Genomic DNA, 57,671 nt, shown 5'->3' on the forward strand with positions numbered 1-57,671 from the left:
CGTACCGACTACATCGCACGGATCGACGACCTGCGTGTGACGGGGGCAGCCATCAAGTTTGTATCGTGTGAGCCGTTGTTAGGTCCGTTACCACAGCTCCCGCTCGATGGCATCGACTGGGTGATCGTCGGTGGGGAATCGGGGCCGGGAGCGCGACCGATGGACCCGGCATGGGTGCGCGATATTCGCGATCAGTGCCTCGCCGCCGATGTGCCCTTTTTCTTTAAACAATGGGGTGGTCCGCGGAAAGATCGCACCGGACGTCTGCTCGATGGTCGAACATGGGACGCAATGCCGGGTGGGGTCACTACAACAAATATGCTTACGGTTGAACCGGTTGACCGGTAACCCTGTCTTGTCACCGTTGTTCATCTTCAGAGTAGGTCTACAACGACACCGACGGGCGGTAGTATTGATGCGGCCCATGCACGCTCGCACGTTTCGGCTATAATACGGTCATTATCTCGTGGCACTTACAGTTTGACCGGCAAACGTGGCGTTACGGCCACGTAGTCATCAGAACGAAGGTTCGTATGCGTTACATCCGACAAGGTATCGACTGGGTATATGCGTTCATCACCGGCCATCCTTGGTTGTTTTGGACGTGCATGGCGCTTAATCTGGTCGGTGTAGTGTGGGGTGGGGTTGTCTGGTATGGACCAATGCTGGTCTCCTCGCCACCGTGGGCGTGGATCTTCATTCCCGATTGCCCGGCAGCTGCCCTCTATGCCACCATCGCGTTCATCCTGATCCGCTATGGCCGCGCCGTACCGTGGTTTACCGCCTTCGCCGCCTTCGCCTGCATCAAATACGGCCTGTGGACGCTTGCCTTCTGGTCGCGCCACTGGCTCGGCGCCGGCGTGATCGAACCGCTGGAAGTGATGCTGTTCGTGTCGCACATTGGTTTGACGTTTGAGGGCATCTTGCTCGCAACGCGCATTGGCCCGCTTGGGATGGGCGCTCGCGCTGCGGTGGCCGCCTTCTTTAGCCTATCGATCTTCATTGACTACGGACTCGGCTTCCACCCGCCGCTGACGTGGGTGGTCACGCCTTCCTTCGCGATGTGGACGGCGGTCATCTTGACGAGCGTGCTCGGCTTTTGGCTGACCCGTCCGTCGGTCGTGGTCGCGCAGCAGATCGAGGCGCGAGGACTTCAGCTCGAGAAAGGGATGCAAGACTAAGACAGCCATCCCTCAGGCGGTAACACCACGCTCCAGCAGCCACTCACGGAGTTGATGACGACGTAGTTTGCCTGCCGCGGTACGCGGCAGCTCATCGACAAACACAATGGTGCGCGGTACCTTATAACTGGCGAGACGTTCACGACAGTGGGCTATCAGTCCCTCGGCAGTGACCGGGAAGCGCGCAACGACTGCGGCTACCGGTCGCTGGCCCCATTCGGGGTCGGGCACACCCACCACTCCCACTTCGACCACGGCCGGGTGACTGAGGAGCGCAGCTTCAACTTCGGCGGGATAAATGTTCTCACCGCCGGCAATGATCAAGTCACTGCGCCGGTCAACCACGTAGAGATAGCCTTCCCCATCGAGATAGCCCAAATCGCCGGTGGGCAGCCATTCGTCGGGCTGGCGCGGCGGCCTGCCCAAATACCCCGGCGAGATCGTCGGCCCGCGCAGACAGATTTCACCCACTTCTCCCGGCGCCGCATCGTGGCCGGCTGGCGTTACGATCCGCAGCTCGACCGGCAACAACGGCTTACCCGCCGACCCGAGTCGTTGCAAGGCTTCGGCAGGGGCAAGCGTCGCCGCTTGCGAGGCCGCTTCGGTCATGCCGTAGGTCTGCGTCACCGGGATCCCGCGCGCTGCGCATTGTTCGAGCAAGGCGAGCGGGGCCGGGCCGCCGCCGAGCAAGACGCAGCGCACGTGAGCGGGAAACGGTGCGGAATCAACTGCGAGCAATCGTTGGAGCATCACGGCGACGAGTGAGACAATCGTGATACGCTGCTCGGCAAGATCGCGCTTAACCAACGCCGGATCGAACCGCTCATGCAACACGACCGGTATGCCATAGATGACACCACGCAGCAATATACTCAACCCACCAACGTGAAAAAGCGGTAGCACCGCCAGCCAACGGTCGTCGTCGTGCAGGCCAAGGTTGAGCATCGAGCCAACTGCATTCCACCAATGGTTGCCGGCGGTTAGAATTGCACCCTTCGGCTGCCCGATCGTGCCCGAAGTATAGATGATCGTATGCGGCGCACTCAGATCGATTGGCGGGGCCGGCGGCGGTGGTGCCTCGGCGGGAGCGGCCAGTTCCTCCAGCATGATGATGGGTGTTTCCTCCGCCGCCTCGTGTGCCGTCGCCACCAGTTCATGCTCGGCGATCAGCAGGGCCGGCGCGCTGTCGCGCACTTGAAAGGCCAGCTCAGCGGCGGTGAGCCGGGTATTGAGCAGCACCAGCGTCACGCCGACCCGCGGCGCGGCATGCACCACCGCCGCATACGCCAGCCGGTTACGCGCTAGCAAGGCCACGCGCGATCCCGGCGGTACACTTTGGCCCAACCGCGCCGCCACTGCCCCGGCCCAGCGGTCAAGTTCGGCAAAGGTGTAGGTTGTTTCCGCGCCAATCAGCGCTGGATGGTTGGGACGCAGCGCGGCTTGCCGGGCCAGCCAATCGGGAAAGTGGATCATGGCGGTATGAAGGTTGCTAGCCTAGCACCAGCCCAATAGCAAAGAGCACCCCAAAGATCAGGTGTAACCGTCCGGTTCCGACCAGCGCCTTATTCAACGCCCGCCCGCGCTCGCGGTTGACGAAATCGATCAGGTTGAGCGCCATCGGTGCGGTGAGCCAAGCCAGCAGCGTAAACGGCGATTCGCCGCCCCACATCCATGCCAGCGGCAGCAACACAAACGCGCCAAGCACCAAGAGAGCGAACTCGCTGCGGGCAAAGCGTTCGCCGAAGATGACCGCCAGCGTGCGCTTGCCCGCCTTGCGGTCGGTCGGCGCATCGCGCAGATTGTTCACCACCAGAATCGCCGTCACCAGCATCGCTATCGGCAACGCAGCCCACAACGCCACCCAACGGAACTGGCCAGTGTGAGCGTAGTCGGTGCTGATCACGGCCACCAACCCGAAAAAGACAAAAGTGAACAGATCGCCGAGACCGTTGTAGCCGAGCGGAAACGGGCCGGCGGTATAGAGAATGCCCGCAGCGATCGACAGTAACCCGATCACGAGGATCGGCCAACCAGCCGCCACAATCAGATAGATGCCGGCCAGCGCCGCAATGCCAAAACTGATCAATGCCGCCGCCAGCACCGTCTTGGCCGGCAGCAGGCCGAGCTGCGTCACTCGCGGCGGGCCGAGCCGCTCGCCGGTATCGGCCCCCTTCTTAGCATCAAAATAGTCGTTGGCCAGATTAGTGCCAATCTGAATAAAGAGCGCCCCCAACAAGGCCGCCAGCATGACCAATGGCTGAAATTTGCCGGCGCTCAAGGCCAGCGCCGAACCGACCAGCACCGGCACCACGGCGGCAGGCAACGTCGCCGGACGAGCAGCCATCAGCCATACTTTCAGCCGTGACGGCGGCGCTGCCGGAGCTGCTTTGGTGGTCATCTTCACACTCCCTTTTTGCTGAATGCAAAGCCAAAGAGATGCTTAGGAAGAGCTTTCTGTCTCGTATCAGAACCGATGCGCGATACAATTTACTAGTGTGGAGTGCAGCAGTTGCACTGCCACCCCTCAGTTCACTGCTCTATCAGCTCTCGCCAGATCAGCCCTGTGCTGTGTGGAGTGCGGCAGTCAAACTGCCACACTCCATATCACCCTCTTCGCCTTACGGATAGCGGCGGAAGCGGCGGAAGTTGGGTTTACGCTTCTCGAGGAAGGCGCGCTTGCCCTCTTGCGCCTCTTCGGTCAGATAGTAGAGCAGGGTAGCATCGCCGGCCAACTGCTGCAACCCGGCATAGCCATCGGCGGCGGCGTTGATGCTGGCTTTGAGCATGCGGATCGCCAGCGGGCTCTTTTCCAGAATCTCGCGCGCCCACTGCACCCCTTCGTCTTCTAGCCGCTCAAGCGGCACCACTGCGTTCACCAAGCCCATTTCCAGCGCTTGCTGGGCATTGTACTGCCGGCACAAGTACCAAATCTCGCGCGCCTTCTTGTCACCGACCATGCGGGCCAGCAGGTTCGAGCCATAGCCGCCATCGAAGCTGCCCACCTTCGGCCCGGTTTGGCCAAAGATGGCATTATCAGCAGCGATGGTTAGATCGCAGACCACGTGCAACACATGGCCGCCACCGATGGCATAACCGGCCACCAGCGCAATCACCGGCTTGGGAATAATCCGGATCAGGCGCTGGAGATCGAGCACGTTCAGTCGCGGAATCTGGTCTTTGCCCACGTAGCCGCCGATCCCGCGCACACTCTGATCTCCACCCGAACAGAACGCCTTATCACCGGCACCAGTGAATAAAATCACGCCGATCCGCTCGTCGTCGCGGGCCCGTGAGAAGGCATCGATCAGCTCGTTGACCGTTTCAGGCCGGAACGCATTGCGCTTTTCGGGCCGGTTGATTGTAATCTTGGCAATCCCCTCGCCAGCCGCGTCGTGCTCGTAAATAATGTCGGTATAATCGTGAACTTTCACCCACTCGATTGGCATATATCTCCTCGCTGTCGTCAGATTGGCAGCCTGTAAATAATGTACCATATTCTTTCCCGCAAAGGGCGCAGGGGGCAATCAGACCACCGGCAGGGAGACGTCGTTACCTGCCTTCGCGCCCTCAGCGGTAACCCCAACCACACACGAAAACTTGTTATAATGGCGACAGCCCAAGCTGAGACCAAGGAGCAGCTATGCCTGAACTGTTTCAGGTAGTAACGATTGCCGAGGCCAATGCTCGCCTCAGCGCGCACATCAGCCCACTGGCCCGCCACGAGTCGCTGCCGCTGCACGCGGCCCTCGACCGGGTGCTAGCCGAAGCATTGCATTCGCCGGTTGATTTGCCGGCCTTTCCGCGTTCAACTATGGATGGATTCGCGGTGCGCGCTGCCGATACCTACGGCGCCAGTGAGAGCCTGCCCGCCTACCTGACCCTCTGCGGCGAGGTGCCAATGGGCCGCGCGCCGAACTTCACCGTCGGCCCAGGCCAAGCGGCGCTGATCCATACCGGCGGTATGCTCCCCCCCGGTAGCGATAGCATGGTAATGATCGAGCATACCCAGTATCTCGACGCCACCACGATTGAAGTGGCGCGGCCCGTCGCAATCGGCGAAAACGTGATCCCGATCGGCGAGGATGTCAAGCGCGGCGAGTTGCTCTTCCCGCGCGGTCACCGCCTCCGTCCGCAAGATCTCGGTGGCCTCGCCGGCGTTGGCATCGTCAATGTGCCGGTGGTCGAGCGGCCACAAGTGGCGATTCTCGCCTCCGGCGACGAAGTGGTGCCCGCCGATGCCGAGGTCGCGCCGGGGCAAGTGCGTGACATCAATAGCTACACCATCGCCGCGCTGGTGCGCCGCGCTGGCGGCGAGCCAATCCTGTGCGGCATCGCTCCTGATGATCCGGCGGTGCTGGAGCGTATGGCGCGCGCGGCGCTGGAAGCCGCCGATATGCTGGTGCTCTCCGCCGGCAGCTCGGTCAGCGCGCGTGACCATCCCGTTAAAGTGATCGAGTCACTCGGCGCTCCGGGGGTGCTGGTGCATGGCGTGGCCATTCACCCCGGCAAACCCACCATCATTGCCGCCGCCGGCAACCGCCCGATCTTTGGCTTGCCCGGCAACCCGGTGTCGGCAATGATCGCTTTCGACCTCTTCGTCGCCCCGGCCCTGCGCCGCCTGCAAGGTATGCCCGACGCCAATCCGCCGGCTCTCCAAGCTGTGCTGACCCTCAATATACCTTCCAAGCCGGGCCGCGAAGATTTTGTGCCGGTGCGGCTGGAACGGCGCGACGGGGTGCTCTACGCCGAGCCGGTCTTTGGTAAGTCGAATCTGATCTACACCATGGCCCACGCCGATGGGCTTGTGCGGGTACCGCTCGATCTGACCGGGTTGTACGCTGGGACAACAGTTGACATTACGTTGTTCTGAAGGGGTTTTGTGATTGCGAAGGGGCAACCCGTATGTCATTGCGAGGGAGTGGCGGCCCCAGCGCAGCGCAGGGCCGCTCGCGCTATTGTCATTGCGAGTGCGCGCAGCGCCCGAAGCAATCTCCCGCTTTGGCGGATGCCAGGGCGGGCAGGCATTGCTCCCGTGCTCGCAGGAGATTGCTTCGCCGCCTCCGGCGGCGCGCAATGACAAGGGGGGAGCGGATGAGCTGAGTCTTCAATTGGAATCGCCCCCATAACACCATAGAGAATCTTATGTCAAAACGACGCTACTACCTCGAAGATCGCGCTCTCGATGAGGCGATTGCCCACTTTGAAGCGACCCTCGCGCGTGCCGGCGGGGTGCATCTGCTCGACAGCGAGACCATCCCGCTGGCTCAAGCCCGCGGACGGATTACCGCCGCGCCGGTGTGGGCCGCGCGCTCGGTACCGCATTATCACGCCGCCGCGATGGACGGCATTGCCGTGCGCGCGGCTGTCACCGCCGGCGCGACCGAGTCTTCGCCGCTGACGCTCACCCTCGGCGAGCAGGTGGTGTGGGTAGATACCGGCGACCCGATGCCTCCCGGCACCGATGCGGTGGTAATGGCCGAGAATGTGCAGGTGCTCGATGAGACAACGGTGGCGATCAATGCTGCGGTGGTGCCGTGGCAACACGTGCGCCCGCTTGGTGAAGATATTGTGGCGACAGAGCTGATCGTCGCTGAGGGGTGGTCTTGCGTCCGGTCGATCTCGGCGCGATTGCTGCCGCCGGTTACGCGACCGTCACCGTGCGGCGCCGTCCGCGGGTGGCGATTATCCCTACCGGCACCGAGCTGATTACGCCGGAAGCCGCCGCTGCGCGCGCAGCGGCGGGCCAGCCGGTGCAGCCGGGTGAGATTATCGAGTTCAACTCGCTGATTCTTGCCGGTTTGGTTGAGGAGTGGGGTGGAGTGCCCACCCGCCTGCCGCCCGTTCCCGACCGGCAAGAGCTGTTGCGCGTGGCAGTGGCGGAAGCGCTGGCGAACCATGATGTGATTGTGATTAACGCCGGTTCATCCGCCGGTTCCGAAGACTATACTGCTCATCGCCGAGTTTGGCGAGGTGGCCGTGCATGGCGTCGCGATTCGCCCCGGCCATCTGGTCATCCTCGGCGTGGCCGGCGGCAAGCCCGCCTTTGGTTTGCCCGGCTACCCCGTCTCGGCAGCATTGACGGCGGAACTCTTCCTGCGCCCGTTGCTCTACCGGCTGCAAGGACTAACGCCGCCGGAACGGCCCAAGGCGACGGCGTCTATTAGCCGCAAGCTGCTTTCGCCCATGGGAGAAGATGAGTTTGTGCGCGTGACGTTGGGCCGGGTAGACGGAAGGCTGATCGCGACGCCGCTCTCGCGCGGAGCCGGTGTGGTGACATCGCTGATCCGAGCCGACGCGATCGCCCATATTCCCCGCTTTTCCGAAGGGTTGCACGCTGGGGCCGAAGTAACGGTCGAGCTGCTGCGCCCACAGGCCGAGATCGAGTCTACCATCGTCGCGATTGGCAGCCACGATCTAGCCCTTGACCTCTTGGCCGGCTATCTGCAACGCACCGGCGCAGGCCGCCGGCTCAGCTCGGCCAACGTGGGCAGTTTCGGCGGCTTGATGGCGCTCAAGCGCCGCGACGCGCACCTTGCCGGGGTGCATCTGCTCGATGAAGAGACCGGCGAGTATAACGTGTCGTATGTGCGGCGGTACCTGCCCGCTGAAGAGATTGTGCTGGTGCATTTGGCCGATCGCGAACAGGGCTTTCTGGTGGCACCGGGCAACCCGCTGGGATTGCGCACGCTCGCTGATCTCACCCGCACCGGGGTGCGCTTCGTCAACCGGCAACGCGGATCAGGCACGCGGGTGCTGCTCGATTACCAACTGCGCCAAGCGGGAATTGACCCTAGCGCCATCACCGGCTACGAACGCGAAGAGTATACGCACATGGCGGTTGCGGCGGCGGTGCAGAGCGGCGCGGCCGATGTCGGCCTCGGCATTCGCGCCGCTGCCCAAGCCTTGGGCCTGACCTTCATTCCGCTCTTTAGCGAACAGTACGACCTCGCCATTCCGAGTCGCCATTGGGAGAGCGATTTGTTGGCGCCGCTCCGGCAGATGTTGGTTGAACCCGCCTACCGGCAGGCGGTTGCGGCGTTGGGAGGGTATGACATCTCCCGTATGGGGGAAACAGTAGCGGTGAGGCAAGCCTCACCGCATTAGTTCCTTAGCGAATATCACCCGCCGGCAACGGCGGGAAAAATATCAACCGTATCACCCGGCTTGATCACCGTCTCGACGCCATTAGGCAGGTACGGCGCATCGCGGCCATTGATAAACACATGCACGTGCGGGTAGAGGTTGCCGTCTTCGTTGAGCAGCTCTTTGCGCAGGCGCGGAAACCGCTCGACGATGACATCAACCAGTTGTTTCACCGTCACATGTTCGCCAACTTGGAACTCTACCGTCCGGCCACCGACGATCGGGCGCAGAGTCGCATAGAAATTCACTTGCATCACGTTTCAGTCATTAGAACGGGGCGAGCGCATCCGAGCGCCCGCCCCACGGCTAACCAGCTCACCACTTAATCAATAATCCCCAGCTCGCGCAGCTTGCTCTCCGGCACCACGCCATTCACCCAGCCGCTGGCCGCGTAGTACTCGGCCAGCATCTCATCAAGCTCGCAGACGTGGCCTTCCGAACCGGGCATAGTTGACGGCTCTTGGGTGAAGCGAGCCGGCAGATAGTCGCTGCCCTCGCGGAAACCGGCCAGATTGTTGTAGTAGCGCTCGAGGTTGTAGATGCGCTCACCGATCTTGAGCACATCTTCCGGCGTACACTCAACCCCGACCATCGCCGCATACTGGGCCGCGTACTCCTCAGCGCTTTCGGCGAAGGCGCTGAACTTGCACAGATCGAGGCTGTCGGAGAAGGCGTGAACATCTTGGAAGATCTTCACCAGCTCACCCTTGCCCTTCCACGCCAGCGGATCGACCTTGAGCGATCCGAACGGCATCACCCCTAGCTCAGCGGCGGGGGTATAGGCGCGCAGGTGGCAGGCGCCGCGGTTGCTGGTCGCGTAGGCAATGCCCATGCCCTTCAGACCACGTGGATCGTAGGCCGGCACGCCTTGGCCCTTCACCGTCATCGCCAATTCGGAGTGGCCAAAATACCGCGCCGTCGCCTCGGCGCCATCGGCCATCACATTGCCGATCCCCTCGCGCATCGCAATCTTGCGCACCATCTCGACCATCGCCATTGTGTCGCTCCACGCCAAGCCGCCAGCGCCGTTGGTATAGCCGCGCTCGGTCGCTTCCATGTACACCGAAAGCGGATGGCCCAGCTCGATGGCATCCATACCGTAGTCGTTGCACATATCGATCAGCTTGGCGACGGTGTTAATATCATCGTTACCGCAGTTCGCGCCGAGCGACCACGCCGGCTCGTACTCGACGCTCTCCATGCGGAGACCCTTCCACGGCCCCTCTTTGATCTCGACCTCTTTCTTACAGGCCACCGGGCAAGCGTGACAGGTCGGGTCATTGACCAGCATATGCTCCTTGACATACTCGCCACTAAGCTTCTCGGCATCGGCGCCAAACGAGGTAAGCATGCTGTTCTTGGTGGGCAACGCCCCCATTGCGCTAGTAATGTTCATCAGCACATTGGTGCCGTAAACCGAGAGACTGCCCTTGCACGGGCTCGTGATGTTGCGTTCATCCATGATCGTGGCGAGGGCACGCTTGTAGGCCGGCTTCCACGCATCGAGGTTGGCCGCCTTGGGCATCTTCTTGGCCGACTTGATCACTACCGCCTTAAGCAGCTTGCTGCCGCCGACGCAGCCGGTGCCGCCGCGCCCGCTGGCGCGGTCGTTCTCGTTGACCCAGCAGGCAAACTTGACCAGATTCTCACCGGCGGGGCCGATCGCGATCACGCTCAGCTCCTTCTCGCCGTAGCGCTCGCGGAAGAACTTGACCGTATCGTGAATACCTTTGCCCCAGACCTCCGAGGCATCCATAATCTCGACGATGCCATCATGCACGTACAGGTAGACCGGGCCGCTGGCCTTGCCCTTCACCAACAGGCCGTCAAAGCCGGCCCAGCGCAGCCGCGCCGCCGACCAACCACCGTGATGGCTATCGGTGACGGTGCCGGTCAGGGGCGACTTGGTCACGATCGCCATCCGCCCGCTCATATTCGCTTCGGTGCCGGTCAGCGGGCCGTTCATAAAGCAGAGCAGGTTATCGGGCGAGAGTGGATCAACCTGCGGGCCATTCTCGAGCATATAGCGCACCCCAAGCCCGCGCGCACCGACATACTTGCGCGCCCAGTCTTCAGGAATGCCGCGATATTCCACCGTTCCAGCCGTCAGGTCGACATGGGCGACTCGGTTTGCGTACCCGCCAAGAGCCATAACGTCCCTCCTCACAATAGCAAATGAAGCGACATCGGCACCCCAACACGACTGTCTGACGCAGACGACCAAAGACAGCGATACCCGGCGCAGACGCCAGCTAGCGCAAAGGAGACGGCGCGCGCAGCAGTGGTCAGCACAAACCGGCGCCCAGTCCGTCTGGATGCGCTACCACCTACAATGACCCTCTGAGCACACACCTTCCCGCCACTTCATATTGACACCCGGCTGCACTGCCTTATTGACGTTTGCGTGAGAGTATGATAGGAACATTGTATATCAAGGCAGGCGGCAAACCAATACGTTAACAGTATTTACACCTCACTATTCGGCTAGAGCAAGACCGGCGCTAACGTCACCATTGTCGTTGTACGCACTATCCGCCAGCAACGCGGGTCAATCATTGCGAGAGCGCCAAACCAAGGAGCGCACCTATCATGCCTGGTGAAACTGATGTGGCTACGCTCCTCGCGACGATGCAGCCGGTTTTGCACGCGGAAGCGTACGCCTTCTGCACCATCACCCCGCGCGAGCTAGCCGGATTGGCGGCAACCCCGCTCGGCATCTTTCGCGAGCGCGAGGGCGTGACCGTCATTGTGACCGCCCAAGAAGCGCGACAACATGGCTTATCCTTCAATAGTACATGGGCGTACATTGAGCTGACCGTCCATTCGGCCTTAACGGTGGTAGGGTTTTTGGCTGTGATCAGCCAGCGCTTGGCGGAAGCCGGGATCAGCGTGAATGTGGTATCGGCCTACTACCACGATCATCTCTTCGTGCCGTGGGAACGACGCGCGCAGTCGCTGGCAATCCTTGATGCGTTAGCCAGCCAATACAGGAGCCAGCCATGAAACGCATCTTCTCGGCGGGAAACGTTGCGTTGTTCCTCTGCATCAGCGTGACCGGATTGTGGGCGTTGTGGGGTGTGAGCGAGCTGTTTCACGAGGGATGGTATGCGCCGTTTGAATGGCTCTTCTATCTGCTGCCGGCGCTCGGCTCGTTGGCGATCACCCTCATCGCCCTGACGTATCCGCGCGTAGGGGGCTGGCTACTCATCGGGATCGGGGTCATATTCTACGGTTGGGTGCTCGCCAGCATTGCGGCGCGGCTTGGCTTGAGTCTCATCAGTGTCCTCGCGTGGTTCCCGGTGAGCGGCCTGCTGGTCGTGATCGGCATTCTGTTCTTACGCTGGGAACCCCACGCCCAAACCGAATCGCGCCCGGCCCGGCGTCTGGGGTACCTGCTCGCTACCGGCATCCCCCTGCTCATTGGGGTTGGGTTTGCGATTGAGCCAGCCATTCGCGTCGCCAATCGGGTTGATGACGGCAACTACGGTACGCGGCAGATTGCCGGCAACGGCGTCACCCTGATTTGGGCCCCGGCTGGGCCGGGTTGGGCGGCGAGCGTAACGTGGAACGAACTGGCGCTCTACGGCTTGCCGCCGGTTGGCTTCGCCGGCAAAACCGATGGCTTGCCGGGCGGCTGCAACCTCACCTCCAGCGCCGGTTGCGCAACCACGCAGGATATGCAACGCTATAACGCCTGCCTCTACCTCAGCACCGATGGATCACGGCTAGAAACCACCGCCCAATATGTCTGGCGGATGCCCACGACCGATGAGGTGATGCGCTCGTTGGTGTATCACGGCGAGCAGGCCGGTTGCGCGTGGAATGGCCAAGCCGGCGTCCAACCATGCACCTCCCGGCCCGACAAAGAGACGCCCTTGTGGAAGCCGCGCGCGCCAATCATCTATTTGTGGACGGCTGCTGAAGCAAGCACGCAAGAGGCCTACTACGTCGTCTACCACGACACAGTGGGGACTGATGTCAGATCGTTTGGCCTCGGCAGCCGAGGGTTTCGGTGCGTGCATGAGGTAGGTCGGTAACAGTATCGATGGTCATACGCGGGGACTCTTGCTGCATGTCATTGCAAGGGAGCACTTTCCGCATGTCATTGCGAGGGGGCGCAGCCCCCGAAGCAATCCCCGCTTCAGCGAAAGAAATGTCAGTCTGTCGCTTCAGCCAGAAAATCGCTGATCAACCCGCCAACCATCTCTGGCTGCTCGATCTGCGCCGCGTGACCGGCATCCGGCACGATCACGTGACGCGCCTGCGGCATCAGCGCCGCCATCTGCGCCCCGATCGCGCAGAACTTCTCGTCGAACGCGCCGGTGATGAGCAGAGTGGGGGTTGCAATGGCCGGCAATGCCGCCCACAACGACGGCTGCCGCCCGACGCTCATCCCGCGCAGCGCGTTGGCATACCCACGCGCGCTACCGGCCAGCCGCTGCATCCGCTGCGCCGCACGCACCGGCGCCGGCAACCGTTGTTGCGACGCGAAAATCGGCTGCGCCGCCCAATACTCGACAAACCACTCCAGCCCCTCGCGCTCGATCCGTTCGGCCAGCGCCTCATCGCTCACTAAGCGCACCGCCCGTTCCACCGGATCGGCCAACCCCGGCGAGGCCCCGATCAAGACCAGCCGCCCCACCCGTTCCGGCGCGCCGGCAGCCAAGAGCAGCCCGATCCGGCCGCCCATCGAATAGCCGCACAGATCAACCCGCGTAAAACTGAGCTGATCGAGCAGCGCCAGCACATCGGCCACGCACTGCTCGATCGCATACCGCGCCGGATCATCGGGAGCGTCACTCTGGCCATGCCCGATCAGATCAATCATCACCAACGTGTGGTGTGCAGCGAGGGCCGGAACCAGCGGTTGCCACGTCTGCCCGTTGCCGGTAAAGCCATGCAACAATAGCAGCGGCGGCCCTGCTCCGACTAGCTCGACGTGCAATGTGAGGTCATTGAGCGAAATCTTCACCGTCTTCTTTCTTACAACAACCAACAAACAACGCGAAACCTGCCAGTATATGCTACACTGAACGTACAATCATGACAACGCGCAGGCACACTGTTCAACCAACCCGCTGGCCTGCGCAGGAGCGAGGCTATGACCACGACTCCGGCCAACGAACAATCGCCATCACCTACTGTCGATGCAACGCCGGTCGAGCGGCCAGTGCTCCCGTTGCTCGACAGCGTCCTGTTCCCGCAAATGTTGGCGCCGCTGTTCGTCAATGACGAACGCGCAATCAATGCGGTAGAGCAAGCTGCCGCCAGCGATCGGGTTGTGCTGGCGGTTGCCGCCCGCGGCCCGACCGAAGATTTTTCGGTTGGGATGAACGACCTTTACTCGATCGGCGTTGAAGCGATTGTGCAACGGCTGCGCCGCCTACCCGACGGCACGTTGAGCGTGGTACTCGAAGGCCGGCAACGGATGCAAATCATCAGTGTGGTAGCCGAACATCCGGCGCTGCGCGTGCTGGCCGCGCCACTTGAAACACCGCCGCTCGATGAAGATGCGGCGCTGATGGTCGAAGCACTCAGCCGCACGATCCTGACTACCTTCGAGAAGATCGTCCGCTTGTCGCGCAATTTGCCCGACGATGCCTATCTCACCGCGCTCAACAGCGCCGAACCCGGCGAGTTGGCCGATATTATTGCCGCCCTGCTGCCCATCTCGGTCGAAGAGCGGCAAAAAATTCTGGAATTGGTTGATATCGAACAACGGCTGCGCCATCTCGAAGTCTTGCTGGCTAAAGAGCTCGATCTACTCGAACTCGAAAATCGCATTCACAGCCAAGTGCAGCAGGAGGTTGATCGCAGCCAGCGCGAGATGTTTCTGCGCGAGCAGTTGCGCGCCATCCAACGCGAACTCGGCCAAGAGGATCCGTCGCGCCGCGAGATCACTCTCTTGCGCGAACGCGCCGCTGCCGCCGGGCTGCCGGCCCATGCGATGGCCCGCTTCGAGGAGGAACTAGCCCGGCTTGATCTCATCTCGCCAATGTCGCCCGAACACGGCATGCTGCGCACCTACCTCGATTGGCTGATTTCTTTGCCTTGGAGCAACGCCAGCCCGGAGAATCGCGATCTACGCGCTGCAGCGGCGGTGCTCGAACGCAACCATTATGGTCTGCGCAAAGTTAAGGATCGCATCCTCGAATACATCGCCGTGCGCCAACTGGCCGGCCCCGCCCGCCGCGCGCCCATCCTCTGCTTCGTCGGCCCTCCTGGCGTCGGCAAGACCAGCCTCGGTCAGAGCATTGCCGAGGCGCTAGGTCGCCGCTTCGTCCGCCTTAGTCTTGGCGGCGTGCATGACGAGGCCGAGATTCGCGGCCACCGCCGCACCTATATCGGCGCGCTGCCCGGACGCATTTTGCAGCGGATGAAGGTGGCCGGCACGATCAACCCGGTCTTTATGCTCGACGAGGTTGATAAACTGGGCAGCGATTTTCGCGGCGATCCAGCAGCAGCTCTGCTTGAGGTGCTCGATCCCGAACAGAACAGCACCTTTAGCGATCACTATCTCGATCTGCCTTACGACCTCAGCCAGACCCTGTTCATCACCACCGCCAACGTCGCCGACGCTATCCCTGACGCGCTGCTCGACCGCATGGAGCTGGTGGAGTTGCCGGGTTATACCGAGGATGAGAAGCTGCACATCGCCCGCCGCTTCCTCATTCCGCGCCAAATGACCGACAGCGCCCTGCCGCCGGCGACGATCCGGTTCGGGAATGAAACGATTCACGCGATTATCCGCAACTACACCTACGAAGCCGGCGTGCGCAATCTTGAACGCGAGATTGGCGCGATCTGCCGCAAAATCGCTCGCCGCATCGCCGAGGGCAAACGCTACCAGCGCCAAATCACGCCGCGCGCCTTACCCAAACTGCTTGGCCCACCCCGCTTCGAGATTGGCAAGATTGATCCGAGCGATCAGGTAGGGGTGGCGGTTGGGATGGTCTATACCAGCGCCGGCGGTGACATTATGCCGGTGGAAGTGGTGTTGATGGACGGCAAAGGCAATCTGCTGCTCACCGGCCAGCTCGGCGAGGTGATGCAAGAGTCGGCGCAGGCGGCGCTTTCGTTTGCCCGCGCTAACGCTGCCCGTTTGGGCATTGAGGGCCGCCACTTCGATAAGCTCGATGTTCACGTCCACGTTCCCGAAGGCGCTACCCCGAAAGATGGCCCTTCGGCGGGTGTGACCATCGCTACTGCCTTGATCTCGGCGCTAACCGGGCGCACGGTGCGTCACGATATTGCCATGACCGGCGAGATTACGCTGCACGGGAGGATTTTGCCGATCGGCGGCGTGAAAGAGAAGGTGCTTGGTGCATACCGGGCCAGCATTCGCCAGATCATTCTGCCCAAGCGCAACAAGCATGATCTAACTGAGATTCCAGCCGTCTTGCGCCGGCAATTGACCATCCACCTGATCGAACGGATCGAACAGGCGCTCGATCTCGTCCTCGGCCCACCGCCGCCGAAAGAACCGCGCCGCGCGCCGCGCGTCATCCCGCGCCGGCTTGACGACGATTAGGTAGGGGCATAGCGGCGCTATGCTCCTATGCGTGGCCGCTCCCCGTGTTCCGGATCGGCCACGATAGCTACTATTGCCGTCGCCAACGCTGCCAAATCGACCCCGCGGTACACCGCCGGCAACTGCGCCAGCCGGCGCTGCGCCTTGGCCCAATTGAGCTGCAAGCCGCGCCGGTTGCCCTGCCGCCACTTCACCAGCGCCGCCGCGATCTGGATCAAGGCCTTGTAAAACTCGGCCTCTATTCCCTGCGCCACCCGCCAGCAGATTTCCCATTGCTCGTGGGCATGCCAATACTCACCGGCGTTGAAAAGCTGGATACCGGCAAGGAAGGGATCGGTCGCGAGGTTGTGTTCAAGAGCAGGATCCATCTTCATTCCGCCATCAACGCCTCCAGCGTCCGCTGCGCGCACGCCTCCCACGTAAACTGGCGCGCGCGCGCCAAACCGCGCTGCCGCAGATCAGTGCGCAAGGCCGCATCATCATGCACGCGCATGATAGCCGCGGCAATCGCATGCACGTCGAGCGGATCAACCAGCAGCGCCGCATCGCCGGCCACTTCCGGCAGCGACGAGATCGTGCTGGTAATGACTGGCGCACCGCATGCCATCGCCTCTAGCACCGGTATCCCAAAGCCCTCGTACAGCGACGGAAAGACGAACGCCAGCGCACCGGCCAGTAACGCGGGCAGATCGGCATCGGCGACATAACCGGTAAAACGCACCCGATCGGCAATCCCCAGCTCGCTGGCCCGCCGCTCGATCGGTTCGCTCAGCCAGCCGCGCTTGCCGGCCAGCACTAGATCAAGATCGTAACCGGCGGCTAATACGGTCGCCAGCGCCTCAATCACCCGCGCCAGATTCTTGCGCGGCTGCACTGTACCAATGTACAAGAGGTACGGTCGTTGCACCAAGCCATAGCGTGCGCGAACCGCCCCAACGCACTGCGGATCGTCCGGTGGCCCAAAATCCGCACTCAAACCGAGATGCGTTACTGTAATCCGGTCGGGATCAACCCCATACCAATTGACCAAATCGCGCTTGGTTGCCTCGGAAATGGCCAGCACCTGCCGGGCCGCGCGCAAACTCCACCGCGTCGTCACTTCGAGTTCGAGCCGGCGGCGCGCCGTATGCGCTTCGGGAAAGACCCGATAGCCCACATCGTGAATGGTCACCACGGTTGGCGGATGGAGCAGCGGCACGACATGCGCCGGTACAAACAACACCCGTGGGCGAGCGCGCCAACTGGCCGGCCCAAGACGCAGATGCGTCCACAACCGCGGCAAGCGCAGATCGCGTACCTGCGCCCGCTGGCTCAGCGGCGGCAACCGCTCGCGCCCGCCGTTGATATAGAGGCGAAATTGCACCTCAGCCGGCCCGATCCGGTCTAAGGCCGCAATCACCTCGTAACTGTAGCGTTCGGTGCCGGTACGTTGCGCCACCGTCGCCCGGCTGGCATCAATGTCAATGGTGATCATACGCGAGTATAGTAGCATATCTGGAGTTGACAGGCGCGTAGTAGGGGCAATGCACTGCATAACCCCGCCCCCATTGTCATTGCGAGCCGCCGCGCGGGGGCAATGCGCTGCATTGCCCCCGCGTGGCGAAGCAATCTCCTCCGACAGCGGGTGGAGTGCGGCAGTTTCACTGCCGCATTCCATAAGTGAACCGCCTGCGCACCTCGCGCCAGATCAGCCCTGTGCTGGTAGGGTGCATGAAGAACCCCCTCACGCATCCCCTCCGCTAGAGTAAGAGCTTGCTTCGGGCACTCTGCGCCCTCGCAATGACAGCCAGCACCGCCCCCGCCCAACATCAGACATTCACGCATCGCTTGTGTCTCTTTGCGGCTATACTATCTACAACAGCCGCATATCGATGCTATTAGCGGAGTACGCTATGAATTATCCCTTTATCTACCCCGGCGCAATCCACATGCATACCACCTACTCGGACGGATCGGCCACCTTCCCGCAACTGATCGCCGCCGCCCGTGAGGCCGGTCTGCGCTGGGTGATTGTCACTGACCATGACACCCTCGAAGGCTTGCCCTTCGCCGGTTGGCACGACGATATCCTTGTTATCGTCGGTTACGAAATCACCCCTGATCACAACCACTTCCTCGCCCTCAACGTTGATGCGATGATTAGCAACGAACTGCCGCCGCAACAGTTTATTGATGAAGTGTACGAACGCGGCGGCTTCGGCATCATTGCCCATCCCGACGAGCGCGTCCGCAATTCGTTCAAGGATATTTATCGGTGGGATGACTGGACGATTGATGGGCCAAGCCAGCGCGAAGGGCGCGTGGTTGGGCTCGAGTTGTGGAATTTGATGAGCGATTGGGGCGAGCACCTGACCGAACGCAATAAACTGGCGCTGGTGCTCAACCCACGCTTAGGATTGAGTGGGCCCACGCTGGCAACCTTGTGGTGGTGGGATCGGCTGAATATGGCTGGCCGGCGCACCTTCGGCATTGGCGGTGTCGATGCCCACGGCTTCAAACGCCAAGCGCCATGGGGCGAGATCGAGGTCTTTCCCTATCCGTGGATCTTTCGCACCCTCACCAACTACATTCTGCTCGCCGAACCGCTCAGCAATGATGCAGCGGAGGCAACCAATCAAGTCTACGCTGCCCTCACCGCCGGACGCTGCTACTTTGCCAACCGGCTGGATGGTGAAGCGCCATCGATCGTCTTCCGTCTCAGCCGACCCGGTGAAACGGCGGAAATGGGCGATATGATCAGCCTTGCCGGCGGGCCGCTGTTGGTCGAGGTTGACGTTGGCGCCGATGCCTATGCCCGTTTAATCGTCAACGGCGAAGTTATGACTAGCGGTATCCGCCGCATCCGGCAAACCGTTGACGACGACGGCATCTACCGCGTCGAAGCGTATTGGGGCGGCAAACCGTGGCTCTTTACCAACCCGATCTTCGTGACCGCTACGCCGTAACTGTCGGCTCATCGGCCTCAACTTCGATCGTGCGGGCCAAGCGCCGATCAAGCGGCACCGGGTCGGCATCGCAAATCTGCACCGTTAACGGCCCGTCAAACGGCGCACTGGCCTTCACCACCACCCGCGCACCGGGCACGAGACCAAGATCGGCCAGATAGCGCAGCCGTTCGGCGGCCTGATCACGCACCCGCGCAATCCGCGCCGGTTGGTGGAGCGGCAGATCGGCCAGCCGGATGGCGCGGGTGGTCGGCAACACACCATCAACACCGGGGATCGGGTCGCCGTGCGGGTCAAAATCGGGGTATCCCAACCGCTCGGCGATCCGCGCCTCGAGCTTCTCGCTAATGTGGTGTTCGAGCCGCTCGGCCTCTTCATGCACCTCGTCCCAACTATAACCGAGCGCCTCGACGAGGTAGAGTTCGAGCAAGCGATGATGCCGGATCACCTCCAACGCAAGCCGCTCGCCGACTGGTGTCAACACCACGCCTTGATAAGGCGTATGTTGCACCAGATTCATCTCGGCCAGCTTCTTGATCATCCCAGTAACCGATGCTGGGCGCGACCCGCGCTGCTCGCCCAGCATTGTTGTCGTCACCGCACCGACCTGCTGTTGCAGCAAATAGATCGCTTTCAGATAATCTTCAATGGCCGGCGTAATCCGGTTGGAAAGATTGGCATCTTCGACAGGGGTCAAGGCGCGTCTCCTCCTGGCGGCGCGAAGCCCGATGTTGCTGACTTCAATGTACCATAGAGCGGCTATTTCCTGCAACGGGCGTGGTACAATCGGGTTACGATAGACAACGTAATGATAGTGCATTGTAATGTCGTTATGCACTCACCTCTGCAATATGGAAGGAGCGACTGTCATGAACGACGAACCATTGGTCATCAGCTCGGTCGAAGGCCCCATCGCCATCCTAACGCTCAACCGGCCACAGGTGCTCAACGCCCTTAGCCCTGCCCTCATTGATGATCTCATTCGCCATCTCGAAATGTATGACGTCGATGATTCGATCCGGGCCATCATCATCACTGGGGCCGGGCGGGCGTTCGCTGCCGGCGCCGATATCAAGGCAATGGCCAACGCTACCCCGATTGAGATGCTTACCAGCGGCATGATTGCCCGTTGGGCCCGGATTGCGGCCATCCGCAAACCGATGATTGCCGCCGTCAATGGCTACGCGCTCGGCGGCGGCTGCGAGCTGGCGATGATGTGCGACATCATTTTGGCCAGTGAGACGGCACAATTCGGCCAGCCTGAAATCAACATCGGCATCATTCCCGGCGCCGGCGGCACCCAACGCCTTACTCGCGCCCTCGGCCCCTACCGCGCCATGGAGATGGTCTTAACCGGCGCAACGATCAGCGCCCAAGAGGCCTCCGCGCATGGATTAGTGAACCGGGTCTGCCCGCCGGAAACCCTGCTCGACGAAGCGCGCCGGGTGGCGCAGACGATCGCCGCCAAATCGCCGCTGGCCGTCCAATTGGTCAAAGAGGCGGTGCGCACCGCCGCCGAAACCACCGTGCGCGAAGGGCTGGCGATTGAATTACGCAATTTCTACCTCCTCTTCGCCAGCGAGGATCAGAAAGAGGGTATGCGCGCCTTTATCGAAAAACGCGCCCCCAACTTTAGCGGCCGGTAACGAATGCAGGGCGGCCAACCAACCGGAGCAAACCTTCCGCAATGCTCAAAGGACACAGTCATGGATATACACGAGCGATTGCGATCTCTCGAACGCGAAAACGCCATCTTACGCCAACAGCTCTCAATCCTCCGCGCGCAGTTTACCGCGAGTTTGGCCGCTCATGAGTTGCCGTTTGATATGGTCTTCCATCAACTACCCATCCCAATGGTGTTGTTTGCGCCTGATGGGCTATCCGTGGCGATGAATCGGGCCAATGAACAATTGGTGGCAACGCCGATCGATCAAGTCGTCGGGCGCTACAACATCTACAACGATCCGGCGGCCCAGAAGCGCGGCTTCGTCGCTGCCTTCGAGGCCGCCCGCCGCGGCCAAATCGCCGCAATGCCGCCCACCCCCTACGATACCGCCGAAGCTGAGATCGAAGGCCGGGTCGTTGATCAACAATTTTGGTCAGAAACAACCTATTTTCCGATCTATGATCATATGCACCGGCTCGTGCTGATTGGCGAGATCAACCGTGACGTGACTGATTGGGTGCGGATCCGCGACGAAGAACAACGCCTTGCCACCGAACTGCGCGAACGCGAACGGCGCTTTGCCACACTGTTTGACCAAATCAATATTGGGATCATGGTGATCGAAGAGAATGGCCGGATCATTGATTGTAATCGGGCTGTTGCTGATATGTTGGGGTTCGAGCACGACGAGCTGATCGGCAAGATGATCTTGCATCGTACTCATCCCGATGATCGCAACACCGATTTGCTGCTGTGGGAAGAATTACTCGACGGCAAACGCGATAGCTATACGGTCGAAAAACGGTACCTGCACAAAGATGGTCACATTGTGTACGGACGCATGACCTGTTCGGCAGTACGTGACGAAGAAGGCAAGATCACGTTTCTCGTCCGCTTGATCGAAGATATTTCCGCCCAACGCACTGCCGAAGCAGCACTCGAAACCAGCCGCCGCCTGCTGCAAGACATAATCAATCAGATACCAGCTTTGATCTTCGTCAAAGATGCCGAAGGACGCTATCTGATGGTGAACGAGCGATTAGCCGCCTTTTCCGGCTATGAACCGCAGGCGATGATCGGCAAACGTGACGACGAACTCTTCGCGCCAGCCCTGGCCGACTATTACCGCTCGTTCGATCGTGAAGTCATGCGCCATCGCCACCCGATTCAGCGCGATGATGACCGCTGGACGGCTGATGGGTTGACGGCGTTTACCACGATCAAATTTCCCCTGTTCGAACACGAGGGGAAAATCTACGGCATTGGCGGCATTGCGCTCGATGTCACCGAACGGCGCCGGATGGAGCGCGAACGCGAGCGGATCGAGCAGCAACTCCGCGAGACTCAACGGCTGGAAAGTTTAGGCGTTATGGCCGGCGGGATTACCCACGATTTCAATAATCTGCTCGTCGGCGTGTTAGGCAATGTGTCACTTGCCCTCAACGAACTGCCCGATGATCACCCTGCCTACCCCTTGCTGGCGCAAATCGAACAAGCTGCTTTGCGGGCCTCCGAGCTCACCAATCAATTATTGACCTACACTGGCCGCCACCAACCCGACATGCAACGGCTTGACCTGAACCGGGTTGTAGAAGAGATGCAAACATTGCTGCGCAGTATCTTACCCAGACGGGTTGATCTGATTGTTCAACCTTCTCCCACCTCATTACCGATCGAAGGCAACATTGCCCAAATCCGGCAGGTGTTGATGAATTTGGCCATTAACGGCGCTGAAGCCATTACCGGTAACGGCACCGTTACCATTGCGACTGAGGCGTGTGACGTCAGCGCCGATGAGATGGCCACGATGCAGATCGGCGCTGATCAGCCACCCGGACGTTACGTCGCGCTGATTGTCAAAGACACCGGCCACGGCATGGACGACATCACCAAAGCACGCATTTTCGATCCATTTTTCAGCACCAAATTTACCGGTCGCGGTCTTGGCTTGGCGGCAGTGAATGGCATTGTGCGCGCCCACCGCGGCGCACTGCACATTGCAACCGAACCGGATCATGGCACAACCTTTACCGTCTTTTGGCCAATGACGACCCTTGCTGATACCATCTCAACGACACCATCAGAGTCACCACCGACCCAAGCAGTGGTTAAACAGCCTTTGGCCCACATCGAACGATCGGCCTTGGTCGTTGATGATGAACCTGATGTGCGTATGGTTGCGCAACGGATGTTGCGCCGGCTAGGATTTACCGTCTACGAAGCTGCCGGCAGCGCCGAGGCGCAACAAGTGCTCGAACAGCACGGCCATCAATTGGCCCTCGCCCTTATCGACTTGACTATGCCGGGACAAACGGGTGATGAGCTGGCGACCGAACTCCTCAGTCGCTACCCTTCCTTGCGGATCGTTCTGATGAGTGGCTTCTCACAACAAGAATTACCAGCGTATTTGCGAGCAAGCGGTATGGTCTCTTTTTTGGCTAAGCCGTTTACGTTAAGCTCACTCACTACGATAGTAACCGCAGCCTTTTCATCGCATGCGTTATAATGGTCAAGATTCAGGTTGAGCAATGACCCAACCTGGCGCTGTATGAACAGACGAACTCACGCTATGATCATGACCCCCGTTGTGATTTCGCTCCGCGCGCAGAGCGATCTGCGCGCTCAATGGTTAGCCGAACGCTTGACGCTGCTGTTACCCGAACTAATGGAACGCACCAAGATCGATCTGTGGGTTGTAACTGCGCGTGAATACAATGAAGACCCGGTCATTATGACGCTGCTTCCAGCGCCGGCGATGAATGCCCGTCGCCGTACGATTCTGCTCTTTGCCCGCCGTTCTGACGGCACGGTCGAGCGACTGACGCTTGATCGCTACGGGTATGGCGATCTCTACCGGCAGGCTTGGAATCCTGACACTGAATCACAAGATGACTGCTTAGCTCGCCTCATCGCCGAGTATGATCCGCAGCGGATCGGGATGAATATATCTCAGACCTTTGCGTTTGCCGATGGCCTGACCTACACTGAATACCAACGTCTCTGCGCCGCACTTGGCCCTCGTTATGCCGAACGTTGCGTCAGCGCCGAAGCGCTGGTGATCGGTTGGCTCGAACGCCGTATTCCAGCCGAATTAGCGGTCTACCCGGAATTAGTTGCGCTTGGCCATCAGATCATCGCCGCCGCATTCTCGCGCGCCGTGATTACGCCCGGCGTCACCACGACCGATGATGTCGTGTGGTGGCTGCGCCAAACCATGCACGAGGCCGGCGTGCAGGCTTGGTTCCAACCAACCGTCAGTATGCAAGCTCGCGGTATGCCATTTGACGCCCCGCCAACCCGCAACCGGATCTGGCCCGGTGATTTGCTTCATTGTGATGTTGGCTTTTGCTACCTTGGTCTATGCACCGATCAACAGCAGCATGCGTATGTGTTAGCGCGCGATGAAACTGCGCCGCCGGCGGGGCTTATCGCCGCGTTAGCCCAAGCGAACCGGTTGCAAGATATTCTGTTAGATGAGATGCGGGTTGGGCGCACCGGCAATCAGGTATTAGCGGCAACCCGTGCGCGTGCGCTAGCTGAAGGTTTGCAACCTTCGATCTATTCGCATCCGCTTGGCTATCATGGCCATGCTGCCGGGCCAACGATTGGATTGTGGGATCACCAAGCGGGGGTGCCCGGCGCCGGCGATTACCCGCTGTACGACGAGACTGTTTACGCCATCGAGTTGAATAACGTGGCGCTTGTACCTGAATGGGGCAATCAACCGGTGCGCATTGCCCTCGAAGAAGATGCTGCGCTGACCGGGGGCGTTATGGCTTGGTTGCATGGCCGGCAAACGCAATTGCACGTGATCGAATAACGAAGGGTTTAGAGCAGGCATTGCTATAACGGCGGTGCTCTTCCACTCTTTATCCGCTATCTCTTGATCAGCGATGAAGGAGGTCGCATGACTTCGGTGGCCGTGCCCGAAACCGATACTCGCCGCGCGATTATGACCGTGTTGTTCGTGGGCGTCTTTATGTCGGCACTCGACTCGGCAATCATTGGCCCAATCGTGCCGGCATTGCGGGCAGCATTTGCGATTGACAATACCCAAGTGGTGTTGGTCTCGATTATCTTTACCCTCTGTTCGCTGAGCAGCACAACATTGATGGCCAGCCTCAGCGATCGCTACGGACGCCGCAATGTCTACCTGCTGAATGTCTTTGGCTTTGCCATTGGTTCGCTGCTGATCGCGCTGGCCTCCGATCTGACGATGGTGTTGCTGGGGCGCGCCGTGCAAGGCGTCTGCGCCGGCGGCATTACCCCTACCGCTAGCGCCGTGATCGGCGATGTGCTACCCTCAGCGGAACGGGCGAAGGCGCTGGGCTTAATTGGCGCGACTTCGGGGATGGCCTTTCTGGTTGGGCCGGTGATGGCTTCCTTGATCCTAGCCGTCGCTGATTGGCACTGGATCTTTTTACTCAATTTGCCGGTCGCCGCGGTGGTCATTTTCCTCGGATGGCGTGCCTTGCCTCGCTCGGCTGCCCATCACGAAGCGGCTAATGGCGCTTTCGACTGGCAAGGGCTGGTGCTGCTGGTACTGATCTTGGTCAGCACCACGCTCGGCATTAACCAATTGCTCGATCGCATCTTTGGGTTTACCATCTGGCCATGGCTCTTCCTCTTGGTGGCGGTGCTGACTCCTGTGCTGGCATGGCGCGAAACACGCGCGCTGGCGCCCCTGCTGCCGCCGCGGCTCTTTACTAACCGCCAATTGCAAGTCGTCTATCTGCTCGCCATCGGTTCCGGCATTTCGATGGGCAGCATTATCTTCATTACCTCGGTCGCGGTAAACTTTGGCGTACCAATCAGTCAAGCCGGCTTTTTCCTGCTGCCGCTAGTCTTCCTTGCCTCGGTGACCTCGGTGTTCGCCGGACGGTGGTTGCCGCAGATCGGCGGACGGATGACGATGGTGATCGGCTATAGCCAGTTGACGGTCGGCACGGCCCTGCTGGGCCTGCCACAAGCGCCATTCTGGCTGTTTGTGGTCGCTACCCTAATTATGGGCAGCGGCTTGGGCATTGTGGTCGGCGGCGCGTTGCGCGCCTTGGTGCTCGAAGAGGTGGCTGCCACCGACCGCGGCGTGGCCCAGAGCGTGATTAACATCACGATTAGCATCGGCACCCTGATCGCCGTGGCTCTCATGGCTAGTATCGCTGATAGCTTCGATTTCGCGACCGCCTACCTCGTCTGCGCCGGCGCAATGGCGCTGATGACGGTGATCAGCCTTGGCCTCCGTCGCCAATACAGCAAGTAACCGCAATAGCGTGAATGTGCTATCCTATCCGGCAATGGCATCAAGCCGGATAGGATAGGTATTGGCTATGCAGGTCGCTCTGGTACACGATTATCTGAACCAATACGGCGGCGCCGAGCGCGTGCTCGAAGCCCTGCACACACTCTTCCCGGCAGCGCCGGTCTATACGTCAATCTTTGATCCGGCAGCTATGCCGGTTGCTTACCAACAATGGGATATTCGCACTTCGTTTATGCAGCGCTTGCCGGCATGGCGCACCCAATTCCGCCGCTATGTGCCGCTGTATCCCGCCGCTTTCGAGCAGTTTGATCTGCGTGACTATGATCTCATTATCAGTAGCTCAAGCGCTTTCGCCAAAGGGATTATTCCCCGACCGGGAGCGCTGCACATGTGCTATTGCCACACGCCCATGCGCTTTGCGTGGCGCACCGGCGATTATGTCGCACGTGAACAGATTAGCGGCCTCCAAGCGCGTTTGTTGCCGTTTCTGCTCAACTATTTGCGCATGTGGGACACAACCAGCGCCAATCGGGTTGATCTCTTTATCGCCAATTCGCGCGAGGTGGCCGGACGGATTGCCCGCTACTACCGCCGCCCGGCGATGGTGATCCCGCCGCCGGTCGATCTGCCGCCCTACGAGCCACGCCAACCCGAAGACTTTTACCTCGCCGGTGGCCGGCTCATCCCCTACAAACGGCTGGAATTGGCGATCGAGGCCTTCAACCATCTGCGCCTACCGCTCAAGATTTTTGGTGATGGCCGCGATCGGGCGCGGCTCGAACGGATGGCTGGCCCTAACATCGAGTTCTTGGGGTGGGTGGATGAAGCAACCCGGCTCGACCTGTTCGCCCGCTGCCGCGCCTTTATCTTCCCCGGCGAAGAAGATTTTGGCATTACCCCACTGGAAGTGCTAGCAGTGGGCCGGCCCGTGATTGCCTTCGCTGCCGGCGGCGCACTCGAGACGTTGATCGAAGGCGTGACCGGACGCTTCTTCTATCAGCCCACCGCCGCTGCCCTAGCTGCCGCCGTCGCTCTCTCTCGCACCGATCCGGTCGACTCGCTCGCCCTGCGTCGCCACGCCGAACTGTTTAGTCGCGAGCGTTTCCTCACCGCGATGCGCACTTTTATCGATGAGGTATTGGCGGTCCACCGCGCCGGACGCCTGTTTGAGTTTGAGCAGAGCCTGCATCGCCAAACCGTAGCGGCGATGTGATAAGCAACGCACCGGCGTAAAGTGTAGTAAGATGTGCAAAGAACGGAGACGTTGCTCGACAACCTCTCGGCGTTCCTCTGAAATCTCGCGCGAGGCGCTACTAGCGACACTATGGAACTGATCACTCTCTTTCGTATCGCTCGCCGGTTTTGGCTGCTCATCCTGCTGCCGGCGCTCATTGCTGGCGGGTTGAGTCTCTGGTTCGATCTCCAACAACCGCCACGCTACGCTGCTACAGCGCGCCTGCTGATCACCTATCCGGTCATTGGGGCCGAAGATACGATCGAAAATTGGCAAATGACCGAGTTTCTAATCGACGACCTCCCGCAGGTCTTGAGCAGCGCGGCTTTCGCCGCCAAGGTAGAACCGCTGCTCGCGGACCGCAACGTCACCCTCAGCACCGCCGAGATTCAGCAGGGGCTACGGATGACGCCGCTCCACCGCGCCGTCGATCTGCGGGGTGAAGCATCATCGCCGGCAGCAGCGCAGGCACTGGCTGAAGCAGCCATTACCGTGTTGCAGAATGATGGCCTCGCCTTCTGGGGTCGGGCCGATACCCGCCTCAACGTCGTGGTGCTCGATGGGGTTGGCGATCCGCAACCGATCGTATCACGGCGCGCAATCGTGTTCGATGCCGCCCTCCGCGCCGCGTTGGGATTCGTTGCCGGGTTTGCGCTCGCGGTTGTCGCCACTGTACTGCGCCCAGTTAAAGGGGAACGTTTATGGAAATCCGCGACTATGTGAATGTGCTGTTCAAGCGCTGGTGGGTGATTGCCCTCACCGCAATCGCGGCGGTGGTTGGCGCGTATGCGATCAGCAAGTTGCTACCGCAAACCTTCCGCTCGCAGGCAGTCTATCTGGCGCTGGCGAATCAAGCCGACAACGGCCTCAACATTGTGCTGCGCAACTCGATGAATAGCTACCGCGAGCTGGTGATGCAACCAAGCGTGCTTGACCAGATCAGCCAGCAAATTGGCCTCGACATCAGCGGCGAACGCTTAATGCGCGATGTCAATATTCAACCCCGCCCCGACGAGCAAAAGATTGTGATCGAGGTCGATCTGCCCCGCCTCGATCAATCGCAGGCGCTGGCTGACGCCGTCGGCGAGCGCATCGTAGCCGAAGTCAACCGTATTAACGCCACCCTCGAAGGCACCGCCCGCATTAATGTGACCCGCATCCAGCCCGCCCGGCTGGTCGAGATCCGGCCCAATACCCGGATCAACATGCTGGCTGGCGCGATCCTTGGGTTGGTGGTAGGCGTCCTGCTGGCGTTTGCGCTCGAATACCTCGACGACACGCTCAAAACACCGGAGGATGTGGAACGCTTTGTCGGCCTGCCGACCCTAGGGGCAATACCGCTGGCCGAGAAGTGAGTTTATGTTTAGATGAAGGGCGGTCGCGCTACTGCTGCGCCGCCCACCGCTTCGCGCCTTCGCGTACATTGTAAAGACAGGCAGGAGTGATGCTCGTGACATCGTCGCCCGAGCAGGTGCTGATCACGCTGCGCGAACCGGCTTCCGCCGCCGCCGAAGCGTATCGCACGCTGCGCACCAATATTCTCTTTTCGAGTCTCGATAAGCCGATCCATACCTTACTGCTAACCGCTGCCGAGCCCACGCCGGAAAAGAGCCTGACCGCCGCGAATCTGGCCGTCACCATGGCCCAAGCCGAACAGCGGGTCTTACTGGTCGATTGCGATCTCCGCCAACCGGCCCTGCACACCATCTTTGGCATCTCAAACGAGCAAGGTCTCACCAGTTCGATCCTCGATCAAGATGCGCCGCTCGCTATCCAGCCGACCGACGTGCCGGGATTAAGCTTGCTGCCCAGCGGGCCGCTGCCTCCCCGTCCCGCCGACCTGCTCGGCTCGCGTCGCATGGAAGGGCTGCTGGCCCGCTTGCGCCAAACCGCCGACATCGTGATCTTCGACACGCCGCCAGTGCAAAGCTACACCGACGCCCTCGTGCTATCGACCCGCGTCGATGGCGTTTTGCTGGTCGTGCAAGCTGGCCGTTCACGCCGCGACCGGGTGCGTGAAGCGCGCCAAAAGCTCGAAAAGGTCAAAGCCAACCTGCTCGGCGTTGTCCTCAGTAATGCGCGCACGTAGAAGGGACATCACGCTGCTATGCCCCTCCCTGCGTGTCAGTGCGAGCCGCGCGGAGGGGCATCGCGCTGCTATGCCCCCGCGCGGCGCAGCAATCCCCCGCTTCAGCGAACGTAATCCGCTCAGCATTCGTTCTCGCCGCAGCGGGAGATTGCTGCGGGGGCTGCGCCCCCCCGCAATGATAAATTCGGAGCATAGCGACTCTCTACCCCCTCCCACCGCAAAGCAATCTCCCAGATCACCGAATCAGCCCGCTCCGGTATAATGCTTATTAATACAACCGATTGCTTCGAGGGCGGGCACACAGCGCCTCCGCGTTTTACCGCCTCGCAACGACACAAGGCCAGTCAAGCTTCACATCAGTGCAGCTCCACAAGGACACACTGGGTAGGGACGCTATGCAACCGACCATCCTCGTCGTCGATGACGAAGCCAGCATTCGCAACGTCGCCAAAGCCTATCTCGAACATGCCGGCTACCGCGTCTTGTGCGCCACCACCGGCCCCGAAGGCTTGCAAATGGCACTCGAAGATCAACCCGATCTGATCGTGCTCGACTTAATGCTGCCCGGGATGGACGGAATGGAACTCGCTGCCCGCCTGCGCGAACATTCCGACGTCTTCATCCTGATGCTCACCGCGCGCAGCGACGAGATGGATCGCGTCGCCGGCCTACGCGTAGGTGCCGACGACTATTTGACCAAACCGTTCAGCCCGCGCGAACTCGTCGCCCGCGTCGAAGCCATCTTGCGCCGGCGCCGCGGCAAACCGGCCAAGAGTTCGATTATGCGCTTCACCTACGTCGAAATCGATCCCGACACCCGCGAAGCGCGCGCCGCCGGCCAACTGCTCGAACTCACTCCCACCGAATTCGATCTGTTACTAGCCCTCGCTCGTAACCACAACCGCGTCCTTAGCCGCGAAGACCTGATTGAGAAGGTGTGGGGAGCCGATTTCTACGGCACCGACCGCGTGGTCGATGTCTACGTCAGCCAAGTCCGGCGCAAAATCGAAGCCCTCACTGGCGAAAACCTCATCCGCACCGCCCGCGGCGTCGGCTACCGCTTCGTCGATATACCGGCATAGAGGGCAACCCATACCCATGGGAGCCGCACAACCGTGCGGCCCTACGCAGCGGTTCAATGGCACTGTAGATGGGAACCACACTGCCGTGCGACTGTACGAATCTTGGTGATGCAACGTATGATTCATTTCTGGCGACAACTCCGCTGGCAAATCATCGGCGCCCAAATGCTGGTCGTCGTTGTTGGCGTGGTAGCGCTCAGCCTCACCGCCAACGCCCTGCTCGAACAGACGGTCTCTTCCGACCAACTTGCCACTGTGCGCGCTGCCGTTATTCAAGCGCTCACGGTCGCCGCGATCGCCGCCACCATTGCCGGCCTCACCACCAGCATTTTGCTCGTGCAAGGCATCTTGCGTTCGCTGCGCAGCATCGCCCACAGCAGCCAGCGCATCGCCGCCGGACGTTACGACGAGCGTGTACACGTACCAGCCAGCGATGAACTGCGCGCCGTCGCCGAGAGCTTCAACCAGATGGCCGAAGCGCTCGAACAGATCGAACAGCGCCGCGTCGCCATGATTGGCAACGTCGCCCACGAACTGCGCACGCCGCTAGCCGGCATCGAAGGCTACCTCGAAGGCTTAATCGACGGCGTGCTACCGGCGGAAGCCGATACCTTCCTCGACATGAAACAGGAAGTGCGCCGCCTACGCCAGCTGGTTGACGATCTGCAAACCCTCTCACGAGTCGAAGCCGGTCAAATCTCATTGCACTTCACTACCTTCGACATCAACGACGTCATCCGCCGCACCGTCGCCCAACTCCAGCCACAAGTGCTCGACGGCTGTTTGCAAGTCGTCTGCAAACACACCGACCAGCCGCTGCTCACCCGCGCCGATCCCGATCGCGTCGCCCAAATCCTGCTCAACCTGCTCGGCAATGCCGTGCGCTACACCCCCGAAGGAGGCTGCATTACCGTTCGCTCAGCACTGGTTGACGAACAAGTGCAGGTCACTGTTGAAGACACCGGCATCGGCATCGCCCCCGAACACCTGCCCTACATCTTCGAACGCTTCTACCGCGCCGACCCCTCACGCTCGCGAGCCAGCGGCGGCAGCGGCATCGGCCTCACCATCGCCCGCCATCTGGCTTGGGCCATGGGTGGCGACATCACTGCGTATAGCGCTGGCCTCGGCAAAGGCAGCGCCTTTACCGTCACCTTGCCCCGTAGTACGGTGTAAGCGCTAGCAGGGAAAGGTGGCGCCCCCCCCAACGACACATCCGCTTGATATATCCGTTCAACGGAACTACAATGTAATTACAGGAGGGGCGTATGGCTACCCTTATCAAAACACGACTTATCAAAATTGGCAACTCTCGCGGTCTTCGCATCCCGGCAGTGTTGCTTGAACAGTTGCAACTCACCGATCTCGTTGAGATTGAAGTCGGCGATGACCACCTTATTATTCGGCGCGGCAAACCGCCGCGCGCAGGGTGGGCCGAAGCATTTCAGCATATGGCGGCTCAAGTCGACGACCGGTTGCTCTTGCCGGACACCGGTCTCAACCAATGGGAGGAAACTGAGTGGGAGTGGTAGAGATGCTTCCGTGGAGCAATCGTGGTGCAAGTCAAACGCTTTGACGTGTTCCTCGTTCAACTCGATCCAACGCTTGGCGCTGAAATTCAAAAAACACGCCCCTACCTCATCATCTCCCCCGATGAGATCAATGACTTTCTACAGACGGTCATTATCGACCCAATGACAACCCGTCTACATTCCTATCCAACGCGCGTGACTTGCCGTTTCCAAGATCGTGACGCCTCAATTGCGCTCGATCAGATCCGCACAATCGCTAAGAGCTGCTTAGTGAGCTATCTGGGCCACATTGATCGCTTCACTCAGAAACAGGTACTGGCTGTGCTGGCCGAATTGTTCTCGGAATAGCAAGTAGCCGCCTCTTTGCCCCACCCTAGCCATCCCTCTCCGGGTTGAGAGGCGGACAGAACACTTGGTTAAGTACAACTGTATGATCGCTCTGCGATGCCTCAACCCCTGCCCGCGGCACCCCCTCTCCCGCCGTCAGGTGGGAGAGGGGGTGGGAGGTGAGGGTCAACGACCAAGCTGCAAAGCAAGCCAAGCCGCAGAGGGATCTAACGCAAAGGCGCAAAGCCCGCTAAGATCGCAAAGATTTGGAATATGGGGAAGAGAACAGCCTGCCCCCTTCTCCGCGTCCTCTGCGGTAACATTCCACCTCTTCCCAGCGGGGGGAGACTAGGAGGGGCCAATCTAAGATGCAAAGATGTTCGGGGATGGTGATGATCCTCGGCGTCGTCTGCGCCCCCTGCGGTAAAACTTCTATCAGCCTGCGCAACGTTACGGTTGCGGCAGCACCGGGCAGATCGACGGCGGATTTTCCGGCGGTGTAATGCCAAAGTACGCTTGCATGATCTGCGTTACCGCTGGCACTGCAATCGTCGATGAACCGTCGTTGAGGTCGCCGACGCCTTCAACCAGCACGACCACCACGATCTCAGGGTTCTCGTAGGGCGCAAATCCCACAAACCACGCATGGCTCTGCCGCACCATCCGACCATCGGTAGTGATGAGCAACGGTCCAAACTCGGCAGTACCGGTTTTGCCGGCAATGCGCAGGCCCGAACAGGCTTCGCGCGCCGCAATGCCCAAACCATCGGTGATCGAGGCCAAGAGACCTTGACGGATGGCGGCCAGATGCTGCGGCTCGATCGGCGCTTTGCCCAGCGGTTCAGGTTGGATCTGCTGCACAAGCTGGCCGTTCTCATCGACAATCCGGTCAACCACGTGCGGGCGATAGAGGGTGCCATCGGTCGCGATGGCACCGGCTGCCACCGCCAGTTGCAGCGGCGCCACTTCGAGATAGCCCTGCCCGATCGCCGTGTTGTAGGTATCGCCGGTCGTCCACGCTTCGCGCAAGACCTGCGCTTTCCACGCCCGCGTCGGCACTCGCCCGCTGGCCTCGCCAACTAAATCGATCCCGGTCGTGCGGCCAAAATTGAACCACGACAACCCCTCTACCAACTGGTCAATGCCGAGTCCGGTGATTCGTAAGGAGCGCTGGTCGAGATTAGTTGCTTGATCGTTGCCGCCGGCGATGCTGGCGAAAAAGACGTTTGACGAGAGGCGCAGCGCGTCGCGGACATCGATCTGGCCATTATCGCGATTGCGCACCGAGTTGGGCAAGATAAACTCGGCACCGCTCCGCTCGATCAGGCGCAAGAGGCCGGGATCGCGCAGTTTGGTATCGGCGGCGATCACGCCTTGTTGCAACGCCACTGCGCCAACAAACTGCTTCAGGGTCGAACCGGGCGGGTATTGGCCGGCGATGGCGCGATTGGTAAACGGCGCCAGCCGTTGCAGCTCGCGCTGCGCTTCGGCGCTCGGCGGCGCGAGCAATGCCCGCAAATCATTGGCCCGCGCCGGATCAACCCAGATGTTGTTGTCGTAATCGGGCAGGCTGACCATCGCCAACACCCGCCCATTCCGCGGATCGATCGCCACCGCAACGCCGGCTACAATCGGGTCATAGGCCCGCTTATGCGCCTCGCGCGCCGTTTGACGCCGTTGCTCTCCTTCATTGATCCAGCGCTGCAAGATGCGCTCGACTTCAGCCTGAAATTGGGCATCAATGGTCAACACGAGATCATAGCCGTTGGCGACCGGGCGCAGCGTAGTGACATCGCTGACCGGACGCTGCAACGCATCGACCAGCAACGAGTCAATCCCCATCTGGCCGCGCAGCACCTGCTCATACGCGCCTTCAAGGCCATCTTTGCCAATCTGATCGCTCGGCAGGTAGGGCGGCAAGCCAACGCTGGCTGGGTCGATCCGCTTGGCCATCAAGCCACAGATCGGCGCATTCGCAGTAATATCAACCAACCCACGCAACCACGAGCTGGCCGGGTTCACGGCTACTAGCTCGCAGGCGTTGATCCGGCCCACGTAGCCAAGCAGGTGCGACAGCGAGGGAATGGCGCTGCTCAACGGGTAACGCCGGCGGAAGCCTTCGATCACTCGCGCGCCGGGCAGGTAGTTGGCGTTTTCGCGCAACGCTAACACTAACTCCGGCGAAATATCCTCTTTAATCATGACCGGCTGGTAACTCCGCGCGTTGGCCTGTTGCAAAAGCTGTTCGACCGGATTAGCCAGCATCGCGACGTCGCGATAGGTTTGGCTGATCGTGAGCGCGCGCAAGATATCGGGTGGGGCAATGGTGAGCGTAAGGGCCGCAGTGGACGTGAGCGAAGGCAGCGGCCCCAATGCAGCTAACTCGGTGCGCAAGCCGGGGTTCGTTTCGAGCGCGCTGGCCGGGTCAATAATGAGGAATGCCGGCAACCCGGCAATTTGCGCCAGCCGCGCCAACGTCAGCGCCCGCTGCTCAGGCGCGCTGCTTGCTGACGGCAATTGGCCCGGCACCACCGCCAAATTATAGATCGGCACGCTCTCGGCGAGCAATGCACCACGCGCATCAAGGATCTCGCCGCGGCGCGGTTGGTTGGTCAGATACCGGCGGGTGGTGACTTCAATATCGGCGCCGAATCGCTGCGCATCAGTTTGCACCAGTTGCAGTTGCGCTAGCCGCGCCACCAGCACGACCACCACCAGCAACAAGATACTCCGTAGCGCAATGAGTCTCGCCATCACTGGGCATCAGCCTTTCGCTTGTCTACCCATCCGCTCGCACTAACCGGTGAACAATCGCCACCGCCGGCAGGGTTGGGATCAAAGCCAGCAGCACCGACGGCGCCACCACCTCCAACCCATACGTCCGCCAGTCTTCGATTGCCGGCAAGGCAATCAGGACAAGCGTTCCTTCGTAGATGACGGTACCGATCGCCACGGCCAACAAAGGCACGAGCGGACGTTCCACTGCAAACCGCCGGGCAGCTAAACCAACAAGCGCCACCGCCAAAAGGTGAGCGATGGCATGGCTGCCGAGCGGCATGGTGCCTAACACATCAAGCGCCAACCCGCCATAAAATGCCCACCACAACCCGCGCATCAATCCGCGCACCGGTTCGGCGGTGCCGGCGCCGACCAAGGCGCGCGCAATTGCCAGCACCAGCAGGATCGGGACGCTAAAACCCGCGAGGCCCGTCAGCAGTGTTACCTGCACGAGCGCCAGGGCCAGCAACACCAAAGCCAGCCCCAACTCGCGCGCCAGCCGTTCTTCTATTCGTCTTGGCTGAGTATCACCCACACGTAGCGCACCTGATCCGGATCGACGAAGGGCCTGATCGCACCTATCTGGCGCTGTCCCTCTTGCTGTACCCTCTCGATCGCACCAATCGGCACGGCTGCCGGCATCGCCGCCAGATCGAGGGGCAGATCAAGCGCCCCGCTCAAACCGGCGGTCACCACCCGCTCTCCCTCCCGCATCGTCACGTTGCGATCGATTAATTCCAACCGCAAGCGTGAGCCGCGTTGCCATTGGCCTTGCATCAACCCTAGTGGTGCGCCATCGGCCTGCAACACCCGCACGCTGAGCTGGCTGCTAATATCGGTGATCATCAACACATCGGCAGTGCGCGGCCCAACAGACTCAACCACGCCAATCAGCGCCGGAGGGCCGCCCGGTTGCTGACCAATCACCGCCATGCCCACCTGCACGCCATCCTCAACCCCGCGCGCGATGGTTAACACCCGCCGCGCCGCATCCGGCGCACGCACCATCACCTCAGCACCGAGGATTTTCCATGGATATGTGCGCGTAATGGATAGTTGCTGGCGTAAAAAGATATTCTCAACCCGCGCCTGTTCCAGTCGCAATACTTCGCTGTTGAGGCGCGCATTTTCCGATTCCAGTTCGGCAATCCGGCTTTGCAACGCGGCCACGTCACGCGGTGCCGCCCACCACGACTCGATCATCGCACGGCGCTCGGTCAACCAGCCGGCCAGCGGTTGCACCGCCTCGCGCACCGCCAACCGCGCCGGCGCCACAATCCCTTGCCGGTCGAGAACGATCAGCAGCAGGCTGATCAGCGCCAGCCCAACCGCTAGCGCAGCCACGCGCCAATAATGGCGATCGCCGCTGCGATCACGGCGTAATTTCAGAGGACGATCATTGAGAAAGTCGCGCATGCGCTATCTCCGCACCCGCCGGCTCGTTTGCGCGCGCGTCAGAATATCTTGATAGACGCTGTTATCGAAGTGTTCGACCATCTTGCCGGCGCCGCGCGCCACGCACGAGAGCGGGTCTTGCGCGATATGCACCGGCATGCGCGTCTCAGCCGCAATCCGCTTGTCAAGCCCGTGCAGCAACGATCCGCCGCCGGCCAGCATGATCCCATGCTCCATAATATCGGCCACCAGCTCCGGCGGCGTCTCTTCGAGCGCGGCCCGCACTTCGGCGACAATGGCGTTCACCGGGCCGGCAATGCCTTCGCGTAATTCAACCGAGCTGACTTCAATCGCTTTGGGCAAACCGGTCAGCAGATCGCGCCCGCGCAACACCACCTTAATCTCTTCATCAAGCGGATAAGCCGAACCGGCGGCAATCTTTGCTTTTTCGGCCATCCGTTCGCCGATCAAGAGGTTGTATTCGCGGCGGGCAAACTGGATGATCGCCTCGTCAATCTCGTCGCCGGCGATCCGGATCGAGTGATTGATGACAATGCCGCCAAGGGCAATCACCGCAATCTCGGTGGTGCCGCCGCCAATATCAACGATCATCGACCCGATCGGCTCTTCGACCGGCAAACCGGCTCCGATCGCAGCCGCCATTGGCTCTTCCACCACGTAAGCTTCGCGCGCCTTGGCATTCAACGCCGCTTCGCGCGCCGCTCGCTTCTCGACTTCCGTCACGCCTGATGGCACGCCAACCACCACCCGCGGACGGGGATCGACCAGCGGCAACGCGGCATAGGCATGCGCCTTCTTGATAAAGTAGGCCAGCATCTGCTCGACCACATCGAAATCGGCGATCACACCATCCTTCAATGGCCGCACCGCTACGATATTGGCCGGCGTCTTGCCCACCATCGCCTTGGCTTCCGCCCCGACCGCATGCACCTTCTTGGTGCGCGTATCGATGGCCACTACCGATGGTTCGCTAATCACGATGCCCTTGCCGCGCACATGCACCAAGGTGTTGGCAGTGCCCAAATCAATGCCGAGATCGCGGCTAAACGCACCAAAAATCGTATTGAAGGGGTTGAGACCCACGAGTACACTCCACGTCTTACCCGCCGGCAGCCCGCTGCTGCCGTCACCACATGCATGAATTGAACGCCATTGTGATCCGGTGAACACCCGGATCGAATCGCTATATTATAGCATACCGGCCAAACATAATGAGACACGGATATGCACGGATCCAATCCGTCGCATCCGTGTGAATTCGGCGCCCATTCCCCCTCATCACGCATAGCGTCATTTGACTTTTCGGCGGCTTTATGACACAATTGCTATGCTGCTTCGTTGCAAGCACGTGGACGTGTTCGCCGTAAGCATTGCCGTAGGTTAGTTCGCTCGCCGGATGATGAAGATGCCACATCCCAACATTACGCGGCATTGCTGCTATGGCTTCTGGCTCGCATTGAGCTAGAAGATTTTTGTTGTCGTGAATATCACAAGCCTTCCGCAACGACCGGTCTATCCATTCTCCGCCATTGTCGGCCAAGAGCGGCTCAAACGCGCTCTGATTCTCAATGCGATCAACCCGCGCATTGGCGGTGTGCTGATTCGCGGCGAGAAGGGGACGGCCAAATCAACCGCGGTGCGCGCGCTGACGCGCCTGTTGCCATCGATCAAAGTGGTGGTTGATTGCCCCTACAGTTGCGATCCCGATACGCCGGCGACGCTGTGCGCTTCTTGCCAAGCTCGCCTCGCGCAGGGGCCATTGCCAACGATGGTGCGCCCGATCCGGCTGGTGGAACTGCCGGTTTCAGCCTCGGAAGACCGAGTGGTAGGCTCGCTTGATCTCGAACATGCGATTACCGAAGGCCAACGCCGCTTTGAGCCGGGGTTGCTGGCGCAAGTCAATCGCGGTGTCCTCTACGTCGATGAGGTCAATCTACTCGATGATCATCTCGTCGATCTGCTGCTTGACGCCGCGGCAATGGGGGTGAACACCGTCGAACGCGAGGGGGTGAGTGTGTCGCACCCGGCCCGTTTTATCCTCGTCGGCACGATGAACCCGGAAGAAGGTGAATTGCGCCCGCAGTTGCTCGACCGGTTCGGCTTGGCGGTGGAAGTGGTTGGTCTGACCGATGTGAATGACCGGGTGGCTGTCATCGAGCGGCGCATGGCCTACGAGGCCGATCCGTTCGGCTTCATCCAGCAATGGCACGAAGCGGAAGAAGCGTTGGCGCAACGGATTGCCGCTGCCCGCGCCTTGCTGCCCCAAGTGCGGATCGATCGCACCGATATGGCGGTCGTCGCCAGTCTCTGCATTGAAATGGGGGTTGATGGCCACCGCGCCGATCTGACCATCCTTGAAACGGCCCGCACCCACGCGGCTTGGAGTGGCCGGCGCATGCTGCTCGCTGACGATATCCGGCTGGCCGCCGAACTGGCTCTGCCCCACCGCATGCGCCGCCAACCGTTCGGCGAGGTCAAGCTTGACGAGCAACGGATGGCCAACATCCTTGACCAATACGGCAAGCGGGTCGAAGAGGTCAGCGCACAGGCTGAAGTAAAAAAAAACCCTGACCTCACCGATGTAAGCAATAGCAACGACGAAGGCGGTAACGAGAGCGGCGGCGGCAGCGCCACAGTTCCGGTTGGCGGGGCCGGTACGCCCGAAGCGACTACCCCAACCGACGACAAGGCAACCGGCGGCGCTGAATATAAGGCCGGTGATATCTTTAAACCGCGCCGCCTCGAAGCGACGCCCGATCGCCTCCAGCGTCACGCTCCCGGACGTCGCTCGCGCTCGCTCACAACGCGTAAGCAAGGCCGCTATATTACCAGTCGCCGCGCCGCGCGCGTGACCGATTTGGCGCTCGATGCCACCTTGCGCGAAGCGGCGATCTATCAGCGGAAGCGTCGCACCGAGTTGATGCATACCATTGGTACGCTGCATCGTCGCCATCCAAAGGTGTTGCTTAAGCGGTCTGACCTCCGCCAAAAGGTGCGGGTCCGACGCACGCGCAATGCGGTGTGCTTCGTGGTTGATGCCAGTTGGAGTATGGCCGCCGAAGAGCGCATGCAAGCCACCAAAGCCGCCGTGCTCTCGCTGCTGCGCGATGCCTATCAGCGCCGCGATCAGGTGGGGTTGGTCAGCTTTCAGCGCGATTATGCCCGCGTGTTGCTGCCGTTGACCAATAGCGTCGAATTGGCGCAACGCCGCTTGCAATTGATGCCGACCGGCGGCAAGACGCCGTTATCACGCGGGTTGATCACCGCCTTCGAGCTGCTCGAACGCGCTCGCCGGCGTGATACAGAAGTGGTACCGCTGATGGTACTATTAACAGACGGGCAGGCAAATGTGGCGCTGTCTGACTTGCCGCCCCAGCAAGAGGCGTACCGGATCGCAGAGATGATCGCGTCGCATCAGATCCATTCAATTGTGATCGATACCGAGCACCCGAATTTCGATCGGGGGCTCTCGCGCCGGCTGGCCGAATGTTTGCGCGGTGTGTACTATCGGTTGGAAGATCTACACGATGACGGCCTTGTCCGCGCGGTGCGGCAGCAAATGCGTTCGTAACATACGTCGGTGCGCGTCCGGCAACGTGGTTGCTTGATGCCACAACCATAGCTTCGGTAATCGTTTACGTGAGGAGGAAGGTAGGCAATGACGGATCAGGTACGTAGGGATGAGGTCGCTGCGGGCGAGCTGCCTGACACGCCTCTCGCGGCAGCTACTGCTCCGGCGGCTGAGGCTGCCGTCGCCGCGCTTACTCAGCCGGCAGAGGCGGTAGCGCCTACCCCTGAGCAGGAGGCGGTCCAGCCCGCCGCCGCAGGGGAGGCTGCTGATGCTCCGGCGGCAATGGCTCCAGCCACCGCAGGAGAGGGTGCGTCCACTGAGGCGGAACCGGCTGGTGCGAGTTTTACGCCGGTTGGTGAACAACAACCGCAAAAGCCGCGTCGGTTGAAGGATTTGCAACCCGGCATGGAACTCGAGGGCAAGATTACGTCGATCGCATTGTACGGCGTCTTTGTGGATATCGGCGTGGGCCGCGACGGTCTCGTCCATATCTCAGAGATGAGCGATCGCCGAATAGAGACGCCTTCGGAATTGGTACAGATCGGCGATACGGTGAAGGTGTGGGTCAAGAGCATCGATACCGATGCGCGCCGCATCAGCTTGACGATGCGCGATCCTGCGCAGGCGGAAACGCCGCGCCGCGCGCGCCAACCGCAGCAACCGCAGCAACCGCGCCGCCAAGAGATCGACCGCGAGAAGCTGGCCAGCCTGCGCGTCGGCGATGTCGTCGAAGGCGTGATTACCGGCTTTGCCCCCTTCGGCGCCTTCGCCGATATCGGCGTCGGTAAAGATGGCTTGATCCACGTCAGCGAACTGGCCGAAGGCCGGGTTGAGAAGCCGGAAGATGCGGTAAAGGTCGGTGAGCGCTATCAGTTTAAGGTGCTTGAGATTGATGGCGAGGCTGCCCGCATCAGCTTGAGCCTGCGCCGGGCCCTACGCACCCAGCGGATGCAGCAGCTTGAGCCGGGCCAGATTGTCGAAGGCACCGTGAGCGGTATCGCCACCTTCGGCGCGTTCGTTGATATTGGCGTTGGCCGCGATGGCCTCGTCCATATCTCGGCACTCGCCCCACACCGCGTAGCCAAGGTTGAAGAGGTGGTCAAGGTTGGCGATAAGGTGAAGGTGAAAGTGCTCGGCGTCGATCAGCAGAGCAAGCGGATCAGCCTGACCATGCGTCTCGAAGAGGAGCAGCCGGAAGCAGCGGCGAGCTCTGAGGCGAGCGAGCCGGTGGAAGAGACCGCGCCTGCCCGTGGTGGCCGCAGCAACTTTGAACGCTACACCGCTGCTGCACAGGCAGCCCGTGAGCGCGGCGAACGCGGCGAGCGCGGCGAGCGCGGCGAGCGGCGTGACCGGCGCGAACGGCGCAATGCCCAACCGGATCCTGAAATGTATGTGGTCGGCGAAGAGGAAGAAGACGCTTTTGAGGGCAATGCGACCCTCGAAGATCTGTTGACGAAATTCGGCGGGCCGAGCAACCGCCGCGATCGTGACCGCGATCGCCGCCGCCGCGACCACGATGATGACGACGACGAGATTGAGCGTCCATCGAACCGGCGCCAGCGCGATGCGATCCGGCGCACCCTCCAGCAAATCGGTCACGATGAATAGACGCATCGCGTAAGGATAGTAATTGGTCTGCCGGCAATGTTGCCGGCAGGCGACTATTTGACATGCATCCAGCGCGACGAGTATAATGGCAACAGTTTTTGTCAATAAAGAGATAATCTCTGAGGAGTAAATACAATGCCCAAGCGAACATGGCAACCGAAACGCATCCCGCGCCGCCGCAAGCACGGCTTTCGGGCGCGGATGGAGACCAAAGATGGGCGCGAAGTGCTCCGCCGCCGGCGTCTCAAGGGGCGCTGGAAGCTGACGGTCAGTGATGAGCGGCGAGCAGTGCGTCGCGGACACCGCTAATGACGGGATGGGACGGGTTATCGCCGACAGTGTCGCCTTCAGCGGCTGGCCATTGCGCCATCTGTGGCCGATAGCTCGTTTGTTTTTTTTACCCATGCGACGCGCAAATCGGCTCCGCCGGCCCGAACAATTTCGCCGCGTGCGCCAAGAAGGTCGCACCGTCACATCACCGTGGCTGGCCCTGACTGTCGCACCGGGCCGGCGCAATGCAGTGCGCTGCGGGTTCGTCGCTGGCCAGCGCATCGGCGGTGCAGTGCAACGTAATCGTGCTCGCCGGCGCGTCCGTGAGGCAGTTCGCCTGCTGCTGCCGTCATTGCAGAGCGGCTACGATTTGGTTTTTATTATCCGCTCGCCGGAAGTGGTTGAAACGCCCTTTAGCCAGTTACAAGCCGATATTGCCGCACTCCTGCGGCAGGCCTGCCTCTTGAACGCGCCGGAACCAGAATCAACTGCATCAACATCGGCTACCTCGCATCCACAGCACGAACGGGGATCATCATGAACATTTGGTCGGCATTTGTTGGTTTGCTCGAACAATTGCTGCTCTTCTTCTCATCATTGACCGGCAACATGGCGCTAGGGATCGTGCTCTTCACGATCGCGGCCCGCCTCTTTATTCTGCCCCTGACCCTCAGCTCGCTCCGTTCGAGCCGCCGCATGCAAGAGGTGCAGCCGATCTTGAAGGAGATCCAGCGCAAGTACGGCAAAGATCCGCAGCGTCTCCAAGAGGAGACGCTGCGCGTCTACCGCGAGCATAAGATTAACCCGGTCGGTGGATGTTTGCCGCTCTTGTTGCAATTGCCGATCTTTTTCGGCGTGTACCAAGCGGTGTATCACCTGATGGTGCCCGAACAGCGGGTCAACCTGAGCACCGCCGCCACTGAAATGCTCAAAGACGAACGGCTGGCCCAGATCCTTGCCGCCCCCTTCTTTGGCATGGATCTCGGTATGCCGGCGTTTGGCCCGAATGGTTTCGCCGGCTTCGCCTATCTCATCTTGCCGGTGCTCTCGATCGTCTTGCAGTTGATGCAACAATTGATGGCGACGCCGCGGGTGCAAGATCCGCAACAAAAGGCGTTTACGCAGGCAATGCTGATTATGCCGTTCGTTTTCGGCTACATTGCCTTTACTTTTCCGACTGGCGCCGTACTGTACTGGGTCATTAGCAGCGTCATTGGCGTGATCCAGCAGTATTTCACCTCAGGCTGGGGGTCGCTGGCTAATTACCTGCGCTTCCTGCCCCCTGACAACCGCCCGGCCCCGGCATTGTCGTTGGCGCCAGCTACTGCGGCTCAGGCGGCTGAAGCGCAGGCCGAAACCCCAAAGGTCGATTTCTGGTCGGTAATGCGGCCATTGACTGAAGCGCCGGTTGAATCGAGCGAGACCGCTGGCGAAGAGCATCGCACAGCGCGCCAGCACCCCAATCCGCGTCGCCGTCGCTAGGAACAAGAAACGTTTAAGCAGACGGTCACAGTGACCGAGAGGTGTCTATGAAGCGCATCGAGATCAGCGCGCGCACCGTCGCCGAAGCTGTCGAGCTGGCGTTGGCCCAATTGGGCCGCGATCGCGATGAAGTGGCGATTGAGGTGCTTGATCCGGGCGAGAATGGTGATGAAGCATTGGTGCGCGTCACCGTTGTCGAAGATGAAGAAGAGCGACCGTCCATCGAGAAGGTGAGCGCTATTGCCCAACGCATTCTCGAAGATCTGCTCGAACGCATGGATATCCATGCGTATGTGACGGCTGTCGTCTCGCGGGTGCCCGGCCCGCAGGGTGAAGCAGAGGATACGATTACCTTGCACGTTGAGGGCGCCGATGAAGAGGCGATGGGCTTGCTGATCGGACGCCGCGGCGAGACGCTGCGCTCGCTCCAATTTTTGCTGAACCTGTTGGTGAGCCGGCGCGTGCATGCATGGCCGCAGTTGGTGGTTGATGTGGGTAATTATCGCCAACGCCGCCAAGAGTCGCTCGAAAGCCTTGCCCGCCGGATGGCGGAACGGGTGCGCCAGACGGGCCGGCCTATTATGCTGGAACCTATGGCGGCCTACGAACGGCGGATTGTTCACCTTGCCCTGCGCGACGACAAGACGATTTATACCGAGAGTTCCGGCGAGGGCGAGAATCGCAAGATTGTGATCTATCCGGCAAAATCGTAACTGGTAGGGGGCTGGGTGCTCACTAGCCCCCACTTGCTTCTCGCGTCATACCCCTCTTGCCTTCACGTCTGCGCTGCCATCCTATGATTGATTTTGTTGCTATCGGCCACGTGACTCGCGATCTGTTGCCGGCTGGCGCCACTGCCGCTGGCGGTGCCGCTCGCTTCGCTGCCCTGCTAGCGCAACGGCTTGGCTTGCGTCCGGCTATTGTCACCGCGAGCGCCGAACCGGCTCCCGCTGGGGTGGCATGGGCGAACATTGCGACGCACGTGAGTTCAACCTTTGAGAACCGCTACACGCCCGCTGGCCGGCGCCAGTGGCTCCATGCGGTGGCGCCGGCGATTAGCGCGACCGCGATTCCGCCCGGTTGGCGCACTGCCCCCATCGTCTTGCTCGGCCCGGTCGTGCATGAATGCCCTCCGGCATTAACCGCAGCGTTTCCGAGCGCCTTGATCGGCGCCACAGCACAGGGATGGCTGCGCGATTGGAACAATGACTTGCCATCACCCGTTCGGCTGCGCCGCTGGCAACCCGCGCCCAAAGAGCTAGAGCGCGTGCATGTGCTCAGTCTCAGCAGTGAAGATGTGGGAGGTGATGACGAATTAGCCGCCTATTACGCCAGCGCAACCCCGATCGGCATTGTCACCCACGGCGCGCGCGGCGCAACGATGTTCTTGCACGGCAGGCCGCACCATATCCCTGCCTACCAAGCCCAAGAGTGCGATCCAACCGGTGCCGGCGATGTCTTTGCCACCGCCTTCCTCATCCGGCTGTGGGAAACGGGCGATCCTTTTGCGGCGGCCCGCTTCGCCGCCGCTGCGGCGGCCTGTGTCGTGGAAGGGGTCGGTGATACGGCATTGCCCGATCGGGCGCGGATCATCCAACGGATGGCCGGAGATAACCGGGCCGTTGACCATGTCACGCGAACATCGTAGGGGCGCACGGTCGGCGCCCCTACTAGTCGAATCACCGCTCTAACCGGTACGGCACACTGGTCACGACATTGCCGCGCAACCGCAGCGTGGTTTTGATCAACAACCCGGTCTGGTTGTGCAACAGGTGTTCCCACCAGCGCGCCGGCACAAATTCGGGCAAGATCACCGTGATCACATCATCGCCATAGCGCGTCTCGACCTCTTCGATGTAGCGCACAATCGGGTTGATCAGCGAGCGGAACGGCGATTCGAGCACGACCAGCGGAATATCGTACCCCCAATCACGCCAGCGCGTGCGCAACTTCTCGGTCGCATCCGGGTCAAGATCAACATACACCGCAGTCACGTTATCAGGCGCAATCGAGCGCGCATATTGCAAGGCCGGCAATACGCCGCGGTGAATGCCGCTCACCAAGACGACCGCAGTGTGGCGGCGCAGTTCGGGCGGCAAGATGGCGCCACTCAACGACAATTGTTCGGCGACGCGGCGATAGTGCAGGTTGATGGCGCGGAACATCAACACCAAGATTGGGATCGCCGTAATGACCATCCACGCGCCATGGACAAACTTGGTGACCATGAGGATCACCAGCACGATCGCCGTAAGGATAGCGCCGAAACCGTTAATCATGACACTGTGCAGCCATCCCGGTTGACGCAAGCGCAGATGGCGGCGCACCATCCCCGATTGCGAGAGGGTGAATGAGGTAAACACCCCGACCGCATAGAGCGGCAGCATCGCGATCTCATTGGCCCGAAAGATCACTACTAATAGCGCCGAGAACATCCCCAGTACCAGAATCCCGTTTGAGAAGACCAACCGGTCGCCGCGCGAAGCAAACTGGCGGGGTAAGAAGCGATCGCGCGAGAGGAAGGAAGCGAGACGCGGGAAGTCGGCAAAGGCGGTATTGGCCGCTAATACCAAAATTAAGGCAGTGGCCACCTGGATAAAGACATACACCGACCCCACGCCAAAGATCGTGCGCGCAATCTGCGAGACGATCGTCTCGTGCGTAAACTCATTCGGTACCGCTTGATGGGTATACGCCAGCCACGTAATGCCCAGAAACATCGTGATCAACAGCGTAATCATCCACGTGAGGGTGATCGCCGCATTGCGCGCCTCCGGCGGTCTAAACGCTTGCACGCCATCGCTAATGGCCTCAATCCCGGTCAGGGCGGTACAACCGGCGGCAAAGGCGCGCAAAACCAACCACAGCGAGAGCGCCTCGCCAGTCAGCGGAATATCCGGATCGATCGAATGCGTCACCGGCTCGGCGCCAAACAACAGATCATGGCCGATACCCACCACGATCATCGAAAGAATACCGGTAATGAACGCATACGTCGGGATGGAAAAGATCACGCCGCTCTCTTTAGCGCCGCGCAGGTTAGTGATAGTGACGATCAGAATGCAGCCGAGGGCAATCTCAACTGCATGATCGCGGAGCGCCGGAAAGCCCCAGTTCGTTGCTAACGACGTGATTGCGGCGACGCCTGCCGAGATACTCACCGCGACGGTCAGCACGTAGTCGATCAGCAAGGCGCCAGCGGCCACTAAACCCGGCAGATCGCCGAGATTATCGCGCGTTACGATATAGCCGCCGCCGCCTTGCGGATACGCTTTGATCGTTTGCCGGTAGGAAAAGCCAACGATCAGCAACAACAGTGCAATCGCAGCGGCAATCGGCAGCGAGAGACCAAGCGCCGCGCTCCCGCCGAGAATGAGAATGGTGAGGATGGCTTCGGTTGCATACGAGACTGACGAGAGCGCATCTGATGAAAAGACTGCCAGCGCCGTCGTTTTGCTGAGCCGTTCTTGGTGCTGGTGTTCGGTGGCAATCGGCCGTCCAACCAGAATGCGCTTGATCTGGGCAAACATAGCCGCAGGTTCCTTGCTAATGTACGAACGCAATAGTTTTATGCAATAGAAAGACGGAACGCAATCTGTGCGCGGCAGTCGGCGTTCCGTCGGCTGTCGAACGCATGGTCGATTACTATCAACCTGCGCATCGTCATTGACGCTTGCCGAGCGATCATAGCACTATGATCAGGGAAAGTCAATCCCTGTGACGATTCTCACAGACGGGCTTGACATCGCTGCATAGGCGCGTTATGCTCTGAACGAGTTGTGGCCTGATGACCAAGGCACGGTGATGAACGAACAAGCTATTGAAACACAGGCGCTGGTCAAACGGTACGGCACGGTAACGGCGCTCGATCATGTCAATCTCCAAGCGCCGGCCGGGCGGATCTACGCATTGCTCGGCCCAAACGGGGCGGGCAAAACGACCCTGCTCAGCATTCTCACCACCTTGCTCCCGCCAACTTCCGGCAGCGCGCGCATTCTCGGCTACGATGTGGTACGCGACGCCGCCGAGGTGCGCCGCCGGATCGGCGTGACGTTTCAAGAGATGGTGCTTGATCCGTTGCTGACCGGGCGCGAGACGCTCGATTTCCACGGTCGCCTCTATCGCTTGCCATCCGCTGTGCGCAGGCAACGAATTGCTGAATTGGTTAAGCTGGTGCAATTGAACGACGCCATCGATCGACCGGTCAAGAGCTATTCCGGCGGGATGAAGCGGCGACTTGAATTGGCCCGCGGTCTGATGACCGATCCGCAGGTGTTGGTGCTTGACGAGCCAACGCAGGGCCTCGATCCGCAAAATCGGGTTAATATCTGGAGCTATGTGCGCGATCTGAACCGCCGCCGCGGGATGAGCATCTTGCTTACCACCCACGCGATGGATGAAGCCGAGGCCTTGGCCGACCTCGTAGGCATCATCGATCACGGTCGCCTGATTGTCGAAGGCAAGCCGGGTGATCTGATCGCTTCACTCGGTTCTGATGTCATCCGGGTGCGCGGGAATGGCGATTTTCAGCATCTGGCTACGGTTGCCGCTACGATCGATGGCGTCAGCCGGGTCGAGACTGACCCGGCCGATGGCTTGGCCCTGATTTATACCGACAATGGCAGCCGTCGGTTGCCGGCAGTGCTGAATGTGATCAGCAACAACGGCTTCGCTGTCGAAGATGTCACCCTTGCTCGTCCATCGCTCGGCGATGTATTCTTGCACTATACCGGCACCGCGCTGCGTGATTAATACCTGCACAAACTGCGAGAGGAGCACGCTCTATGTACGCCACGTATGTTATCTGGACGCGGCACATGCGCAAATTCGTTCAGCAGACCGAAGAGCTGGTTGGGTTGGCGTTGCAATCGGTCTTGTGGGTGGTGCTCTTTGGGGTTGGCATGCGCGGCATGATTAGCGATGTCGGCGGCAGTGATTATATGTCATTTATTCTGCCGGGCATTATTGCCCTCAGCGCATTGGGCGGTGCGGTTGGCGGCGGCATGGTATTGTTGGATGAGCGGCTGCGCGGAATTGTGAAAGAGTATCTGGCCGCGCCGATCCCTCGCTTGAGCATTTTGTTGGGCAGCGCGGCGAGTACCGCAACCAAGGCGCTCTTCCAAGCGACGCTGATGTTACTCATTGGGTTGCTCATGGGGGCGCGCTTGGCGATCAACCCGGTTGGCTGGCTAGGTGCGCTCGTGTTGCTCGCGATCTTTGCCATCGGCTTCAGCGGGCTAGCGCTCGGCGTGGCGGCTATTTCGCGCAGCATCGCCGGTTATCACGGCATGATCTTCCTCTTTAACCTGCCGCTGCTGTTTGCCTCAAATGCGCTCTACCCGCTATCCGTGTTGCCGGGATGGATGCAAGCGATTGTCTTGATTAATCCGGCAACATATCTGATCGACGCCGTGCGCGCTTTGGCGTTCGGGGTAGAAGCCACCCTGCCGCTGTGGGCCAGTGCTATGGTGCTGGCCGTTTTTGCCGCTGCCAGCATGGCCTTCGCGCTATCGCTCTTCCAGCGTTCGTTGCGGGCGTGAAGAATAGCCGCGAAAAAACACAGAAGACACAAATGACTGTAAGCTGAACCCAAAGCCAGATATCAACCAATCGCAGTTTAGCAAAACCGCCGGCGAAACCAGCTAACAAACCACCCAATCCGTTCTTATGTTTTGTTTTCTGTATCTTTTTTTGGCTATTATTTCCTACCACAACCCACTAGTGCTGTCGGATCGATATTCACCTCATCACGCCAGACTTGATAATCAAGGTGCGGGCCACTAGCAAAGCCAGTACTGCCCATCAAGCCGATCACCTCGCCGGCCCGCACCTGTTGCCCGTCAATCACCGTCACAATCGCCAAGTGCGAGTAACCAGTGCGCCAGATTCCGTCCGGCGCTACCACCCAGACATGATGGCCGGCGGGATAGCTATTCATCGTCACCTTCACCACGCCATCGTGGGTAGCGACCACCGGCGCATACCAGCTCGGCCCCGGCTCGGCCAAGCCATCGCCGTCGCCGTCAACCGCCAAATCGATCGCACCCCAAATATGGGCCGGTGTATGAGTGCCAACGCCATACCCTTGAGTTATGACAACTTGGCCAGACGAAGGCTGCACTGGGCAACCGTGGGGGCCAGCTTCATCGAGGTAGAATTGGGGCAGCGCCGTAGGAGCAGGGGGTATCGGCGGCGCAGGCGCAACGAGGGGCACCAGCGCGTCGGGCGTGGGGGTCGCCAGAGCAACAGAACGCGCCGATCTCACTACCGGCCTTGCCGGCGCTGCTGCCGGCAAGGCCGCGGTAGGAACGGCTGCGATGAGCTGGACGCCGGCCTGATTGAGCAGCGCAGCCTGCCATTGCTGTTGGAACGTGGGAGCGACCCCGGTCGCCAGCGGCGTTACCACCAGCGTTGCCGCTAACCCGGCAGCCAAGGCGAGCGGCAAGACATTCGCTTGCGGCGATGGGCGCGGCGGCAGTGGCAGCAACGCTGCGGGTGACAAGCCTAACACCAATGCAATCGCCTCAGCCTCACCGTGGCTGAGGCGACGCATGCCATATTCGGCTTCGGCAATAGCCCGCGCCGGGATCCCGGTCAAGAGCGCCAAATCGACAAAGGTCAAATCGCGAGTACGGCGAAGCTGGCGAAGTGTTTGCATCTCGATCCTCTTGGCACAACACGGTTAGTTGGAAGATAGCACAACCTTGCTGCGCCCAAGATGACAAGATGCGTACAAATGCGGCTTAATCGCCGTTCACCCGCCGTTCTTTCGCCGCGTACTCGGCCTCAAGCTCGGCCAGCTTGCGCCAGCGTTCACGCTTCTCAAGCCGGTTGAGCGTAATATAGCCGGCCAGAATTGAGACAAAGAGCGCCGGCCAAATCAACCATGCAAAGCTGATTTTGATGCTAATCGCAAAGAGCAGCCCAAACAGGCCGATGAACACCCCGCCGGCAGCCATATACACTTCAAAGCTGGTGCTGGCAAGATAGACCTCATCACGCGGGCTAAACCGTTGCTGTCGAGCCATACGCAACCTCTCATCACTGACGAACCGACCATCCTGACAACTGTATGCTAGCACAGGGCCGGATTGCATTGTAGTGGATGAAACGATGCAGTTTTTGTGCAATATCTGTGCTTTTATGCAAAAGTCTGGGACAAAATAAGAAGGGCGGGTTTGAAACCTACCCTGCGTCAGCGCACCATGCGGGCGTGGCCCCCCACTCACAAGATCGTAAAGACGGGTTTGAAACCCGCCCTTACGATGTAGGAGCACCTACGCTACCAATGGTCTAAGCTCGCGCTATTGTTGGCCGGCGATCGCGCCGCCATCAACGCGACTGGGCCGTTGCCGGTTGGCCACCGCCTTCGATAATCATGCGCAAGCGATCAAGCTGGATGCGCATATCGAGCGAGGCAAAGATCTGGCCGAGACCTACGACAAACACCCGCAGACTAGGATCGGGCACTTCGTACTCGACCCGGTTCTGCACAATCGTGCGATCGCCATCAGCAAACCAACGCCAGAGCTCCTTGCCGCGCCACAGGCCATCGATCGTCAGCAAGATATGGCCGCTGTCACGCTCGGTGACCGTATAAGTCGCACCGGCCAGCGCCAGCGACTTGAGGCGCAGTTTGTGCTTGCTGCCCAACGCCATCAAATCGCCCTCAATCGGATCGAGCACCACCAGCGGCGAGCGCCACTGCGCCATCAATTCGGGATCAGTCAAGTAACGCTCGATGGTGGCGGGCGGCGCTTTAATCGAGACAAACTGTTCCTGCACGATCATCATCACGCTCCTATCGCTTAGGCGCTCTCAATCGTAGCGCGGTAATACTCTTCAATCCCCCGTTTCAGCATCAGCGCCGGATAACCCATCACCGGCACGCCTAATGCGCTCCCGATCGCATCATTCGGCCCTAATGACACGACTTCGCCAAGCTCAACCGGCTCGTAGGGCCGTGGCGCTTCGCCGCGCGCTTCAGCCGCCAGTTCCGCGGCCAAATGGGCGCCCTGCCGGATGGCGTATGATGCAGCAGGTGGCAAGATACCACCCCGGCCATCAGACACGGCGGCGCAATCGCCAATGGCAAACACAACCGCTTGCCCGTTGACCCGCAAATAGCGGTCAACCAGTACCCGCCCGATCCGATCGGTTGGGAAGCCAGCCTCGGCCAAGAGGGCCGGCGCGCGTACGCCAGCGCCCCAGACAATCGTACCGGCGCGCAAAATCCGACCATCGGCAAAGCGCAAGCGTTGCGGCTCGACCTGCGTTACCGGCGTTTTGAGAAACACATTCACACCGAGGCGTTCCAAGCGACGCACAGCCTCGTGGCTCGCCCACTCGCCAAGGTGCGGCAGCAAATGATCTTCGCGTTCAATCAGCGCAATGCGCACTTCCTTCCGGGGCGCACCGGTTTGCTGGCACAGATCATCGGCCCACACCGCCAACTCGCCGGCCAACTCACAACCGGTATAACCGCCGCCAACAATGGCTGTCGTCATCGTGATCCGCAATTCGGTCGGATCGGTCAACGACGCCGCTTTAGTAAATTGAGCGACGATGTGTTTGCGCAGTGCGACGGCATGGGCGAAAGTATGAAGGGGCAGCGCATGTTCACGGGCGCCGGGTGTATTGAAAGCGGTCTCACTGCCCAGCGCCAATACCAGCCGATCGTACGGCAAGCTCCGGCCATCGGCAAGCGTCACCGTGCGCTCAAGCGGATGGATTGCCGTCACGCGCCCTTCCACCCGCTCGATATCACGACCTTGCAACAAATGATCGAGCTGATAGATCGACTTCTGATCGGCAATCCCGGCGGTCGCGGTCAAATGCAACAACTGGATGAGCTGGTGGTACGGATGTTGATCAACTAATCGGATAGTAATATCAAGCCCTTGTTCACGGCGGAAACGGGCTAGATCGAGTGCTGTGCGCAAACCGGCATAGCCGGCGCCGAGAATAACGATCTGCATGGTCACAAAGCTCCGTGGACTGGTCACGACAGGCGGGTGTAGATCACGCTACATCCCCTACTTACAGAATACCACGGCTCGGTTGCCGGTCAACCGCACAACAGGCGCAGCTCACACACCATTAGCAGCGAGAGACAGACGCAGAGGAATGGGAGCGTCACAGCGCATCCCACGCCTCTGCGTCAGCCACAACTCCACCGCGCGATCACGGCACCGGCGGCGTCTTCGGCGGCGTCTCAACCCACTCATCAACCTTGGCTGCACCCTGCTCAACCGCATCAGCAGCCCGTCCGGCAGCGCGGCTAAAGCTCGTGCCAAGCTCTTCCGCCGCGCGCGACAGCCGCTCGGTAAACGAGCGCACCTGATCGCCAACCTGCTTCGGGCTCGGCAGCGAGATCTGCGGCGGCTCAGCCGCGACGATATCATCAACCACCCGCTCTGAAATATTGGCCAGCTCTTTCGGAAATGCCACCACTGCCATTGCTACTTCGGCCATCGCCCGGCGCACGCGGCGGCGCGAATTGCGCGGCAGCAGCACCAGCGGCACCGAAGCAACCGTCAGGCCAATCCGAGTTGCCCCGCCGACAAAGCCAGCCGCCAGCTCAAACAAGCCATCACGCTCGTTGGTCGTCTCATTGCTCATACGACTCTCCTCCTCTGCTCACAGAGAGCAACCGGCGTTACTTCGCCTCAGTCTTCTCTTCGCCCTCAGCCGCCCACTTCTCGATGCTCTTGCCAGCGATTTCGGCGAAATCACGCGGCAACGAGGCAAAGGCGTACATCAGCTCCTTGGTCGCATTGCGCATGTGCTGGCGCGACTCTGGCGGCAGCAGCGCAAAGGGCAGAGTAAAGACCGACATACCAAGGCGAACCACGCCGCCACCGAACTCCATCGCCGACTCGACAAAGCTGTCGCTGCGCCGCACCGGGACGCTGCGCACTCGGACCTCACCTTCAGTCTCCGTCATCTCCGCACCTCCTTAACGGTCAGCCAAAATAGCCGCCCACCAGAAAACCCGAGACAATCTGGATTAAGGCCACAAATGGGTTGGAGGCCAGCAGGTAACGCACGTAATTTTGCTGGTTTGGTTCGCGGTAGAGCTTAATCTGATTATAGATTGGCACCACCAATGCCAGCAGAATAAACGCCGCCACCCAGTATTGCCCCCATATCCACGCCAATATCATCAGTATTGCCTCGAAGCCATTAATCGTTGCATAGGCCACAATCAGCGTGCGCTTCACGCCAATCGCAACCGTGAGCGATTTCAGACCCAGCTTGCGATCACCCTCGACGCTCTTGATATCGTTGAGGAAGAGCAAGCCAGCCGCTAACCCGCCATTGATCAACGCCACCACCACACTCTGCCACGTCAGCGGCGCAAAAATCAGATGGCCGGCCATCCAGCTCATACTGACGTACCCCAACCCGACGGCCGGCGGCCCCAGCCAGAAATGTTTTTTCAGCTTGATCGGCGGCATGCTGTAGATCACCGACAGCACGATACCGACAAAGGCGAAGAAGACGATCAACGGCTGGACAAAGACCAGCGACACCAGCATGGTGGCCGTGCCGAGGACGATCCAATTCCAGCGCGCCTCATTCAGCGTCACAATCCCAGCCGGAATCGGGCGTTGCGGATCGTTGATCGCATCCAGTTCACGATCGAAATAATCGTTAATACTCTGGCTAAAGCCGGTGCCGAGCGGGCCGGTCATCAACGCGCCCAACAGCATGAGCCACCAGTGATCGGGCCTCGTCCAATCAAAGCCTCGCTCATAGCCTGACGCCAGTGCGCCACAGAAACAGACCAGCACCGGCGAAATCCACGTCACCGGATCGGCAAGCTCGATATGAGCCCGGATTTTTCGGCTGAGCGAGACGTGCTGTTCAGTCGAAATCATAGTTGCTTACCGCATTGCCGGGCAGAAGCTGCACCGGTCACACATGGCTGAACCTTTTCGTTACGGCTTAACGGCCTGATACAGAACGTGTTCGTACCCCTCATCGAATGTGATGTCGGTAAACCCAATCTGGCGCAGGAGCTCAGGGTAGATTGCGTGATCTTTGAACTCAAGCACCGAGAAGCCCATGCCGATGGCGCACAGGTAATGGGTGAGATAATCGTAGTTTGGATGGTGCGGATCGCTGATCACCATATCGAGGATCAGCACCTTCCCACCACTCGGCAACGCATCGTAGGCCTTCTTGAGCAACATCGAGCAGAACTGCGCATTCATCGGGTAGAGAATGCGCGAGAAGAGCACCGCATCGCCGGGAGGATACGGCTCGCGGTACATATCGATCGCCACCGGCGTAATCCGGTCGCTCAGACCTTTGGCCGCCACATTCTCGCGCACCAGATCGAGTGCGCTGGGCAAGTTGATCAACGTCACCTTGAGGTTGGGGAAGGCTTGGCAGAGGGCCGCAGCAATATCGCCAATCCCACCGCCGACATCGATCAACATCTGCACATCGGCCAGCCGGGCCCGCTTGACCAACAACTCGACGAAGAGTTGAATATTCGAGCGGTGCAACGTCTCGTAGAACAGGCTATCTTCGCGGGTACGCGGCGGATGCGGCACAATGCTGGTAAAATCAACCTTCCCGCGCACCACATCAGCCAAGCGCAGGTAGTAATTCTCGATCAAGTCAGAAATATAATCCACAAACGGCACCATCGTCATATTGCGATGGCGTTCGGGATCGGCAAAGAATTGCTCGGCGAAGGGGGTCAGCTTCCAGCGATCATCTTGCCGCGCCGCCAGCCCGACCTGCTCGAGCGTAATCAAGAACTTCTCCAGCCGCGGCGACACCGTCTCGGTCAAGGTTGCTAGATCGGCCAGCGTGCGCGGTTCGGCAGCCAACAGATCAAACAGCCCCAAATCTTTTGCCGCCTTAATCACGAAGAAATCCACCGTGCCCTTAAACACCATATCATAGGCGCGGTTGGTTGCGGCAAACAGGTCTTGTTGCTCAAGCGCCGCAGCGCCCGTCGTGGTTGGTTCAACCGAAGGTGAAGTCGTCATGCGTTCCCCCTCGCGCACAAGTACGATGTTACTTAAGAGACAACCGATTCTGAACCCTGCTTAGATACTGCCGCCTGCCGGTTCAACCACGGCTGGAAGAAGATCGGAATAAAACTCAGCCACCAACTGACATACCCCAGCCATGCAAAGAAGCGATGCAACCGGCGCTGCTGCGGATGATCACGCATCGACTCGCCCCAGCGATGGCCGGTGATCATCGCCCCAACCATACCGATGGTCGGCAACGGGCCGGTAATCATAAAATAGATCTTCAACCAGCGTGGTTGGTGTTGCCCACCAAAATGCTCTTCACGGAAGAGCCGGCCAATCCCGACCACTGACACCATCACGTTCATCAGCCAATCGAGCGCGTGCGCGACATTCGCTAACCGATTGCGCAATACTGCCCGCGCTGGATGGTGCGTAGTCACCTCTTGCCGGCAGAGATAGAGCACTGCGGTATAACACGCAAGCGATACACCCGACACAGCCGCCATAGCATACAGAATCAACCGGTCAACGTGCGATGATTTCATGCAATTTGTATTATAGTACAAATCAGCGATATTTCAAACAACAACTGATGACGATCCGAGCAACACTCGTTGCCAGTTTCTTAACCCTGCGGGGTCGCCGTACCACGGCCGCCCATGGAAGGGCGAGTGGTGCAAGCCGGAGACCACCAGATACTCGGCGCCGGGTAGCGCTGCGCAGGTAAGCGTTGTAATTCCGTCACCCCACGCCTGCGCGCCGGCAGGACCGTCGATCAGCACGTAGCTGTTATATGCCATCCGCTCGACCCAGCGTCCTTGCCGGTTGGCCTGAATGCTGCGGCCAATGATCGAGGTATAGCGGATATGATCATAATACGCGCCGGGATAACAACGATTGGTAAACCCGACGGTCTGGCGCGTCCAGAATTCTTGGCTATGGTGCGGCGTACCAAGCATGATCAAGTGATGCACAAACCGGTGGCCGCCGTAGATTTCACCCTTGTACGGCTGATCGCCAAGATACATGCGCGCCACCGTGCCACCGACGCTATGGGCCAGAATGGTCACAGTTTCAGCGCCGGTTTCGCGCAACGCCCGAGCCACCGTGTCGCGCACAATCCGCAACACCGGCCGAAAATCCCAATCACGGGTTAAAGCCCAGCGCATACGACCGATCGGGGTCACGAAGACACGAAAACCAAACGGTGGTTGCTCGAGCGTCCGCGCCAGCGCCGCAAAATCGCTCGGACTGGTCAGATAACCGCCAATAATCACCAGCGGACGGGCCATAGCACTCCTGATCAATCCTCAAACCACAGCGGCACCACATCGCGCGCGCCGTACCACGTCGCCGGCGCGTTATAGGGTGCGTGGCGCGCACCCTCTAAGATCAAGTTGTCGGCGCCGGCCAGATAGCACGCTGCCGTCGGTACAATCCCATCGCCAACCAGATTCCCATCGCCGAACGAAACTTCATAGGAACGATAGGCAATCATCTCTTCGGGATTGCCGAAACGACGGCCACGCACACTCCGCCCGGCCACAGCGCGATACTTGACGTGCGGGAAGGCTGCACCGGGATAGCGCACCTCGAGCCAGTCGGCAAACTGTTTCACCCAGATCTCCGACGTGGCATGGGCCGTCCCCAAGGTGGTTAAGCTTGCCACCACCTCGTGGCCGGCGTAGCGCACCCCTTGGTACGGCTCATCGGACAAATAGGCGCGCGCAATCCGGCCACCAGCGCTATGACCGATCAGATCGACCTTATCAGCGCCGGTTTCTTCAAGCGCAATCCGCACTGTTGCCGCAAGCGCATCCAGTGCCGGCCCAAAATCGGGATCGCGCAAGCGGGCCCACGCTAACCGGCTGAAATCAACCACATACACGATCCGATTGTATGGCGGCGAGGCCAGCACGCGCGCCATACCGAAGTAATCAGCGGGTGACGACAGCCACCCGCCCATAATCACCACCGGACGGGACATAGACTACTCTTTATCCTTGTCTTCAGAACCGGCTGCAGGCTCATCAGCCGACGGAAGCGTCGGAGACGACGACGGCTGCGGTGGCGTTACTGGCGCCTGATAAGAGCCGTGGCCATTACCATTGCCATTATCAGCCACGACCTTAATCCGCCGGATCGTCTGCGATTGTTGCTTGGTCTTCTCGCCGGGCAGGGCATCGATCGCGGCATTGAAGATATCGCAACCGATCCGGACCAGCTCCTCGGTCTGGAAGCGAACCCAATGGCCGTAGAAGTTCAGCACCTTCTCAGTCGTCATGCGCGCCTCGCGCGTGAAGGCCTCAAGCCCCTGCGGCGGCAAAGCCCCACGCGCATACGAACGCAGCAGATAGCCGATCGGCTGCACATCGGGCGGCAACTCATCACCGGCAAGGCTGAGGCGGGCCGGCGTAGAAGGCGTCTCCTCGCTGGCCGGCTGATAGGCTGCCGGTGCAAAGCTGCGCGGCGTGAACGAGGGTGCGCCGGGCGTGTATGAGGCCGCGCCGGGAGTATACGAACGCGGCGGCGGCGTATACCCATACGACGACCGGCT

General features: G+C 60.4%; 54 protein-coding genes and 1 pseudogene (2 of these 55 cut by a window edge). 29 read left to right on the forward strand and 26 right to left on the reverse strand.

Annotated elements, in window-relative coordinates; all coding sequences use genetic code 11:
* Both U9R61_RS08595 and U9R61_RS08600 read left to right on the forward strand, forming a co-directional pair.
* On the forward strand, positions 1-348 hold the 3' end of the coding sequence (locus U9R61_RS08595; RefSeq protein WP_322488405.1) for a phage Gp37/Gp68 family protein. 402 nt of this gene lie to the left of the window's left edge; only the last 348 of its 750 coding nucleotides appear in the window; the start codon falls outside the window, past its left edge; its stop codon occupies positions 346-348.
* A gap of 185 nt (positions 349-533) precedes the next feature.
* A complete protein-coding gene (locus U9R61_RS08600; protein WP_322488406.1) occupies positions 534-1,181 on the forward strand; it encodes a DUF1405 domain-containing protein in 648 nt (215 codons plus the stop codon).
* Positions 1,182-1,193: 12 nt separating this feature from the next.
* On the opposite strand, the gene U9R61_RS08605 is transcribed toward U9R61_RS08600, so the two are convergent.
* From U9R61_RS08605 to menB, 3 genes are all read right to left on the reverse strand, one after another.
* Entirely contained in the window at positions 1,194-2,654 is a 1,461-nt protein-coding gene (locus tag U9R61_RS08605; protein WP_322488407.1) for an o-succinylbenzoate--CoA ligase, read from the reverse strand.
* A gap of 16 nt (positions 2,655-2,670) precedes the next feature.
* Positions 2,671-3,579: a 1,4-dihydroxy-2-naphthoate polyprenyltransferase gene (locus U9R61_RS08610; protein WP_322488408.1), complete on the reverse strand. Its 909-nt coding sequence runs from the start codon at positions 3,577-3,579 to the stop codon at positions 2,671-2,673.
* A 220-nt stretch (positions 3,580-3,799) separates the two neighbouring features.
* Entirely contained in the window at positions 3,800-4,627 is an 828-nt protein-coding gene (gene menB, locus U9R61_RS08615; RefSeq protein ID WP_322488409.1) for a 1,4-dihydroxy-2-naphthoyl-CoA synthase, read from the reverse strand.
* Positions 4,628-4,821: 194 nt separating this feature from the next.
* On the opposite strand from menB, the gene glp reads away from it, so the two are divergent.
* Entirely contained in the window at positions 4,822-6,051 is a 1,230-nt protein-coding gene (gene glp / locus U9R61_RS08620; protein WP_322488410.1) for a gephyrin-like molybdotransferase Glp, read from the forward strand.
* Between the two features lie 272 nt (positions 6,052-6,323).
* Positions 6,324-8,285, forward strand: a pseudogene (locus U9R61_RS19925) (molybdopterin biosynthesis protein).
* Between the two features lie 14 nt (positions 8,286-8,299).
* Here the strand turns inward: U9R61_RS19925 and U9R61_RS08640 are convergent.
* Positions 8,300-8,578 (reverse strand): ubiquitin-like small modifier protein 1, encoded by a 279-nt coding sequence (locus tag U9R61_RS08640; protein ID WP_322488413.1) that lies wholly within the window; start codon positions 8,576-8,578, stop codon positions 8,300-8,302.
* A 68-nt stretch (positions 8,579-8,646) separates the two neighbouring features.
* Positions 8,647-10,476 (reverse strand): aldehyde ferredoxin oxidoreductase family protein, encoded by a 1,830-nt coding sequence (locus U9R61_RS08645; RefSeq protein ID WP_322488414.1) that lies wholly within the window; start codon positions 10,474-10,476, stop codon positions 8,647-8,649.
* A gap of 437 nt (positions 10,477-10,913) precedes the next feature.
* Between U9R61_RS08645 and U9R61_RS08650 the strand changes: the two genes are divergently transcribed.
* Entirely contained in the window at positions 10,914-11,327 is a 414-nt protein-coding gene (locus tag U9R61_RS08650; protein ID WP_322488415.1) for an ACT domain-containing protein, read from the forward strand.
* Entirely contained in the window at positions 11,324-12,361 is a 1,038-nt protein-coding gene (locus U9R61_RS08655; protein WP_322488416.1) for a hypothetical protein, read from the forward strand. Before U9R61_RS08650 ends, U9R61_RS08655 begins: the two co-directional genes overlap by 4 nt.
* A 119-nt stretch (positions 12,362-12,480) precedes the next feature.
* On the opposite strand, the gene menH is transcribed toward U9R61_RS08655, so the two are convergent.
* Positions 12,481-13,296 (reverse strand): 2-succinyl-6-hydroxy-2,4-cyclohexadiene-1-carboxylate synthase, encoded by an 816-nt coding sequence (menH, locus tag U9R61_RS08660; protein WP_322488417.1) that lies wholly within the window; start codon positions 13,294-13,296, stop codon positions 12,481-12,483.
* Between the two features lie 129 nt (positions 13,297-13,425).
* On the opposite strand from menH, the gene lon reads away from it, so the two are divergent.
* Positions 13,426-15,855 carry an endopeptidase La gene (gene lon / locus U9R61_RS08665; protein WP_322488418.1) on the forward strand — a complete coding sequence of 810 codons (2,430 nt, stop codon included), beginning with the start codon at positions 13,426-13,428 and terminating at the stop codon, positions 15,853-15,855.
* Positions 15,856-15,872: 17 nt separating this feature from the next.
* Here the strand turns inward: lon and U9R61_RS08670 are convergent, their stop codons facing one another.
* Positions 15,873-16,223 (reverse strand): DUF309 domain-containing protein, encoded by a 351-nt coding sequence (locus tag U9R61_RS08670; protein WP_322488419.1) that lies wholly within the window; start codon positions 16,221-16,223, stop codon positions 15,873-15,875.
* A 2-nt stretch (positions 16,224-16,225) separates the two neighbouring features.
* The gene (locus U9R61_RS08675; protein ID WP_322488420.1) at positions 16,226-17,329 is read right to left on the reverse strand and encodes a glycosyltransferase family 1 protein; all 1,104 of its coding nucleotides are present in this window, start codon (positions 17,327-17,329) and stop codon (positions 16,226-16,228) included.
* A gap of 418 nt (positions 17,330-17,747) precedes the next feature.
* Between U9R61_RS08675 and U9R61_RS08680 the strand changes: the two genes are divergently transcribed.
* Positions 17,748-18,800, forward strand: coding sequence for a CehA/McbA family metallohydrolase (locus U9R61_RS08680; RefSeq protein ID WP_322488421.1), 1,053 nt, complete (start codon positions 17,748-17,750; stop codon positions 18,798-18,800).
* On the opposite strand, the gene U9R61_RS08685 is transcribed toward U9R61_RS08680, so the two are convergent.
* On the reverse strand, positions 18,790-19,497 hold the full coding sequence (locus tag U9R61_RS08685; RefSeq protein WP_322488422.1) for a metal-dependent transcriptional regulator: 708 nt from the start codon (positions 19,495-19,497) through the stop codon (positions 18,790-18,792). The genes U9R61_RS08680 and U9R61_RS08685 overlap by 11 nt on opposite strands.
* Before the next feature lie 172 nt (positions 19,498-19,669).
* On the opposite strand from U9R61_RS08685, the gene U9R61_RS08690 reads away from it, so the two are divergent.
* The 12 genes from U9R61_RS08690 to U9R61_RS08745 all read left to right on the forward strand — a co-directional run bounded on the left by U9R61_RS08690 (position 19,670) and on the right by U9R61_RS08745 (position 32,011).
* A complete protein-coding gene (locus U9R61_RS08690) occupies positions 19,670-20,446 on the forward strand; it encodes an enoyl-CoA hydratase-related protein (RefSeq protein WP_322488423.1) in 777 nt (258 codons plus the stop codon).
* Positions 20,447-20,506: 60 nt separating this feature from the next.
* Positions 20,507-22,972, forward strand: a complete 2,466-nt coding sequence (locus U9R61_RS08695) for a PAS domain S-box protein (protein WP_322488424.1) — start codon at positions 20,507-20,509, stop codon at positions 22,970-22,972.
* 63 nt (positions 22,973-23,035) lie between these two features.
* A complete protein-coding gene (locus U9R61_RS08700) occupies positions 23,036-24,286 on the forward strand; it encodes a M24 family metallopeptidase (RefSeq protein ID WP_322488425.1) in 1,251 nt (416 codons plus the stop codon).
* An 87-nt stretch (positions 24,287-24,373) separates the two neighbouring features.
* Positions 24,374-25,726, forward strand: a complete 1,353-nt coding sequence (locus U9R61_RS08705) for an MFS transporter (protein ID WP_322488426.1) — start codon at positions 24,374-24,376, stop codon at positions 25,724-25,726.
* 67 nt (positions 25,727-25,793) lie between these two features.
* The gene (locus tag U9R61_RS08710) at positions 25,794-26,939 is read left to right on the forward strand and encodes a glycosyltransferase (RefSeq protein ID WP_322488427.1); all 1,146 of its coding nucleotides are present in this window, start codon (positions 25,794-25,796) and stop codon (positions 26,937-26,939) included.
* A gap of 111 nt (positions 26,940-27,050) precedes the next feature.
* Positions 27,051-27,683 (forward strand): lipopolysaccharide biosynthesis protein, encoded by a 633-nt coding sequence (locus U9R61_RS08715; protein ID WP_322488428.1) that lies wholly within the window; start codon positions 27,051-27,053, stop codon positions 27,681-27,683.
* Positions 27,662-28,315, forward strand: a complete 654-nt coding sequence (locus U9R61_RS08720; protein ID WP_322488429.1) for a YveK family protein — start codon at positions 27,662-27,664, stop codon at positions 28,313-28,315. The genes U9R61_RS08715 and U9R61_RS08720 overlap by 22 nt, the downstream gene beginning before the upstream one ends.
* A gap of 89 nt (positions 28,316-28,404) precedes the next feature.
* Entirely contained in the window at positions 28,405-29,049 is a 645-nt protein-coding gene (locus U9R61_RS08725) for a CpsD/CapB family tyrosine-protein kinase (protein ID WP_066783675.1), read from the forward strand.
* Between the two features lie 395 nt (positions 29,050-29,444).
* Positions 29,445-30,131 carry a response regulator transcription factor gene (locus U9R61_RS08730; RefSeq protein ID WP_322488430.1) on the forward strand — a complete coding sequence of 229 codons (687 nt, stop codon included), beginning with the start codon at positions 29,445-29,447 and terminating at the stop codon, positions 30,129-30,131.
* Positions 30,132-30,239: 108 nt separating this feature from the next.
* Positions 30,240-31,307: a sensor histidine kinase gene (locus U9R61_RS08735; RefSeq protein ID WP_322488431.1), complete on the forward strand. Its 1,068-nt coding sequence runs from the start codon at positions 30,240-30,242 to the stop codon at positions 31,305-31,307.
* Positions 31,308-31,399: 92 nt separating this feature from the next.
* Positions 31,400-31,663 carry an AbrB/MazE/SpoVT family DNA-binding domain-containing protein gene (locus U9R61_RS08740; RefSeq protein WP_322488432.1) on the forward strand — a complete coding sequence of 88 codons (264 nt, stop codon included), beginning with the start codon at positions 31,400-31,402 and terminating at the stop codon, positions 31,661-31,663.
* An 18-nt stretch (positions 31,664-31,681) separates the two neighbouring features.
* Positions 31,682-32,011 carry a type II toxin-antitoxin system PemK/MazF family toxin gene (locus U9R61_RS08745; RefSeq protein ID WP_416208835.1) on the forward strand — a complete coding sequence of 110 codons (330 nt, stop codon included), beginning with the start codon at positions 31,682-31,684 and terminating at the stop codon, positions 32,009-32,011.
* A 429-nt stretch (positions 32,012-32,440) separates the two neighbouring features.
* On the opposite strand, the gene U9R61_RS08750 is transcribed toward U9R61_RS08745, so the two are convergent.
* Genes U9R61_RS08750 through U9R61_RS08765 form a run of 4 tightly spaced genes read right to left on the reverse strand, consistent with a single transcriptional unit; the run spans position 32,441 to position 37,267 of the window.
* Positions 32,441-34,744, reverse strand: coding sequence for a penicillin-binding transpeptidase domain-containing protein (locus U9R61_RS08750; RefSeq protein ID WP_322488434.1), 2,304 nt, complete (start codon positions 34,742-34,744; stop codon positions 32,441-32,443).
* 25 nt (positions 34,745-34,769) lie between these two features.
* Positions 34,770-35,303 carry a rod shape-determining protein MreD gene (gene mreD, locus U9R61_RS08755; protein ID WP_322488435.1) on the reverse strand — a complete coding sequence of 178 codons (534 nt, stop codon included), beginning with the start codon at positions 35,301-35,303 and terminating at the stop codon, positions 34,770-34,772.
* A complete protein-coding gene (mreC, locus tag U9R61_RS08760; RefSeq protein WP_322488436.1) occupies positions 35,276-36,184 on the reverse strand; it encodes a rod shape-determining protein MreC in 909 nt (302 codons plus the stop codon). Before mreC ends, mreD begins: the two co-directional genes overlap by 28 nt.
* A gap of 3 nt (positions 36,185-36,187) precedes the next feature.
* Positions 36,188-37,267 carry a rod shape-determining protein gene (locus tag U9R61_RS08765; RefSeq protein ID WP_066783687.1) on the reverse strand — a complete coding sequence of 360 codons (1,080 nt, stop codon included), beginning with the start codon at positions 37,265-37,267 and terminating at the stop codon, positions 36,188-36,190.
* A 397-nt stretch (positions 37,268-37,664) separates the two neighbouring features.
* Between U9R61_RS08765 and U9R61_RS08770 the strand changes: the two genes are divergently transcribed.
* From U9R61_RS08770 to U9R61_RS08800, 7 genes are all read left to right on the forward strand, one after another.
* Positions 37,665-39,755, forward strand: a complete 2,091-nt coding sequence (locus tag U9R61_RS08770) for a putative cobaltochelatase (RefSeq protein WP_322488437.1) — start codon at positions 37,665-37,667, stop codon at positions 39,753-39,755.
* 87 nt (positions 39,756-39,842) lie between these two features.
* The gene (locus U9R61_RS08775) at positions 39,843-41,363 is read left to right on the forward strand and encodes a S1 RNA-binding domain-containing protein (RefSeq protein ID WP_322488438.1); all 1,521 of its coding nucleotides are present in this window, start codon (positions 39,843-39,845) and stop codon (positions 41,361-41,363) included.
* Positions 41,364-41,498: 135 nt separating this feature from the next.
* A complete protein-coding gene (rpmH, locus tag U9R61_RS08780) occupies positions 41,499-41,672 on the forward strand; it encodes a 50S ribosomal protein L34 (RefSeq protein ID WP_066783693.1) in 174 nt (57 codons plus the stop codon).
* Positions 41,673-41,766: 94 nt separating this feature from the next.
* Positions 41,767-42,174 (forward strand): ribonuclease P protein component, encoded by a 408-nt coding sequence (gene rnpA / locus U9R61_RS08785; RefSeq protein WP_322488472.1) that lies wholly within the window; start codon positions 41,767-41,769, stop codon positions 42,172-42,174.
* Entirely contained in the window at positions 42,171-43,115 is a 945-nt protein-coding gene (locus U9R61_RS08790; RefSeq protein WP_322488439.1) for a YidC/Oxa1 family membrane protein insertase, read from the forward strand. The genes rnpA and U9R61_RS08790 overlap by 4 nt, the downstream gene beginning before the upstream one ends.
* 47 nt (positions 43,116-43,162) lie before the next feature.
* A complete protein-coding gene (gene jag / locus U9R61_RS08795) occupies positions 43,163-43,828 on the forward strand; it encodes an RNA-binding cell elongation regulator Jag/EloR (RefSeq protein ID WP_322488440.1) in 666 nt (221 codons plus the stop codon).
* Positions 43,829-43,911: 83 nt separating this feature from the next.
* A complete protein-coding gene (locus tag U9R61_RS08800; protein WP_322488441.1) occupies positions 43,912-44,763 on the forward strand; it encodes a PfkB family carbohydrate kinase in 852 nt (283 codons plus the stop codon).
* A gap of 31 nt (positions 44,764-44,794) precedes the next feature.
* Here U9R61_RS08800 and U9R61_RS08805 read toward each other — a convergent pair whose 3' ends face one another.
* Positions 44,795-46,645, reverse strand: a complete 1,851-nt coding sequence (locus U9R61_RS08805; protein WP_322488442.1) for an APC family permease — start codon at positions 46,643-46,645, stop codon at positions 44,795-44,797.
* Between the two features lie 274 nt (positions 46,646-46,919).
* Between U9R61_RS08805 and U9R61_RS08810 the strand changes: the two genes are divergently transcribed.
* The gene (locus U9R61_RS08810; RefSeq protein WP_322488443.1) at positions 46,920-47,867 is read left to right on the forward strand and encodes an ATP-binding cassette domain-containing protein; all 948 of its coding nucleotides are present in this window, start codon (positions 46,920-46,922) and stop codon (positions 47,865-47,867) included.
* A 32-nt stretch (positions 47,868-47,899) separates the two neighbouring features.
* The gene (locus tag U9R61_RS08815; protein WP_322488444.1) at positions 47,900-48,655 is read left to right on the forward strand and encodes an ABC transporter permease; all 756 of its coding nucleotides are present in this window, start codon (positions 47,900-47,902) and stop codon (positions 48,653-48,655) included.
* A 158-nt stretch (positions 48,656-48,813) separates the two neighbouring features.
* On the opposite strand, the gene U9R61_RS08820 is transcribed toward U9R61_RS08815, so the two are convergent.
* The 12 genes from U9R61_RS08820 to U9R61_RS08875 form a co-directional block, all read right to left on the reverse strand.
* Positions 48,814-49,773: a peptidoglycan DD-metalloendopeptidase family protein gene (locus U9R61_RS08820; RefSeq protein WP_322488445.1), complete on the reverse strand. Its 960-nt coding sequence runs from the start codon at positions 49,771-49,773 to the stop codon at positions 48,814-48,816.
* Positions 49,774-49,858: 85 nt separating this feature from the next.
* A complete protein-coding gene (locus U9R61_RS08825; protein WP_322488446.1) occupies positions 49,859-50,143 on the reverse strand; it encodes a hypothetical protein in 285 nt (94 codons plus the stop codon).
* A gap of 304 nt (positions 50,144-50,447) precedes the next feature.
* On the reverse strand, positions 50,448-50,909 hold the full coding sequence (locus tag U9R61_RS08830) for an SRPBCC family protein (protein WP_322488447.1): 462 nt from the start codon (positions 50,907-50,909) through the stop codon (positions 50,448-50,450).
* Between the two features lie 14 nt (positions 50,910-50,923).
* Entirely contained in the window at positions 50,924-52,093 is a 1,170-nt protein-coding gene (locus tag U9R61_RS08835; RefSeq protein ID WP_322488448.1) for an NAD(P)/FAD-dependent oxidoreductase, read from the reverse strand.
* Between the two features lie 205 nt (positions 52,094-52,298).
* Positions 52,299-52,736 (reverse strand): hypothetical protein, encoded by a 438-nt coding sequence (locus tag U9R61_RS08840; protein WP_322488449.1) that lies wholly within the window; start codon positions 52,734-52,736, stop codon positions 52,299-52,301.
* Between the two features lie 37 nt (positions 52,737-52,773).
* The gene (locus tag U9R61_RS08845) at positions 52,774-53,061 is read right to left on the reverse strand and encodes a hypothetical protein (protein ID WP_298403915.1); all 288 of its coding nucleotides are present in this window, start codon (positions 53,059-53,061) and stop codon (positions 52,774-52,776) included.
* 19 nt (positions 53,062-53,080) lie between these two features.
* A complete protein-coding gene (bchG, locus tag U9R61_RS08850) occupies positions 53,081-53,998 on the reverse strand; it encodes a (bacterio)chlorophyll synthase (RefSeq protein ID WP_322488450.1) in 918 nt (305 codons plus the stop codon).
* 60 nt (positions 53,999-54,058) lie between these two features.
* Positions 54,059-55,123 (reverse strand): bacteriochlorophyllide d C-20 methyltransferase BchU, encoded by a 1,065-nt coding sequence (gene bchU, locus U9R61_RS08855; RefSeq protein WP_322488451.1) that lies wholly within the window; start codon positions 55,121-55,123, stop codon positions 54,059-54,061.
* A 32-nt stretch (positions 55,124-55,155) separates the two neighbouring features.
* Positions 55,156-55,659 carry a hypothetical protein gene (locus tag U9R61_RS08860; RefSeq protein ID WP_322488452.1) on the reverse strand — a complete coding sequence of 168 codons (504 nt, stop codon included), beginning with the start codon at positions 55,657-55,659 and terminating at the stop codon, positions 55,156-55,158.
* 33 nt (positions 55,660-55,692) lie between these two features.
* The gene (locus U9R61_RS08865; RefSeq protein ID WP_322488453.1) at positions 55,693-56,406 is read right to left on the reverse strand and encodes a lipase; all 714 of its coding nucleotides are present in this window, start codon (positions 56,404-56,406) and stop codon (positions 55,693-55,695) included.
* Positions 56,407-56,417: 11 nt separating this feature from the next.
* The gene (locus tag U9R61_RS08870) at positions 56,418-57,101 is read right to left on the reverse strand and encodes an esterase/lipase family protein (protein WP_322488454.1); all 684 of its coding nucleotides are present in this window, start codon (positions 57,099-57,101) and stop codon (positions 56,418-56,420) included.
* A gap of 3 nt (positions 57,102-57,104) precedes the next feature.
* A protein-coding gene (locus tag U9R61_RS08875) for a hypothetical protein (protein WP_322488455.1) crosses the window boundary here: on the reverse strand, positions 57,105-57,671 show its 3' portion. It continues 198 nt past the right edge of the window; 567 of the gene's 765 nt are visible here — the last part of the coding sequence; its start codon lies beyond the right edge, outside the window — the gene reads right to left on this strand; its stop codon occupies positions 57,105-57,107.

Source organism: Chloroflexus sp., from assembly GCF_034431535.1.
Taxonomy (GTDB): Bacteria; Chloroflexota; Chloroflexia; order Chloroflexales; family Chloroflexaceae; genus Chloroflexus.

Excerpts from the sequence above, each read along its gene's own strand:
- U9R61_RS08600 (WP_322488406.1), top strand. The coding sequence starts at position 534 with ATGCGTTACATCCGACAAGGTATCGACTGGGTATATGCGTTCATCACC.
- U9R61_RS08605 (WP_322488407.1), bottom strand. The coding sequence starts at position 2,654 with ATGATCCACTTTCCCGATTGGCTGGCCCGGCAAGCCGCGCTGCGTCCC.
- U9R61_RS08610 (WP_322488408.1), bottom strand. The coding sequence starts at position 3,579 with ATGACCACCAAAGCAGCTCCGGCAGCGCCGCCGTCACGGCTGAAAGTA.
- menB (WP_322488409.1), bottom strand. The coding sequence starts at position 4,627 with ATGCCAATCGAGTGGGTGAAAGTTCACGATTATACCGACATTATTTAC.
- glp (WP_322488410.1), top strand. The coding sequence starts at position 4,822 with ATGCCTGAACTGTTTCAGGTAGTAACGATTGCCGAGGCCAATGCTCGC.
- U9R61_RS08640 (WP_322488413.1), bottom strand. The coding sequence starts at position 8,578 with ATGCAAGTGAATTTCTATGCGACTCTGCGCCCGATCGTCGGTGGCCGG.
- U9R61_RS08645 (WP_322488414.1), bottom strand. The coding sequence starts at position 10,476 with ATGGCTCTTGGCGGGTACGCAAACCGAGTCGCCCATGTCGACCTGACG.
- U9R61_RS08650 (WP_322488415.1), top strand. The coding sequence starts at position 10,914 with ATGCCTGGTGAAACTGATGTGGCTACGCTCCTCGCGACGATGCAGCCG.
- U9R61_RS08655 (WP_322488416.1), top strand. The coding sequence starts at position 11,324 with ATGAAACGCATCTTCTCGGCGGGAAACGTTGCGTTGTTCCTCTGCATC.
- lon (WP_322488418.1), top strand. The coding sequence starts at position 13,426 with ATGACCACGACTCCGGCCAACGAACAATCGCCATCACCTACTGTCGAT.
- U9R61_RS08670 (WP_322488419.1), bottom strand. The coding sequence starts at position 16,223 with ATGGATCCTGCTCTTGAACACAACCTCGCGACCGATCCCTTCCTTGCC.
- U9R61_RS08675 (WP_322488420.1), bottom strand. The coding sequence starts at position 17,329 with ATGATCACCATTGACATTGATGCCAGCCGGGCGACGGTGGCGCAACGT.
- U9R61_RS08680 (WP_322488421.1), top strand. The coding sequence starts at position 17,748 with ATGAATTATCCCTTTATCTACCCCGGCGCAATCCACATGCATACCACC.
- U9R61_RS08690 (WP_322488423.1), top strand. The coding sequence starts at position 19,670 with ATGAACGACGAACCATTGGTCATCAGCTCGGTCGAAGGCCCCATCGCC.
- U9R61_RS08695 (WP_322488424.1), top strand. The coding sequence starts at position 20,507 with ATGGATATACACGAGCGATTGCGATCTCTCGAACGCGAAAACGCCATC.
- U9R61_RS08700 (WP_322488425.1), top strand. The coding sequence starts at position 23,036 with ATGATCATGACCCCCGTTGTGATTTCGCTCCGCGCGCAGAGCGATCTG.
- U9R61_RS08705 (WP_322488426.1), top strand. The coding sequence starts at position 24,374 with ATGACTTCGGTGGCCGTGCCCGAAACCGATACTCGCCGCGCGATTATG.
- U9R61_RS08710 (WP_322488427.1), top strand. The coding sequence starts at position 25,794 with ATGCAGGTCGCTCTGGTACACGATTATCTGAACCAATACGGCGGCGCC.
- U9R61_RS08715 (WP_322488428.1), top strand. The coding sequence starts at position 27,051 with ATGGAACTGATCACTCTCTTTCGTATCGCTCGCCGGTTTTGGCTGCTC.
- U9R61_RS08720 (WP_322488429.1), top strand. The coding sequence starts at position 27,662 with ATGGAAATCCGCGACTATGTGAATGTGCTGTTCAAGCGCTGGTGGGTG.
- U9R61_RS08725 (WP_066783675.1), top strand. The coding sequence starts at position 28,405 with ATGCTCGTGACATCGTCGCCCGAGCAGGTGCTGATCACGCTGCGCGAA.
- U9R61_RS08730 (WP_322488430.1), top strand. The coding sequence starts at position 29,445 with ATGCAACCGACCATCCTCGTCGTCGATGACGAAGCCAGCATTCGCAAC.
- U9R61_RS08735 (WP_322488431.1), top strand. The coding sequence starts at position 30,240 with ATGCAACGTATGATTCATTTCTGGCGACAACTCCGCTGGCAAATCATC.
- U9R61_RS08740 (WP_322488432.1), top strand. The coding sequence starts at position 31,400 with ATGGCTACCCTTATCAAAACACGACTTATCAAAATTGGCAACTCTCGC.
- U9R61_RS08750 (WP_322488434.1), bottom strand. The coding sequence starts at position 34,744 with ATGGCGAGACTCATTGCGCTACGGAGTATCTTGTTGCTGGTGGTGGTC.
- mreC (WP_322488436.1), bottom strand. The coding sequence starts at position 36,184 with ATGCGCGACTTTCTCAATGATCGTCCTCTGAAATTACGCCGTGATCGC.
- U9R61_RS08775 (WP_322488438.1), top strand. The coding sequence starts at position 39,843 with ATGACGGATCAGGTACGTAGGGATGAGGTCGCTGCGGGCGAGCTGCCT.
- rpmH (WP_066783693.1), top strand. The coding sequence starts at position 41,499 with ATGCCCAAGCGAACATGGCAACCGAAACGCATCCCGCGCCGCCGCAAG.
- rnpA (WP_322488472.1), top strand. The coding sequence starts at position 41,767 with ATGCGACGCGCAAATCGGCTCCGCCGGCCCGAACAATTTCGCCGCGTG.
- U9R61_RS08790 (WP_322488439.1), top strand. The coding sequence starts at position 42,171 with ATGAACATTTGGTCGGCATTTGTTGGTTTGCTCGAACAATTGCTGCTC.
- jag (WP_322488440.1), top strand. The coding sequence starts at position 43,163 with ATGAAGCGCATCGAGATCAGCGCGCGCACCGTCGCCGAAGCTGTCGAG.
- U9R61_RS08800 (WP_322488441.1), top strand. The coding sequence starts at position 43,912 with ATGATTGATTTTGTTGCTATCGGCCACGTGACTCGCGATCTGTTGCCG.
- U9R61_RS08805 (WP_322488442.1), bottom strand. The coding sequence starts at position 46,645 with ATGTTTGCCCAGATCAAGCGCATTCTGGTTGGACGGCCGATTGCCACC.
- U9R61_RS08810 (WP_322488443.1), top strand. The coding sequence starts at position 46,920 with ATGAACGAACAAGCTATTGAAACACAGGCGCTGGTCAAACGGTACGGC.
- U9R61_RS08815 (WP_322488444.1), top strand. The coding sequence starts at position 47,900 with ATGTACGCCACGTATGTTATCTGGACGCGGCACATGCGCAAATTCGTT.
- U9R61_RS08820 (WP_322488445.1), bottom strand. The coding sequence starts at position 49,773 with ATGCAAACACTTCGCCAGCTTCGCCGTACTCGCGATTTGACCTTTGTC.
- U9R61_RS08825 (WP_322488446.1), bottom strand. The coding sequence starts at position 50,143 with ATGGCTCGACAGCAACGGTTTAGCCCGCGTGATGAGGTCTATCTTGCC.
- U9R61_RS08830 (WP_322488447.1), bottom strand. The coding sequence starts at position 50,909 with ATGATGATCGTGCAGGAACAGTTTGTCTCGATTAAAGCGCCGCCCGCC.
- U9R61_RS08835 (WP_322488448.1), bottom strand. The coding sequence starts at position 52,093 with ATGCAGATCGTTATTCTCGGCGCCGGCTATGCCGGTTTGCGCACAGCA.
- U9R61_RS08840 (WP_322488449.1), bottom strand. The coding sequence starts at position 52,736 with ATGAGCAATGAGACGACCAACGAGCGTGATGGCTTGTTTGAGCTGGCG.
- U9R61_RS08845 (WP_298403915.1), bottom strand. The coding sequence starts at position 53,061 with ATGACGGAGACTGAAGGTGAGGTCCGAGTGCGCAGCGTCCCGGTGCGG.
- bchG (WP_322488450.1), bottom strand. The coding sequence starts at position 53,998 with ATGATTTCGACTGAACAGCACGTCTCGCTCAGCCGAAAAATCCGGGCT.
- bchU (WP_322488451.1), bottom strand. The coding sequence starts at position 55,123 with ATGACGACTTCACCTTCGGTTGAACCAACCACGACGGGCGCTGCGGCG.
- U9R61_RS08860 (WP_322488452.1), bottom strand. The coding sequence starts at position 55,659 with ATGAAATCATCGCACGTTGACCGGTTGATTCTGTATGCTATGGCGGCT.
- U9R61_RS08865 (WP_322488453.1), bottom strand. The coding sequence starts at position 56,406 with ATGGCCCGTCCGCTGGTGATTATTGGCGGTTATCTGACCAGTCCGAGC.
- U9R61_RS08870 (WP_322488454.1), bottom strand. The coding sequence starts at position 57,101 with ATGTCCCGTCCGGTGGTGATTATGGGCGGGTGGCTGTCGTCACCCGCT.